The 57,671-nt window shown below is 65.8% G+C and carries 49 protein-coding genes and 1 pseudogene (2 of these 50 cut by a window edge); 34 read left to right on the forward strand and 16 right to left on the reverse strand.

All coding sequences use genetic code 11. The features are described 5' to 3' along the window. On the forward strand, nt 1-1,367 hold the 3' portion of the coding sequence (locus tag WJ542_RS06315; RefSeq protein WP_411188460.1) for a proline--tRNA ligase. The gene continues 370 nt to the left of window position 1, outside the view; the window shows 1,367 of its 1,737 coding nt (coding positions 371-1,737); its start codon lies beyond the left edge, outside the window; it ends in the stop codon at nt 1,365-1,367. Between the two features lie 14 nt (nt 1,368-1,381). Further along, nucleotides 1,382-1,981 carry a MarC family protein gene (locus tag WJ542_RS06320; protein WP_411188461.1) on the forward strand — a complete coding sequence of 200 codons (600 nt, stop codon included), beginning with the start codon at nt 1,382-1,384 and terminating at the stop codon, nt 1,979-1,981. A gap of 93 nt (nt 1,982-2,074) precedes the next feature. On the opposite strand, the gene WJ542_RS06325 is transcribed toward WJ542_RS06320, so the two are convergent. Next, complete coding sequence (locus tag WJ542_RS06325; RefSeq protein WP_411188462.1) at nt 2,075-2,626, reverse strand: hypoxanthine-guanine phosphoribosyltransferase; 552 nt, start codon at nt 2,624-2,626, stop codon at nt 2,075-2,077. A 160-nt stretch (nt 2,627-2,786) separates the two neighbouring features. Continuing rightward, on the reverse strand, nt 2,787-4,154 hold the full coding sequence (gene ffh, locus WJ542_RS06330) for a signal recognition particle protein (RefSeq protein WP_411188463.1): 1,368 nt from the start codon (nt 4,152-4,154) through the stop codon (nt 2,787-2,789). A gap of 85 nt (nt 4,155-4,239) precedes the next feature. On the opposite strand from ffh, the gene WJ542_RS06335 reads away from it, so the two are divergent. The 7 genes from WJ542_RS06335 to WJ542_RS06365 all read left to right on the forward strand — a co-directional run bounded on the left by WJ542_RS06335 (nt 4,240) and on the right by WJ542_RS06365 (nt 12,366). After that, nucleotides 4,240-5,175 (forward strand): cytochrome C assembly family protein, encoded by a 936-nt coding sequence (locus WJ542_RS06335; protein WP_411188464.1) that lies wholly within the window; start codon nt 4,240-4,242, stop codon nt 5,173-5,175. Nucleotides 5,176-5,228: 53 nt separating this feature from the next. Beyond that, entirely contained in the window at nt 5,229-5,546 is a 318-nt protein-coding gene (locus WJ542_RS06340; RefSeq protein WP_411188465.1) for a PP0621 family protein, read from the forward strand. Beyond that, the gene (gene ampD, locus WJ542_RS06345; protein ID WP_411188466.1) at nt 5,543-6,172 is read left to right on the forward strand and encodes a 1,6-anhydro-N-acetylmuramyl-L-alanine amidase AmpD; all 630 of its coding nucleotides are present in this window, start codon (nt 5,543-5,545) and stop codon (nt 6,170-6,172) included. The genes WJ542_RS06340 and ampD overlap by 4 nt, the downstream gene beginning before the upstream one ends. Before the next feature lie 549 nt (nt 6,173-6,721). Further along, nucleotides 6,722-9,736, forward strand: a complete 3,015-nt coding sequence (locus tag WJ542_RS06350) for a ribonucleoside-diphosphate reductase subunit alpha (RefSeq protein WP_411188467.1) — start codon at nt 6,722-6,724, stop codon at nt 9,734-9,736. 415 nt (nt 9,737-10,151) lie between these two features. Beyond that, a complete protein-coding gene (locus WJ542_RS06355) occupies nt 10,152-11,375 on the forward strand; it encodes a ribonucleotide-diphosphate reductase subunit beta (RefSeq protein WP_411188468.1) in 1,224 nt (407 codons plus the stop codon). A gap of 93 nt (nt 11,376-11,468) precedes the next feature. Continuing rightward, a complete protein-coding gene (locus WJ542_RS06360; RefSeq protein WP_411188469.1) occupies nt 11,469-11,795 on the forward strand; it encodes a hypothetical protein in 327 nt (108 codons plus the stop codon). A 28-nt stretch (nt 11,796-11,823) separates the two neighbouring features. Further along, entirely contained in the window at nt 11,824-12,366 is a 543-nt protein-coding gene (locus tag WJ542_RS06365) for a histone H1-like DNA-binding protein (RefSeq protein ID WP_411188470.1), read from the forward strand. 263 nt (nt 12,367-12,629) lie between these two features. Here the strand turns inward: WJ542_RS06365 and WJ542_RS06370 are convergent, their stop codons facing one another. The 10 genes from WJ542_RS06370 to WJ542_RS06415 form a co-directional block, all read right to left on the reverse strand. Next, a complete protein-coding gene (locus tag WJ542_RS06370; RefSeq protein ID WP_411188471.1) occupies nt 12,630-13,106 on the reverse strand; it encodes an outer membrane lipoprotein in 477 nt (158 codons plus the stop codon). A gap of 37 nt (nt 13,107-13,143) precedes the next feature. Then, the gene (locus WJ542_RS06375) at nt 13,144-14,085 is read right to left on the reverse strand and encodes a carbohydrate kinase family protein (protein WP_411188472.1); all 942 of its coding nucleotides are present in this window, start codon (nt 14,083-14,085) and stop codon (nt 13,144-13,146) included. Between the two features lie 95 nt (nt 14,086-14,180). Further along, nucleotides 14,181-14,681 (reverse strand): thiol peroxidase, encoded by a 501-nt coding sequence (gene tpx, locus WJ542_RS06380; protein ID WP_027794365.1) that lies wholly within the window; start codon nt 14,679-14,681, stop codon nt 14,181-14,183. 105 nt (nt 14,682-14,786) lie between these two features. Next, on the reverse strand, nt 14,787-15,932 hold the full coding sequence (locus WJ542_RS06385; RefSeq protein ID WP_411188473.1) for a zinc-ribbon and DUF3426 domain-containing protein: 1,146 nt from the start codon (nt 15,930-15,932) through the stop codon (nt 14,787-14,789). Between the two features lie 54 nt (nt 15,933-15,986). Continuing rightward, nucleotides 15,987-16,883, reverse strand: coding sequence for a 50S ribosomal protein L11 methyltransferase (gene prmA, locus WJ542_RS06390; protein ID WP_411188474.1), 897 nt, complete (start codon nt 16,881-16,883; stop codon nt 15,987-15,989). Between the two features lie 3 nt (nt 16,884-16,886). Next, nucleotides 16,887-18,254, reverse strand: a complete 1,368-nt coding sequence (gene accC / locus WJ542_RS06395) for an acetyl-CoA carboxylase biotin carboxylase subunit (protein ID WP_411188475.1) — start codon at nt 18,252-18,254, stop codon at nt 16,887-16,889. 21 nt (nt 18,255-18,275) lie between these two features. Beyond that, a complete protein-coding gene (gene accB / locus WJ542_RS06400; RefSeq protein WP_411188476.1) occupies nt 18,276-18,740 on the reverse strand; it encodes an acetyl-CoA carboxylase biotin carboxyl carrier protein in 465 nt (154 codons plus the stop codon). Nucleotides 18,741-18,853: 113 nt separating this feature from the next. Beyond that, nucleotides 18,854-19,306, reverse strand: a complete 453-nt coding sequence (gene aroQ / locus WJ542_RS06405) for a type II 3-dehydroquinate dehydratase (protein ID WP_411188477.1) — start codon at nt 19,304-19,306, stop codon at nt 18,854-18,856. 193 nt (nt 19,307-19,499) lie between these two features. Further along, entirely contained in the window at nt 19,500-20,051 is a 552-nt protein-coding gene (locus tag WJ542_RS06410) for a TlpA family protein disulfide reductase (protein WP_411190491.1), read from the reverse strand. A gap of 51 nt (nt 20,052-20,102) precedes the next feature. Then, on the reverse strand, nt 20,103-20,750 hold the full coding sequence (locus tag WJ542_RS06415) for a UDP-N-acetylmuramate--alanine ligase (RefSeq protein WP_411188478.1): 648 nt from the start codon (nt 20,748-20,750) through the stop codon (nt 20,103-20,105). Nucleotides 20,751-20,960: 210 nt separating this feature from the next. Here WJ542_RS06415 and mpl point away from each other — a divergent pair, with 210 nt between their 5' ends. From mpl to mtgA, 5 genes are all read left to right on the forward strand, one after another. Then, nucleotides 20,961-22,352 (forward strand): UDP-N-acetylmuramate:L-alanyl-gamma-D-glutamyl-meso-diaminopimelate ligase, encoded by a 1,392-nt coding sequence (mpl, locus tag WJ542_RS06420; RefSeq protein WP_411188479.1) that lies wholly within the window; start codon nt 20,961-20,963, stop codon nt 22,350-22,352. Next, nucleotides 22,349-22,933 carry a YqiA/YcfP family alpha/beta fold hydrolase gene (locus tag WJ542_RS06425; protein WP_411188480.1) on the forward strand — a complete coding sequence of 195 codons (585 nt, stop codon included), beginning with the start codon at nt 22,349-22,351 and terminating at the stop codon, nt 22,931-22,933. Before mpl ends, WJ542_RS06425 begins: the two co-directional genes overlap by 4 nt. A 131-nt stretch (nt 22,934-23,064) precedes the next feature. Next, the gene (locus tag WJ542_RS06430) at nt 23,065-25,173 is read left to right on the forward strand and encodes a ribonuclease catalytic domain-containing protein (protein WP_411188481.1); all 2,109 of its coding nucleotides are present in this window, start codon (nt 23,065-23,067) and stop codon (nt 25,171-25,173) included. Beyond that, on the forward strand, nt 25,170-26,030 hold the full coding sequence (aroE, locus tag WJ542_RS06435; protein ID WP_411188482.1) for a shikimate dehydrogenase: 861 nt from the start codon (nt 25,170-25,172) through the stop codon (nt 26,028-26,030). Before WJ542_RS06430 ends, aroE begins: the two co-directional genes overlap by 4 nt. A gap of 35 nt (nt 26,031-26,065) precedes the next feature. Next, on the forward strand, nt 26,066-26,779 hold the full coding sequence (gene mtgA / locus WJ542_RS06440) for a monofunctional biosynthetic peptidoglycan transglycosylase (protein WP_411188483.1): 714 nt from the start codon (nt 26,066-26,068) through the stop codon (nt 26,777-26,779). A gap of 81 nt (nt 26,780-26,860) precedes the next feature. Here mtgA and queF read toward each other — a convergent pair whose 3' ends face one another. Genes queF through ilvA form a run of 3 tightly spaced genes read right to left on the reverse strand, consistent with a single transcriptional unit; the run spans nt 26,861 to nt 30,249 of the window. Beyond that, complete coding sequence (gene queF, locus WJ542_RS06445) at nt 26,861-27,691, reverse strand: NADPH-dependent 7-cyano-7-deazaguanine reductase QueF (protein ID WP_411188484.1); 831 nt, start codon at nt 27,689-27,691, stop codon at nt 26,861-26,863. Further along, on the reverse strand, nt 27,688-28,638 hold the full coding sequence (locus WJ542_RS06450) for a 5'-nucleotidase (RefSeq protein ID WP_411188485.1): 951 nt from the start codon (nt 28,636-28,638) through the stop codon (nt 27,688-27,690). The genes queF and WJ542_RS06450 overlap by 4 nt, the downstream gene beginning before the upstream one ends. Nucleotides 28,639-28,668: 30 nt before the next feature. Then, nucleotides 28,669-30,249: a threonine ammonia-lyase, biosynthetic gene (gene ilvA, locus WJ542_RS06455; protein WP_411190492.1), complete on the reverse strand. Its 1,581-nt coding sequence runs from the start codon at nt 30,247-30,249 to the stop codon at nt 28,669-28,671. Between the two features lie 464 nt (nt 30,250-30,713). Here ilvA and WJ542_RS06460 point away from each other — a divergent pair, with 464 nt between their 5' ends. From WJ542_RS06460 to WJ542_RS06545, 18 genes and pseudogenes are all read left to right on the forward strand, one after another. Continuing rightward, on the forward strand, nt 30,714-34,757 hold the full coding sequence (locus tag WJ542_RS06460; RefSeq protein WP_411188486.1) for a DUF3683 domain-containing protein: 4,044 nt from the start codon (nt 30,714-30,716) through the stop codon (nt 34,755-34,757). 54 nt (nt 34,758-34,811) lie between these two features. After that, nucleotides 34,812-35,243, forward strand: a complete 432-nt coding sequence (locus WJ542_RS06465) for an HIT family protein (protein WP_411190493.1) — start codon at nt 34,812-34,814, stop codon at nt 35,241-35,243. 48 nt (nt 35,244-35,291) lie between these two features. Beyond that, a complete protein-coding gene (locus tag WJ542_RS06470) occupies nt 35,292-35,705 on the forward strand; it encodes a gamma-butyrobetaine hydroxylase family protein (RefSeq protein ID WP_411188487.1) in 414 nt (137 codons plus the stop codon). 91 nt (nt 35,706-35,796) lie between these two features. Further along, nucleotides 35,797-36,528 (forward strand): bifunctional demethylmenaquinone methyltransferase/2-methoxy-6-polyprenyl-1,4-benzoquinol methylase UbiE, encoded by a 732-nt coding sequence (ubiE, locus tag WJ542_RS06475; RefSeq protein ID WP_411188488.1) that lies wholly within the window; start codon nt 35,797-35,799, stop codon nt 36,526-36,528. 36 nt (nt 36,529-36,564) lie between these two features. Continuing rightward, nucleotides 36,565-37,593 (forward strand): Tim44 domain-containing protein, encoded by a 1,029-nt coding sequence (locus WJ542_RS06480; RefSeq protein ID WP_411188489.1) that lies wholly within the window; start codon nt 36,565-36,567, stop codon nt 37,591-37,593. A 105-nt stretch (nt 37,594-37,698) separates the two neighbouring features. Beyond that, on the forward strand, nt 37,699-38,340 hold the full coding sequence (locus WJ542_RS06485) for a ubiquinone biosynthesis accessory factor UbiJ (RefSeq protein ID WP_411188490.1): 642 nt from the start codon (nt 37,699-37,701) through the stop codon (nt 38,338-38,340). Between the two features lie 3 nt (nt 38,341-38,343). Beyond that, nucleotides 38,344-39,921: a ubiquinone biosynthesis regulatory protein kinase UbiB gene (ubiB, locus tag WJ542_RS06490; RefSeq protein WP_411188491.1), complete on the forward strand. Its 1,578-nt coding sequence runs from the start codon at nt 38,344-38,346 to the stop codon at nt 39,919-39,921. A gap of 57 nt (nt 39,922-39,978) precedes the next feature. Beyond that, nucleotides 39,979-40,626, forward strand: a complete 648-nt coding sequence (locus WJ542_RS06495; RefSeq protein WP_411188492.1) for a class I SAM-dependent methyltransferase — start codon at nt 39,979-39,981, stop codon at nt 40,624-40,626. A gap of 151 nt (nt 40,627-40,777) precedes the next feature. Then, nucleotides 40,778-41,140 (forward strand): FmdB family zinc ribbon protein, encoded by a 363-nt coding sequence (locus tag WJ542_RS06500; RefSeq protein WP_411188493.1) that lies wholly within the window; start codon nt 40,778-40,780, stop codon nt 41,138-41,140. 76 nt (nt 41,141-41,216) lie between these two features. Continuing rightward, nucleotides 41,217-41,846, forward strand: a complete 630-nt coding sequence (locus WJ542_RS06505; RefSeq protein ID WP_027794341.1) for a DUF502 domain-containing protein — start codon at nt 41,217-41,219, stop codon at nt 41,844-41,846. A gap of 78 nt (nt 41,847-41,924) precedes the next feature. Next, entirely contained in the window at nt 41,925-43,730 is a 1,806-nt protein-coding gene (aspS, locus tag WJ542_RS06510) for an aspartate--tRNA ligase (RefSeq protein ID WP_411188494.1), read from the forward strand. A gap of 101 nt (nt 43,731-43,831) precedes the next feature. Next, on the forward strand, nt 43,832-44,308 hold the full coding sequence (nudB, locus tag WJ542_RS06515) for a dihydroneopterin triphosphate diphosphatase (protein WP_411188495.1): 477 nt from the start codon (nt 43,832-43,834) through the stop codon (nt 44,306-44,308). Between the two features lie 62 nt (nt 44,309-44,370). Beyond that, nucleotides 44,371-45,687, forward strand: a pseudogene (locus tag WJ542_RS06520) (phospholipase D-like domain-containing protein); the annotation flags it as partial. Between the two features lie 218 nt (nt 45,688-45,905). After that, nucleotides 45,906-46,505, forward strand: coding sequence for a TetR/AcrR family transcriptional regulator (locus WJ542_RS06525; RefSeq protein ID WP_411188496.1), 600 nt, complete (start codon nt 45,906-45,908; stop codon nt 46,503-46,505). Between the two features lie 67 nt (nt 46,506-46,572). Continuing rightward, entirely contained in the window at nt 46,573-48,360 is a 1,788-nt protein-coding gene (locus tag WJ542_RS06530) for an acyl-CoA dehydrogenase C-terminal domain-containing protein (protein ID WP_411188497.1), read from the forward strand. A gap of 147 nt (nt 48,361-48,507) precedes the next feature. Beyond that, a complete protein-coding gene (locus tag WJ542_RS06535) occupies nt 48,508-50,949 on the forward strand; it encodes a 3-hydroxyacyl-CoA dehydrogenase/enoyl-CoA hydratase family protein (RefSeq protein WP_411188498.1) in 2,442 nt (813 codons plus the stop codon). A gap of 62 nt (nt 50,950-51,011) precedes the next feature. Then, nucleotides 51,012-52,211: an acetyl-CoA C-acyltransferase gene (locus WJ542_RS06540; RefSeq protein WP_411188499.1), complete on the forward strand. Its 1,200-nt coding sequence runs from the start codon at nt 51,012-51,014 to the stop codon at nt 52,209-52,211. A gap of 115 nt (nt 52,212-52,326) precedes the next feature. Beyond that, nucleotides 52,327-53,097, forward strand: coding sequence for an enoyl-CoA hydratase (locus WJ542_RS06545; RefSeq protein WP_411188500.1), 771 nt, complete (start codon nt 52,327-52,329; stop codon nt 53,095-53,097). A gap of 45 nt (nt 53,098-53,142) precedes the next feature. On the opposite strand, the gene fdhD is transcribed toward WJ542_RS06545, so the two are convergent. Then, complete coding sequence (gene fdhD, locus WJ542_RS06550; protein WP_411188501.1) at nt 53,143-53,967, reverse strand: formate dehydrogenase accessory sulfurtransferase FdhD; 825 nt, start codon at nt 53,965-53,967, stop codon at nt 53,143-53,145. A gap of 111 nt (nt 53,968-54,078) precedes the next feature. Between fdhD and WJ542_RS06555 the strand changes: the two genes are divergently transcribed. Continuing rightward, the gene (locus tag WJ542_RS06555; protein ID WP_411188502.1) at nt 54,079-54,561 is read left to right on the forward strand and encodes a nitrate reductase associated protein; all 483 of its coding nucleotides are present in this window, start codon (nt 54,079-54,081) and stop codon (nt 54,559-54,561) included. Nucleotides 54,562-54,750: 189 nt separating this feature from the next. After that, nucleotides 54,751-57,671 carry the 5' portion of a sensor domain-containing protein gene (locus WJ542_RS06560; RefSeq protein WP_411188503.1) on the forward strand. It continues 301 nt past the right edge of the window, so only the first 2,921 of its 3,222 coding nucleotides appear in the window; it begins with the start codon at nt 54,751-54,753; its stop codon lies off the right edge, out of view.

Genomic DNA, 57,671 nt, shown 5'->3' on the forward strand with positions numbered 1-57,671 from the left:
GCTACCGTCAACTGCCGGTGAACTTCTATCAGGTGCAGACGAAGTTCCGCGACGAAATCCGTCCCCGTTTCGGCGTGATGCGTGGCCGCGAGTTCATCATGAAGGACGCGTACTCGTTCGATAAGGACATCGAAGGCCTCAAGGGCTCGTACCAGAAGATGTACGACGCCTACGTGCGCATCTTCACGCGTCTCGGTCTGCAGTTCCGCGCGGTCGCGGCCGACAATGGCTCGATCGGCGGCAGCGGCTCGCACGAGTTTCACGTGATCGCCGAAACGGGCGAGGACGATATCGCCTACTGCCCGACCTCGGATTTCGCGGCGAACGTCGAAGCCGCCGATGCGCTGCCGCTCGTCGCCGCGCGCGGTCCGGCCACCGAGGCCCTCACGAAGACGTCGACGCCGGGTGCGGCGAAGTGCGAGGCCGTGGCGACGTTGCTCGGCATTCCGCTCGAGCGCACCATCAAGTCGATCATTCTGGCGACCGACAACGAAGGCGCCGAGCCCACGATCTGGCTGCTGATGCTGCGCGGCGACCACGACCTGAACGAGATCAAGGCGGCGAAGCTCGAAGGCCTCGCCAACTTTCGCTTCGCGACCGAGGCCGAGATCGTCGAATGGTTCGGCACGCCGCCGGGCTACCTCGGGCCGCTCAACACGAAGAAGCCCGTCAAGGTGATCGCGGACCGTACGGTCGCGAACATGAGCGACTTCGTGGTGGGCTCCAACGTTGCGGACTTCCACACGACGGGCGTGAACTGGGGCCGCGACCTGTCGGAGCCGGTCGTTGCCGACATCCGCAACGTGAAAAAGGGCGATCCCTCGCCGGACGGCAAGGGCGTGCTCGACATCTGCCGCGGCATCGAAGTGGGCCATGTGTTCCAGCTCGGCACCAAGTATTCCGATGCAATGGGCGCGACCTTCCTCGCCGAGAACGGCAAACCCGCGCCGATGCAGATGGGCTGCTACGGCATCGGCATCACGCGTATCCTGGGCGCGGCGATCGAGCAGAACTTCGACGAGAAGGGCATCATCTGGCCGGAATCGATCGCGCCGTTCGAGGTGGTGCTCTGCCCGATGGGCATGGACCGCAGCGAACTCGTGCGCGAGCACGCCGAACGCATCTACGACGAGCTCGTGAAGGCCGGCGTGGATGTGATCCTCGACGACCGCGGCGAGCGTCCGGGCGTGATGTTCGCCGACTGGGAGCTGATCGGCGTACCGCATCGTCTCGTGATCGGCGAGCGGGGCCTGAAGGAAGGCAAGATCGAGTATCAGGGCCGCCGCGACGCCGAGCCGACCCTGCTGCCGGCCGAAGAGGCCGCGCAGGCGGTGGCGCAGAAGGTCCGCGCGGCGCTCGCGCGCTAAGCGGCCAGGAAGCGATGGAATACAGCTTCCTTTCCGCGACTGTCCTGCTCCTCCTCATCACCGATCCGCTCGGCAACATTCCGCTCTTCATCGGGTGCCTGCACCATGTGGAGCGGTCGCGTCGGGCGATCGTGATCCTGCGGGAAGTGGCGATCGCGTTCGCGATCCTGCTCATCTTCATGGTGGCCGGCAACGGCTTTCTGCGGATGATGGGGCTCACGGACACGTCGCTGCGCATCGGCGGCGGCATCGTGCTGTTCCTGATCGCGCTGCGCATGATCTTCCCGCATCCGGGCGGCCCGTTCGGCGGCGGCGACAAGGGCGGCGAGCCGCTCATCGTGCCGCTCGCCATTCCGGCGCTGGCGGGGCCTTCCGCGCTTGCCACGGTCATGCTGCTCACCTCGCAGGCGCCCGGTAAGCTCTACGAATGGATCGGCGCGCTCACCGTGACGATGGTGGTCTGCGCGGGCGTGCTGGTGCTGTCCGAGCGCATCCAGCAATGGCTTGGCGAGCGCGTGGTGACGGCGTTCGAGCGGCTGATGGGGCTCGTGCTCGTGGCGATTTCGGTGGAGATGATCCTCGCGGGCATCAGCAATTTCGTGCATCACCTCTGAGTCCGGTGCTGCCGCGGCACAAACAGAAAAGCGGCCCGCGGGCCGCTTTCTTCATGGTGCGTCCGCTCCCGCGTGAGCACGGGGCGACGCGATTCAGGCGCCTTCGGTCAGCGCGCGGATAGTGGGCAGGTTGCGCCAGTAGCCCTTCGCATCCATGCCGCAGCCGAACACATAGCGATCCGGCACCGAGAACCCGCAGAAGTCGGGGTGGAGCGGCTTCGCCTTCGGAATGATCTTTTCGCACAGCACGGCCGAGAGGAAGCGCTTCGCGCCCATCGCGAGGATGCGGTCGCGGATCGCGGCCATGGTCTCGCCCTCGTCGAGGATGTCGTCGAGCACGATCACGACCCGGTCTTTCACCGATTCGCGCGGCGCGACGCGCCATTGCATCTCGGCGCTGCCCTTGATGGCGTTGCGATAGCGGGTGAGGTGGATGTAGTCGAACTCGAGCGGGAAATCGAGGTGCGGCAGCAGCATGCCGGTAAACACGGCGGCGCCGCCCATCACCGACAGCACGAGTGGGAAGTCCTCGCGGATTTCGCTACGGATGGCTTCGGCCATCCGGCCGATCGACGCATTGACCTCGCCCTCTGAAACGATTTCTTCGGAGTGGCGGAAAATGTGGAGGGCTTCTTCGCGATTCATGACTCTGGCGGGACCGTAGCTGTAGCTGTGAAGTGTGGAAAATAACGTCGGCGCGCGCTACAGCATAAACCCGCGCATTCCAGCTTGCGCGCCGCGTTACGGGTGAGCCCCGGGAGCCCGGTCGCGGCACGGGAGCTGCGCCGCGACCGGGTCCGGCAAATCAGCGCATGCCGGGCATCATGCCCTTCATGCCGCGCATCATCTTTTGCAGGTTGCCGCCCTTCAGTTTCTTCATCATCGTGCGCATCTGCTCGTACTGGTTGAGCATGCGGTTCACTTCCTGCACCTGCACGCCCGCGCCGGCCGCGATGCGGCGCTTGCGCGTAGCCTTGATGAGGTCGGGTTTGGCGCGCTCGGTGGGGGTCATCGAGTTGATGATGCCCTCCATGCGGCGCAACTGCTTTTCGGCGACGCCCATGTCGGCGCCGGCGGCGGCCTGCTGGAACTGCGCGGGCAGCTTGTCCATGAGCGTTGAGAGGCCGCCCATCTTCTTCATCTGCGAGAGCTGCGCGCGGAAGTCGTTGAGGTCGAAGTCGCCGCCTTTCTTGACCTTGTCGGCGAGCTTCTGGGCGGCCTGCACGTCCACGCCGCGCTGCGCTTCCTCGACGAGCGCGAGAATGTCGCCCATGCCGAGGATCCGGTTCGCCATGCGGTCCGGGTGGAAGACTTCGAGGCCGTCGAGCTTTTCGGCCACGCCGACGAACTTGATCGGCTTGCCCGTGATGTGGCGCACGGAGAGCGCGGCGCCGCCGCGCGAATCGCCGTCGAGCTTGGTGAGCACGACGCCGGTGAGCGGCAGGGCGTCGTTGAACGCCTTGGCGGTATTGACGGCGTCCTGGCCGAGCATCGCGTCGACGACGAAGAGCGTTTCGGCCGGCTTGAGCGCCGCGTGCAAGGCGGCGATTTCCTGCATCATCGCCTCGTCGATACCGAGGCGGCCGGCCGTGTCGACGAGCAGCACGTCGTGATAGTGGCGCTTCGCCCAGTCCACGGCCGCGTTGGCGATATCGACGGGCTTCTGGTCGGGCTGCGACGGGAAGAAGTCGGCACCGACCTGCTCGGTCACCGTCTTCAACTGCGCGATAGCGGCCGGACGATAGACGTCGCAGGAAACGGTGAGCACCTTCTTCTTGTACTTCTCGCGCAGCAGTTTGGCGAGCTTGCCGACCGTGGTGGTCTTGCCCGCGCCCTGCAGACCGGCCATCAGGATCACGGCGGGCGGGGTGACGGCGAGATCGAGCTCGGCGGCCTTGCCTTCGTAGTCGCCGCCGATCACCGCGGTCAGTTCGCGCTGCACCACGCCGACGAGCGCCTGGCCCGGCGAGAGGCTGGCGATCACTTCCTCGCCCAGCGCCTTTTCCTTGACCTTGGCGATGAACTCGCGCACGACGGGCAGCGCGACGTCCGCCTCGAGCAGGGCAAGTCGCACCTCGCGCAGCATTTCCTGCGTGTTGGCCTCGGTCAGCCGGGCTTCGCCGCGCAGCGTCTTGACGACGCGCGCCATCCGTTGAGTGAGATTGTCGAGCATGGGGAGCGGTGAGCAGTGCGGCCCGGACCTTACGCGCGCGGGGTCAATCCGGCGCGCGCCAAGGGGCCTATAGTAAACTTCGAACATGGATATTGTACTGTATGCCCTCACCGTGCTCCTGTACGGCGGACTGTGCGCCGCCGACTGGCGCGCGCTGCGTCACGCCGGCATGGAGCCGCTGCTCGGCGGCGTGCCCGCGGTGCCGGTGGCGATGTCGGGTGCCGCGGCCACCGGCACCGCCCGCACGCGCAGCTTCGGGCCGCTCTCGCGCACGCTGCTCTTCGTCGCGCTCGCCGCGCACGGCGTGCTGCTGCACATGACGATCTTCCCCGCCCACGAGATGATCTTCGGCTTCGCGTTTGCGTTGTCGGCGATGTTCTGGCTCGGCGCGGGCATCTACTGGATCGAGAGCTTTTTCTTCCAGCTCGACGGGCTGCGTCTGTTGCTGCTGCCGCTCGCGGCCCTGGCGTCGCTCTTGCCGCTCGCGTTCGGCGGCGTGCGCGTGCTGCCGTATGCCGCCGCGCCAATGTTCAAGCTGCATTTCGTCATCGCCAACGTTGCCTACGGGCTCTTCGCGATCGCCGCGCTGCACGCCGTGCTGATGCTTGCCGTCGAGCGCCGCCTGCATGCGCTGCGCGGCGGCGGCTTCCAGCGCAATGCCGGCACGCGCGGTGGCGGCTGGCTCTCGAACTGGATCGAGACGCTGCCGCCGCTCCTCACCATGGAGACGCTGCTGTTCCGCCTGATCGGCGCGGGCTTCGTGCTGCTTACGCTCACGCTCGTCTCCGGCATCGTATTTAGCGAGCAGTTGATCGACCGGCCGCTCTCGCTCGATCACAAGACCGTGTTCGCGATCCTTTCGTGGCTCATGTTCGGCGCGCTGCTCACCGCGCGGAAGGTCTCGGGCTGGCGCGGCCGTGCCGCGCTTCGCTGGGTGATCGCGTCGTTCGTTGCGCTGCTGCTGGCCTATGTCGGCAGCCGGTTCGTCTTCGAGGTGCTGCTGCACCGCCCGGTTGTCTGAGTGCGTGTCGATTCCCGCGTTGAACCTCTGCGTTGGACCTCCGTGTTGAACCTATGAGACAGATTTTTTTCCTTATCCTGCTCTTCGTCGTCGGCCAGTGGCTCGTCAAGGCGCTGCGCCGTGCGCAGCCGCAGTCGCGCCCCGGCCAGCAGAACGGGCAGGGCGCGTGGCGTGCGCCGAACGGCGCGGGCGCCGCGAACGAGAGCGGCCGCGGCGGCACGCTGCCTGAGTTGATGGTCCGCTGCGCCGAGTGTGGCGTGCATGCGCCGCAGAGCGATTCGGTGACGATGGGCTCGCAGTCGTTCTGCAGCCACGAGCACGCGCGCGCCTATGCCGCGCGTCACGCGGGCCAGGACCGCGCGGCGCGATGAGCGCGGCGTCGCCGTCGTTCGAGGTGGACGCGCGGGGGTGGGTTCCAGCCGCGCGCCATCTGCAGTCTCCGAACTTCGAAGCGCGGCCCGCGGGCGCCGTGCCGACCCTCGTCGTGGTGCACAACATCAGCCTGCCGCCGGACACGTTCGGCGGCCCCGAGATCGCCGATCTCTTCCTCAACCGTCTCGATTGCGACGCGCATCCGTACTTCGATCGGCATCTGCGCGGCGTGCGTGTCTCGGCGCACTTCGTGATCCATCGCGACGGCGCGCTCGAGCAGTTCGTCTCCTGCGACGAGCGCGCGTGGCATGCGGGCGTCTCCGACTTCTTCGGCCGCGAGCGGTGCAACGATTTTTCGATTGGCATCGAGCTCGAAGGCAGCGACACCGCCGCGTTCGAACCTGCGCAATATGCGACGCTCGCGGCGCTGGTGAAGGCGCTTGCCGCGCACTATCCGGTCGAGGCGCTCGCGGGCCACTCCGACATTGCACCGGGCCGCAAGACCGATCCCGGTCCGTATTTCGACTGGGCGCGGCTGCAGCGCGAGACGCAACTCGGCGATACGTACTTCCCCTATCGTCGTCCGGCGCAAAACGAGCCAAACAAGCAAAACGCGGCGTCGTGACGCGCAGCGAGCGTGTCCGGAACACGGCGTTTTGCCCACCATTTGAGCACGCCCCGCGCCTGCGGCGCGCGTGTTCCCGGGCCCGAAGCAGACCATTCGAACGTGTGTCCGGCGGCAACGCCCGCGCTGTCGGGGCTTACGCCTTGTCAAGATGGAACCAGTAAAAAAAGGCGTTTGACCACCCGGCAAGTTCCACTATACTTTGTACCTGAAACAGAGCTTTACACCATATGTTGTGTCGTACTGCGGCGCCCCGCTCGAAAAGCACGGCGCCGCGCGTGTTCCCGGCATAGGGAAAAGAACTTTGTGCGGTGCATCCGGCCAAGAGAACCGGCGCACCGGCTGTAATCGAGAAAGAAGGTACAGCCAATGATCGCGGCATCCACGATGAAGACCGGCGTCCCGTTTGTCCCATCAGCCTTGCCGCATCCGGCAGCCTCGCCAGGCTGGCTTTTTTTCTCCGCAATATCGTCCGCGCACACGGGGGCGCGGCGTCCGTTTTAATCCGCGAATACGCTTCGCACACTTCCAGGACCAGGAGCTTTGCACATGCAAACGACCGATAACGTCTCGACCCGGTATGAAGGCGCGCCTGCCGCGCACGCACTGGGCGGCCAGCCGCAAGCGGGCCAGACGAACGCGACGCAGTTCGCCGACTACAAGGTGATCCGCCGCAACGGCAGCGTGGTGTCGTTCGAGCCTTCGAAGATCGCGATCGCGCTGACGAAGGCGTTTCTGGCGGTCAACGGCGGGCAGGGCGCGGCGTCGGCACGCGTGCGCGAACTCGTCGAGCAGCTCACGCAGAGCGTCGTGCGCGCGCTCGTGCGCAGCCGGCCGAACGGCGGCACGTTCCATATCGAAGACATCCAGGATCACGTCGAGCTCGCGCTGATGCGCGGCGGCGAGCACAACGTGGCGCGCGCCTACGTGCTCTACCGCGAGAAGCGCAACCAGGAGCGCGGCGTCGCCCAGGAAGCCGCGGCGCCGGCCGCGCCGGGCCTGAACGTCACCGATAACGGCGTGACCCGTCCGCTCGACCTGAACGCGCTGCGCGCGCTGATCGTTTCGGCGTGCGACGGTCTTGGCGATGCCGTGATCCCCGATCCGATCGTGGCGGAAACGGTGAAGAACCTCTACGACGGCGTGCCGATGTCGCAGGTCTACGACTCGGCCATTCTTGCCGCGCGCACGATGATCGAAAAGGATCCGGCGTACAGCCAGGTCACGTCGCGTCTCCTGCTGCACACGATCCGTCGCGAAATTCTCGAAGAGGAAGTGACGCAGGCCGAAATGGCCCAGCGTTACGCCGAGTATTTCCCGCAGTTCATCAAGCGCGGCATCGAAGCCGGCCTGCTCGACGACAAGCTCCAGCAGTTCGACCTGAAGCGCCTCGGCAACGCGCTCGACGCGAACCGCGACCTGCAGTTCGGCTATCTCGGCCTGCAGACGCTCTACGACCGCTACTTCCTGCACGTGCACGGCACGCGTATCGAAATGCCGCAGGCATTCTTCATGCGCGTCGCGATGGGCCTCTCGCTCAACGAGATCGACCGTGAAGCGCGTGCGATCGAGTTCTACAACGTGCTCTCGACGTTCGACTTCATGTCGTCCACGCCCACGCTGTTCAACTCGGGCACGCATCGCTCGCAGCTCTCGTCGTGCTACCTGACGACGGTTGCCGACGACCTCGACGGCATCTACGAAGCGCTCAAGGACAACGCGCTGCTCTCGAAGTTTGCGGGCGGCCTCGGCAACGACTGGACGCGCGTGCGCGCGCTCGGCTCGCACATCAAGGGCACCAACGGCAAGTCGCAGGGCGTTGTGCCGTTCCTGAAGGTGGTGAACGACACGGCCGTGGCCGTGAACCAGGGCGGCAAGCGCAAGGGCGCGGTCTGCGCGTACCTCGAATCGTGGCACCTCGACATCGAAGAGTTCCTCGAACTGCGCAAGAACACCGGCGACGACCGCCGCCGCACCCACGACATGAACACGGCGAACTGGATTCCCGACCTGTTCATGAAACGCGTGATGGAAGGCGGGGACTGGACGCTCTTCTCGCCGTCCACCTGCCCGGACCTGCACGACAAGTTCGGCGCCGAGTTCGAGCAGGCTTACACGGCTTACGAAGACAAGGTCGCGCGCGGCGAGATCAAGCTCTTCAAGAAGATGCCGGCCGCCCAGCTGTGGCGCAAGATGCTCGGCATGCTGTTCGAGACGGGCCACCCCTGGATCACGTTCAAGGATCCGTGCAACGTGCGCTCGCCGCAGCAGCACGTGGGCGTCGTCCACTCGTCGAACCTGTGCACGGAAATCACGCTGAACACGAGCGACACCGAAATCGCCGTCTGCAACCTGGGCTCGGTGAACCTCGTCGCGCACATGGTCAAGCAGGCCGACGGCAGCTACGCGCTCGACCACGACAAGCTCAAGCGCACCGTCAGCGTGGCGATGCGCATGCTCGACAATGTCATCGACATCAACTACTACGCGGTGTCGAAGGCGCGTAACTCGAACCTGAAGCACCGTCCGGTGGGCATGGGCATCATGGCGTTCCAGGACTGCCTGCACCTCCTGCGCACGCCGTTTGCTTCCCAGGAAGCGGTGGAGTTCGCCGATCGCTCGATGGAAGCCGTCTGCTACTACGCGTACTGGGCGTCGACGGAGCTCGCGCAAGAGCGCGGCCGCTACTCGACCTACCGCGGCTCGCTGTGGGACCGCGGCATCCTCCCGCAGGACACGCTCAAGCTGCTGGCCGAACAGCGCGGCGGCTACGTCGAAGTCGATTCGAGCGAGTCGATGGACTGGACCTCGCTGCGCGAACGCATTGCCACGCACGGCATGCGCAACTCGAACTGCATCGCGATCGCGCCGACCGCGACCATCTCGAACATCATCGGCGTCTCGCCTTGCATCGAGCCGACGTTCCAGAACCTCTACGTGAAGTCGAACCTCTCGGGCGAATTCACGGTGGTGAACGACTACCTCGTGCGCGACCTGAAGGAACGCGGCCTGTGGGACGAAGTGATGGTCGCCGACCTGAAGTACTTCGACGGCATGCTCTCGCGCATCGACCGCATCCCGGCCGATCTGCGCGCGGTGTACGCGACGGCGTTCGAAGTCGACCCGACGTGGCTCGTCGAAGCGGCTTCGCGCCGCCAGAAGTGGATCGACCAGGCGCAGTCGCTGAATATCTTCATGGCGGGCGCATCGGGCAAGAAGCTCGACGAGATCTACAAGCTCGCCTGGATCCGCGGCCTGAAGACCACGTACTACCTGCGCACGATGGCGGCCACGCACGTCGAGAAGTCGACGGTCGCGCATGGCGCGCTGAATGCCGTGCCGACTAACGGCGATGGCGGCAGCGGTGCCGGTGGTGCCGGTGGTGCGTTCAGTGGCGGCGCGGGCTTCGGTGCGTCTGGCGGCAACGCGGGTTCGACGGTGCTGCAATCGGCACCGGCCACGGCGGCTGAAGCGGTGGCTGCCTCCGCACCGGAAGCCGAGGGGCCCGTGTGCATGATGCGTCCGGGCGACCCGGGCTTCGAAGAGTGCGAAGCCTGCCAGTGACGTGCGGCCGTAGTCGTCACTAGTAAACAGTAGTGCAGGGCGGCGCGTGCGATGCGCGTCGCCTGTTTCGAATCCCGTCTGTCGCATCGCGCGCGACGGATTCTCACCGACACGCAGGGCAGCCATGCCGCGATTCATACAAGAGGCTGGCGAGCAAGGCATCAGGAATCCCTGGCGTCTTCGCCGATGTACTCGGGACACGCAGCACGCAACGCAAATGCGGCTCACTCGAATCAAGTAACGACCTTCGAATGCGTCGTCATCGCATCGCTCATACGACGTGATCGACTCGCTGCAATCACAAAGTGTTGTATGCACGTCGCAACGCGATTCGAAAAAAGGAATTTTCGTGTGCGAACCCTTTTATCGCTCACGAAAAGATGGTACAAACCGATCTAAATTGATGGTGACATTTATGCTCAACTGGGATGACGAGAACACGGCCGTAACTCCGTCGAGCGGTGCGCAGCAAAACACGATGCGCAACCCCGCGGGATTCGCCGTCTCGAACGCCGACGTGCAGTTCGGTCAGCGTTTTGCTCCTCAGGTTTCCACGGCGGAGAACATCTTCTCCAGCGACTTCGCGGTTGCCCCGCCGCCGGCTGCGCCGGTGTCGTCCGAAGCGCGCGTGAATGTCGCCGACAAACGCATCATCAACGGCCAGACCGACGTCAATCAGCTGGTCCCGTTCAAGTACAAGTGGGCCTGGGAGAAATACCTGTCCGGTTGCGCGAACCACTGGATGCCGCAGGAAATCAACATGTCCCGCGACATCGCCCTGTGGAAGGATCCGAACGGCCTGACCGAGGACGAGCGCCGCATCGTCAAGCGCAACCTCGGCTTCTTCGTGACCGCCGACTCCCTCGCCGCGAACAACATCGTGCTGGGCACCTACCGCCACATCACGGCCCCCGAATGCCGCCAGTTCCTGCTGCGCCAGGCGTTCGAGGAGGCGATCCACACGCACGCCTACCAGTACATCGTCGAATCGCTGGGTCTGGACGAAAGCGAGATCTTCAACGCGTACCACGAGGTCAAGTCGATCCGCGACAAGGACGAGTTCCTGATCCCGTTCATCCAGACGCTGACCGATCCCGCCTTCAAGACAGGCACGACCGAAGCCGACCAGACGCTGCTCAGGTCGCTGATCGTGTTCGCCTGCATCATGGAAGGCCTGTTCTTCTATGTCGGCTTCACGCAGATTCTCGCGCTGGGCCGCCAGAACAAGATGACCGGCGCAGCGGAGCAATACCAGTACATCCTGCGCGACGAGTCCATGCACTGTAACTTCGGCATCGACCTCATCAACCAGATCAAGCTCGAGAACCCGCACCTGTGGACTCCCACATTCCGTGCGGAGATCGCTGATCTGTTCCGCAAGGCCGTGGACCTCGAATACCGTTACGCCGAAGACACCATGCCGCGCGGCGTGTTGGGTCTGAACGCGGCGATGTTCAAGAGCTATTTGCGCTTCATCTGCAACCGTCGTTGCCAGCAGATCGGACTCGATCCGCTGTTCCCGAACGAAGAGAACCCGTTCCCGTGGATGAGCGAGATGATCGACTTGAAGAAGGAGCGTAACTTCTTCGAGACGCGCGTAATCGAATATCAGACGGGCGGTGCGTTGTCCTGGGAGTGAGCCGGGCGCACTGCGGATCAAGTCTTTTGGGGTTGCCGGCCGCGCCACGCGATGCGCGAGTGCCGGCTGGATGATTAGGAGCAGGAACGCCTGATGCAAAGCCTGGCCGGAGCCTTGGCGGCTCATCGATATGACCGGCACTTTGCGAACCCTTCAGAGGGATGGGCAAACTTCCCCCCGGAAAAAGGCGCGGGCCCCACGCATCGTGGCCCCCGCGCCCTCAACGAACGTTGGCCGGTGTCGGTATCCGACGCCGGGTTGACCTGGCGCGCTGTGCCCGAAGGCACGGCGCGCCTTACCGCATTCATTAGCGTAAGCGCGCGGGATCAGCGTACGCCGATGAATAGCCCGCTTCGTAGCGTGCGCCCTGAGAAGCGTTTGCGGGAAGCGGGTTTTGACGAAGGGTGTTGTTTGAACTGACTCTCATCTGAACTTGAAGGAGAAGAAAATGGCACTTGCCAAGAAGAAACCGGCGGCGAAGAAGGCCGCAGTGAAGAAGGCTGCACCGGCCAAGAAGGCTGCTGCGAAGAAGGTTGCAGTCAAGAAGGTCGCAGCGAAGAAAGTCGCCGTGAAGAAGGTTGCTGCGAAGAAGGCAGCACCGGCGAAGAAGGCCGCAGCGAAGAAGGTTGCAGCCAAGAAGGTCGCGGTGAAGAAGGTTGCTGCGAAGAAGGCAGCACCGGCGAAGAAGGCCGCGGCGAAGAAGGTTGCAGCCCGCAAGGTCGCGGTGAAGAAGGTTGCCGCGAAGAAGGCCGCACCGGCGAAGAAGGCTGCCGCGAAGAAGGCCGCGCCTGCGAAGAAGGCTGCCGCGAAGAAGGCGCCTGCGAAGAAGGCTGCCGCGAAGAAGGCTGCCAAGAAAGCGCCTGCGAAGAAGGCTGCCGCTGCCGCGCCTGCTGCCCCCGCTGCTGCACAACCGGCCGCGCCGGCAGCAACGGTGAAGACGGCGCTGAACCCGGCTGCAGCATGGCCGTTCCCGACCGGCAGCCGTCCGTAATACGCAGTACCAGGCGAGGCGCGCGGCGTGCGTGCCTCGCAGTTCGGCCAGCCTCGAGGCAATTTCGAGGTCCGAACGTGATCCCGTCGGCGGGCTTGCCCGTGGCGGGATTTTTTTCGTCTTGCCCTTGGGGCCTGCCTCCGTCCTGTTTGCTCGCTGGTCAGGCGCGGCGCATGAAAAAAGGCGCATGCACAGGGGAGCGCATGCGCCTGAGGTTCCGCTTATGGCGCGAGGCGCCGCCGCGGTACAGGGGAAAACCGGCTTTAGTGGGTGACCCGGGTCACGCCACCGCTTGAGAGCAGGCGCACGCGGTCGCCTGCGTTGAAGACCTCGCCCGTGGCGCTTTGTGTGATCGCACGCAGGTCGCCGTTGTCGAGCTGCACCGTGATCTCGAGGCCATCGCGCATCGCGACGCCGTTCTCGATCGCGTTGCCGGCCACGGCGCCCGCAATGCCGCCGATGATGCCCGTCACGATCGAACCCGTTCCGCCGCCGATCTGGCTACCCGCCACGGCGCCCAGCGCGCCGCCGCCGATGGCGCCAAGTCCGCTAGGCTGCCCGTTGTTGGAACTGATCTTCACTGCGCGTACGCTCTCGACTGTGCCCATGCGGACCGTTTGCTCGCGCTGCGCCTGCGACGCCGTGTAGACGTCGGCGGAACTGCTGTTATATGCGCAGCCCGACATCGCGAGCGAACCCGCGATCGCGGCTGCCGCAATCAGACAACTTGTTATTTTCATTCCCGTAGCTCCCAAAGGCCCCCCGTCGGGCCTCGGCTCATTTCGGCAGCTCGTACCCGAACGCTGCCTTGAACCGTTCATTGATTTGCACCCGCGTGGGCGCGTAGTTCTGCGGACCCTGGTGTTCGATCTTGAGCGCGCCCATCAGGCTTGCGAGCCGCCCGGTGGTTGCCCAGTCGAGGCCGTTCTCGATGCCATAGAGCAGGCCGCCGCGGAACGCGTCGCCGCAACCGGTCGGATCCAGCACACGTTCGGCCTGCACCGCAGGAATTTCTTCGATGCTGCCGCTGTGATAGATCTGCGATCCGTGCTCGCCGCGCGTGACGATCAGCGCGTCGACCTTGCTGGCGATCTCGTCGAACGACCAGCCGGTGCGATGGCTGACAAGATTGGCTTCGTAGTCGTTGACCGCGACATAGGTCGCAAGTTCAATCGCACGGCGCAGCGAAGCGCCGTCGAAGAGCGGCAGGCCCTGGCCCGGATCGAAAACGAAGGGCGTGCCGGCGCTGGCGAACTGTTCGACGTGCTGGACCATGCCGTCGAAGCCGTCCGGTGCGACGATGCCGAGCTTGATGCCGGGCGCTTCGTCGGCGCGGTTCAGGTGCGACTGCATCATCGCGCCCGGGTGGAATGCCGTGATCTGGTTGTTTTCGAAGTCCGTCGTGATCATCGCCTGCGCCGACCAGGTGTCGGGCAGCACGCGCACGTGCGCCTTCGAGAGGCCTAGCGTGTCGAGGCGCTCGATATAGGGCTGGGCGTCGGCGCCGCCGAGCGTTGCCATGATGCGCGCGTCGCCGCCGAGCAGATGCAGTGCGTAGGCGATGTTGCCGGCGCAGCCGCCGAACTCGCGGCGCATCGTCGGCACGAGGAAGCTCACGTTCAGGATATGCACCTGCTCCGGCAGGATGTGCTCCCGAAAGCGACCCTCGAAGGTCATGATGTTGTCGTAGGCGAGCGAGCCGCAGATCAGCGTAGCCAAGGCTGGGTTCCTGTAATGCGTAAAGTAAGAAGCGGGAAAAAGCGGGAGAGAAGCAGGAAAGACAGGCGCGCGCCGCAGCGCGCGCGAACGCCGGATTACTTCAGGGCTGCGAGGGCAGCGTCGTAGTTCGGTTCGTTCTTGATTTCGCCCACGCGCTCGGCGTAGACGACATTGTCGTTCGCGTCGAGCACGACCACCGCGCGCGCGGTGAGGCCGGCGAGCGGGCCGCTCGTCACGTCCACGCCGTAGGCCTGGGCGAAGTCATGGCCGCGGAACGTCGAGGCCGTGACGACGTTTTCGATGCCTTCGGTCGAGCAGAAGCGCGAAGCGGCGAACGGCAGGTCGCCCGAGACGACCACGACGACCGTGTTGTCGAGCTTGCCGGCGCTTTCATTGAACTTGCGCGTCGAGGTGGCGCAGACCGGCGTGTCGAGGCTCGGGACGATGTTCAGCACCTTGCGCTTGCCGGCGAAGTCGGCGAGCGAGACGGGCTTCAGATCCTTGCCGACGAGCGAGAACGCCGGCGCCTTCTGGCCGACCGACGGAAACGTGCCTGCGACGTCGATCGGGTTACCACCCAGCGTAACTTGACTCATGATGTGCTCTCCGGGAATTCATAGTGTGGTGAGAGGCGCGTCCGGTCATCCGGACACAGGGAACGCGCGGGCCGCCCGCAGACGGCGCCGCAAACGAAACGGGCATCAAGGATAGAAGATCTCGATGCGGAAGTTCGACGCAACCACGCTGCCGGTATCGAGCCGCACGATCATCGTCTGCGTGGTGCGCGCGGGCAGGCCGGCGTCGACGCGCGTGCCGGGCGGGACATAGTCCTGCGGCCACAGCACGCGGCGCACGACCACGTTGTTCTGGCGGTCGAGCAGTGTGAGCTCGATGGCCGGGTACGCGAGCGCCACGCTGAAATGATTGCGTAGCGGCACCTTCAGTTCGAGATGGTGAGGATCGTCGACCTGGCGCAGATCGGACGGCTCTACCTGCAGGCCGTCGATGTCGCGCGGCGGCTGCACGCGGCAGCCGAGCTGCTCGCAGGCCTCTACGTAGAGCGGCTGCGAGCCGGGCCAGTAGACCATCACGGTTTCGCGCAGCCACCACGCGAGCTGGGCACCCAGCAAAGCCAGCAGCACGATCGCGAGCAAGCCCCCCAGGATGCGCCAGCCGGTGCGGCGCGGCGCTCGCGCGGGCGCTTCCCGCGTCACGGCGAAGGGCTCGGCGCCGTCGTTCGGCGAGAGCGCGCCAAACGCGGGCGCGGCTGCCGCTGCGGCAGGACTGCGCGAGAACACCGGTTCGGGATCGTTCACCGCAGCGGCCGAAGCTTCGTTCGCCGAAAGGGTGGGCTCGGTGAGGTCGGGTTCGACGCGGCGCCATTGAGCGGCTGGCTCGTCACGCGTGGAAGGTGCCGCGAGCGTGGGCTCGTCGTAGTGCCCGGCATCCGACTCGACGCCGGGCGTGACCGCGGGCGCTGCCCCGGCGCGCGGCAGGTGGTCGGCGTTGTATTGCAGGCCAGGGTCGATGCGACTGTCGGCACGCGGTGCCCACGGATCCCATGCGCTGGCCGAGAAATCGGGTGCGACCGGTGCTGCCGAGGCGTGTGAGGGAAAGTCGGGCGGAGCGGCAGAGGGCGCGGGTGCGAACAGGCCCGCTGCGATATCGGCGCCGACAGGCACGGCGCTTGCGAAATCGCCGCCCTCGGCCAGTTCGAACAGGCTGCCCGACGCGTCGAACGTTTCCCTGCAATGACCGCAGCGCACGAGGCCGCGGCGCGCGGCAAGCTGCGCGGGCTGAACACGGAAGACGGTTTCGCAGAAAGGGCAGCGCGTTGCCAGGAGCATGTGGGCCGGGACCGGGAGGTTGGCGATACCCGCCATTCTACTGGCAATCCGCGGCTAGCCGCGCCGCGTACCCGCGAGGCAGACCCAGCCTTCGTGCTCGCGCCATACCGCGATGTCGATCCAGCGTTCGTACACCCGGGCGACTTCCTCGGCCTGGCGCGCGAGGATGCCCGAGAGCGCCAGGCGCCCGCCCGGCTTCACGCGCGAAGAGAGCATCGAGGCCATCAGCTTGAGCGGATTCGAGAGGATGTTCGCGACGACGATGTCGAACTCGCCCGGAGGGCAGTCGTCCGGCAGGCCATAGGTGACATCGGCATGATTGCGCGCGCTGTTATGGCGTGCCGATTCGACGGCCTGCGGGTCGATGTCGATGCCGATCACGGGGGCGGCGCCGCACTTCTTCGCGAGGATCGCGAGGATGCCCGAGCCGCAGCCATAGTCGAGCAGAGAAAGACCCGGCTTCACGTGCTCTTCGAGCCATTCCATGCACAGGCGCGTGGTGGGGTGGCTGCCGGTGCCGAAGGCGAGACCGGGGTCGAGTTCGAGCACGAGCGCGTCGGGATCGGGCGCGTCGTGCCACGACGGCACGACCCAGATGCGTTTGCCGATCGGGATCGGCTCGAACTGGGATTGTGTGAGGCGCACCCAATCCTGTTCCTCGACTTCGCGCAGCGAGAACTTCGGCGTCTCGGCGAGGCCGAGTTCGTTCGAAGCGGCCGCGAGCAGCACGGCCGGATCCTGGTCGTCGCCGATCAGCGCAATCACGCGCGAATGCTGCCACGCGGTGCGCTCGGGCGTGAGCCCGGGCTCGCCGAAGAGCGGCTGCTCGTCGGGCGTGTCGGCGTCGGCGTCTTCCACCGACACCGACAGCGCGCCGAGCTCGATCAGCGCGTCGGAGAGTTCTTCCGCGCGGTCTCGTTCAAGCTCGACGATCAGTTCCCGATAGCTCATGAATTACGCTTCGTCCTTCTTTACAGCCTGACGTTCGGCCAGACGGCTTTCGAGGTAGTGAATGCTCGTGCCGCCTTCGACGAACTTCGCGTCGAGCATCAGCTCGCGGTGCAGCGGAATGTTGGTCGAAATGCCTTCCACCACCATTTCCGAGAGCGCGATGCGCATGCGCTGAATCGCCTGCTCGCGCGTCGCGCCGTAGGTGATCAGCTTGCCGATCATCGAATCGTAGTTCGGCGGCACGAAATAGCCGTTGTAGGCGTGCGAGTCGACGCGCACGCCAGGACCGCCCGGCATGTGCCACGACGTGAGGCGCCCCGGCGACGGCGTGAACTTGAACGGATCTTCGGCGTTGATACGGCACTCGATCGCGTGGCCCTTCAACTGGATATCGCGCTGGCGGAACGAGAGCTTCTCGCCGGCCGCAATGCGGATCTGTTCCTGCACGATGTCAATGCCGGTGATCAGCTCCGTGACCGGATGCTCGACCTGCACGCGCGTGTTCATCTCGATGAAGTAGAACTCGCCGTTCTCATACAGGAATTCGAACGTGCCCGCGCCGAGGTAGCCCATCTTCTTGCAGGCGTCGGCGCAGCGGTCGCCGATGCGGTCGAGCAGGCGGCGCGCGATGCCCGGCGCCGGCGCTTCTTCGATCACCTTCTGGTGGCGGCGCTGCATCGAGCAGTCGCGCTCGCCGAGCCACACGGCGTTCTTGAACGAGTCCGCGAGCACCTGAATCTCGATGTGGCGCGGGTTCTCGAGGTACTTCTCCATGTAGACCTGCGGGTTGCCGAAGGCGCGGCCCGCTTCTTCCCTGGTCATGTTGACCGCGTTCACGAGCGCCGCTTCCGTGTGCACCACGCGCATGCCGCGACCGCCGCCGCCGCCTGAAGCCTTGATGATGACGGGGTAGCCGATCGTGCGCGCGATCTTCACGATTTCTTTCGGATCGTCGGGCAGTGCGCCTTCCGAGCCCGGCACGCACGGCACGCCGGTCTTGATCATCGTCTGCTTCGCCGTGACCTTGTCGCCCATCATGCGGATCGTTTCCGGGCGCGGGCCGATGAACGTAAAGCCCGATTGCTCGACGCGCTCGGCGAAGTCCGCGTTTTCGGAGAGGAAGCCGTAGCCGGGGTGGATCGCCTCGGCGTCGGTGACCTCGGCCGCGCTGATGAGCGCCGGCATGTTGAGGTAGCTCAGGTTCGACGGAGCCGGGCCGATGCAGACCGCCTCGTCGGCGAGCTTCACGTACTTGGCTTCCTTGTCGGCTTCCGAATAGACGACGACCGTCTTGACGCCGAGCTCGCGGCAGGCGCGCTGGATACGGAGCGCGATTTCGCCGCGATTGGCAATGAGGATTTTTTCAAACATGGTGGGTATGCGCCCCCGGCCTTAGGCGATCACGTACAGCGGCTGACCGTATTCGACGGCCTGGCCGTTGTCGACGAGGATCTCCTTGACCACGCCGGCCACGTCCGACTCGATTTCGTTGAGCAGCTTCATCGCTTCGATGATGCACAGCGTCTGGCCTTCCTTGACCGTGTCGCCGACCTGGACGAACGGATCGGCGCCCGGCGACGGTGCGCGGTAGAACGTGCCGACCATCGGCGAGGTCACGACGTGGCCTTGCGGAACGGCCGGTGCGGCAGCGGCGGGGGCGGCCGCTTCGGGGGCGTGGCCGGACGCCGCGAGCGGAGCCATGGCCGGGGCGGCGTACTGGGCCGGCGCCGGCTGCACGTAAACCGGTGGCGCATTCTTGACGATACGCACCTTGCCTTCGCCCTCAGTGACTTCGAGTTCCGAGATACCCGATTCGGAGACGAGGTCGATCAGAGTCTTCAGCTTACGTAGATCCATGGTGCAGCCCCTTTGAATACGTGAGGTGCCGGGGCGCGAGCCCCGGCACGGGATTGGTGTTGTCTGTCTTGCTGTCCGAATGCGTCGGCTGGCTCACCCGCGCGATCCGCGAATCAGCCGCGCTTGCCGGCGGCGAGCCGGTCGAGCGCGTATTCGAGGGCGTACAGATAGCCCTTCCAGCCGAGGCCGCAGATGACGCCCTCGGCCTGGTCGGAGAAATACGAGTGATGCCGAAAGGTCTCGCGGCGATGCACGTTGGACAGGTGAATCTCGACGAACGGAATGCCGACGCCAGCCAGTGCGTCCCGGATCGCCACGCTGGTATGCGTGTATGCCGCCGGGTTGATCAGGATGAAGTCGGTTTGCTCGGCACGGGCGGCCTGGATGCGGTCGACGAGGGCGCCTTCGTGATTGCTCTGGAAGGTCGCCAGATCGACGCCTGCGTCCGCGGCGCGGTCGGCCAGCGCCTGATCGATCTGCGGGAGCGTCACGCGCCCATACACCTCGGGTTCCCGGGTGCCGAGAAGATTGAGGTTGGGGCCGTGCAGAACCAGCAGTCGCGTCATGGTCGCTTCATTTCCGTGGAGTTGCGCGAACTTTATCGCCGATTAGAGAAATTTGTCTAGTTTTCCGAGCGGGTGATATGACCCTGACTCTGCCCGAAACCCGGCGGAATCGTGGATCTTCCGTCAAAAGCTGTAAATTCTGCGACAAAAATAGCAATACGGGTGTTAAGTTCCGGTCAAATATTCCACGGCGTCAAAGTGCGTCAAGGGTTCGGCGAAGCTCGTCCGGCTTGATTTGGCCTAATTTTGTCGCGCGTACGTTGCCGTTCGCATCGATTACGACCGTGTAAGGCAGGCCGCCGGCCGTGTTGCCGAACGCGCGGGCAACGTCGGCGCCGCCGAAGCCGGCGACATAGACGGGGTAGTCCACGTGCACTTTCTGGAGGAAGGTCTTGATGTTCGCGCTCGAATCGACGCCAAGGCCGACGAACTGGATGCCCTTCTTCGCGTACTCGCGCTGCAGCGCCGAGAGTTCCGGCATCTCCTCGACGCACGGACCGCACCACGAAGCCCAGAAGTTCACCACGATCGGCCGGCCCTTGTAGAGCGCGAGCGACTGGGGCTTGCCGTCGGGCGTCGTGACGGCCGCCGTCCAGAGCTGGCCGACGGCGTCCTGCTTGCCCGAGACCGACGCCGCATCGGCCGTGCCGGTATCGCCGCCGTTGGCCCAATGTCCCGCCAGAATGCCGCCGCCGGCGGCCACCGCCGCTACTGCGAGGCCGGCCAGAATCCGCTTCGTGTTCATCGCTGCGCTTTTCAGTTGATCGTGCTGGTTGAATGAAGGGTGAAACATGGCTCAGGAAGCCGCACCGCCGCTTTCGTCGCTTTGGTCGATCAAGGCCCGCAGTGCCTGCGCATTCGCGCGTGCGAGGCGCCCGCGCGCGTCGGCACGCACGGCGCCGCGCAAGTCGTCGGTATCGTAGAGCGCGACGTGGATGCCTACCGGCTCCCCGTCACGCGAAGCCTTGTAGATGAAGCTCAATGTTTCCACGTAACCGCGCGCGGCGAAGTGGCGGGTCTCCGATACGTCGTACTGCACATTCGCATTCAGGAACCAGATGGCGACGTCTTTGGGGTTGTCGCAAAAGATCTGCAAATGGATGTCGGAGTGCTCGCCCGCCGTGCCGTTGAGCACCGCACCCGTCACGAACGGGTTGAAGGCTTCGAGCCGCTTCATCCAGTCGAGCGCGATCTCGCGCAGGTGCCGCAGCACCGCCGGCTGGCTTTCTCCCTGAAACAGGGCCTGATACTCGCGGATCTCTTCTTCGATCTGGTCGTTATCGGGCAGCCAGGTGCCTTCGATGCGCGTTTCCCCCACGACCTGCCGTGCTGCCTTGCGCTTGGCCGTTGCGTAGTCGAGGCCATCCTCGGCGATCATCCGTGCTGCCGCGATGGCGATTTCCTCGCGCACGCGTTGCGGATCGAAATGTGATCTGCGAACCATCCTCGAATCATACTAGAGAATGTCCCCGGGCCTTCGCGGTGCAAGGCGCCGGGCCCGGGCCCTTGCGCCGAAAACGCGCGGGGCGCCTCGGGTACAATATCGCTCTTTGCTTCGGCGGCGCACGCCGCCGTCTTCGCGCCTCCCGATTCCGGCAACCCCCCGGCAACCCCGATAACCCGTTTTCCGGCGCCCATGCGGCGCGCAAGGCTTATGCACATCCATATCCTCGGCATCTGCGGTACGTTCATGGGCGGTCTCGCCGTGCTCGCGCGCAGCGCGGGCCACACCGTGACCGGCTGCGACGCGGGGGTGTACCCGCCGATGAGCACCCAGCTCGAAGCGCAGGGCATCCGCCTGATCGAGGGCTACGACGCGAGCCAGGTCGAACTGAATCCCGATCTCTATGTGATCGGCAACGTCGTCTCGCGCGGCAATCCGCTGATGGAGGAGATCCTCGATCGCGGCCTGCCGTATACGTCCGGGCCGCAGTGGCTGGGCGAGCATGTGCTGCGCGACAAGTGGGTGCTCGCGGTGGCGGGCACGCACGGCAAGACCACCACGAGCTCGATGCTCACGTGGCTGCTGGAGGACGCCGGCCTGAATCCCGGTTTTCTGATCGGCGGGGTGCCGCTCAATTTCGGCGTGTCGGCGCGGCTCACCGATTCGAGCTTCTTCGTGATCGAAGCCGACGAGTACGACACGGCCTTCTTCGACAAACGCTCGAAGTTCGTCCACTACCGGCCGCGCACGGCCGTGCTGAACAACCTCGAATACGATCACGCCGATATCTTTCCCGATCTCGCCGCCATCGAGACGCAGTTCCATCACCTCGTGCGCACGATCCCCGGTGTCGGCCGCATCGTGACGAACGGGCGCTCGGACGCGCTCGAACGCGTGCTCACGCGCGGCGTATGGAGCGAAGTCGAGCGCTTTGGCGTGGCGGGCGGCTGGCAGGCGCTGCCGGCCGAGGACGGCGTGCCCGTCGACGAGCGTTTCGCGGTTTATCACAGCAGCGAGCGCGTGGGCGTGGTGGACTGGCAGATTCAGGGCGAGCACAACCGTCAGAACGCGCTCGCGGCGATTGCGGCCGCGCGCAGTGTCGGCGTGCCGCCTGCGCAGGCCGCCCAGTCGCTTTCGGGTTTTCGCAACGTGAAGCGCCGCATGGAAGTGCGCGGCAGCGTGGACGGCGTGACCGTCTACGACGATTTCGCGCATCATCCCACCGCGGTCGAGACGACGATCGCCGGCCTGCGTACGCGTGTAGGACGCGACAACACCCGCATCCTCGCCGTACTGGAGCCGCGCTCGAACACGATGAAGCTCGGCGTGATGAAGGCCCAGTTGCCCGCGAGTCTCGCCGACGCCGATCTCGTGTTCGGCTATGGTGCGCAGGCCGGCAAGGACGCGCTCGGCTGGGATCTCGCGGGCGCGCTGGCGCCGCTTGGCGAGAAGGCGCATGCGTTCCACGACCTCGACGCCTTGGTGAACGCGGTGGTGGCCGCCGCCCGCCCCGGCGACCAGGTGCTCGTCATGAGCAACGGCGGCTTCGGTGGCGTGCATCAGAAGTTGCTGGACGCGCTCTCGGCACGGAGTGCCGCGTGATCGTCTATCTGCACGGCTTTCGCTCGTCGCCGCAGTCGTTCAAGGCGCGGCTGCTCGCGGCGCGCCTCGACGTTCTGGGGCGTGCCGGCGAATGGCTCTGCCCGACGCTTCCGGTCTCGCCGCTTGCGGCGATCGCACTGGCCGAGCACGAAATCGGCGAGCGAGCCGGGCGTTTGCAGCCGGACGAGCGCGTCACGCTGATCGGCAGTTCGCTCGGCGGCTATTTCGCGACGCATCTCGCCGAAAAGCACGGCTGGCGCGCCGTGCTGCTCAATCCGGCCGTGGTGCCGGACCGCGATCTCTCGAAGTATCTGGGCGAGCAGCCGCTCTGGCATGGCGGCGGCAACATCGTCGTCGAACCGCGCCATCTGGACGAGTTGCGCACGCTGGCGGTCGCGCACGTGACGCGTCCCGAGCGCTACTGGCTGATAGCCGCCACCGGCGACGAGGTGCTCGACTATCGCGAAATGCTCGCGCACTACGCGGGCGTGCCCACGCGGCTGATCGAGGGCAGCGACCACGGCATCAGCGAATTCGCCGACTATGTCGACGACGTGATCGCATGGTGCGATACGCCCTGACGCAGGGGTTCATCTTCGGGCTGACCCGTTAGCAGGCATCGCGCCGCGCGCGCGAACGTCTATATGTATACAGCAGTACCGTCACGCCACACGGTTTTGGCGGTCGAAGCAAGTCTGAACGAGAGTATTGAGTGAACGTTTTCTTTGAGGAATCGGGCAGTTTCAAGGCCGGCAGCGTGCTGGCGCGCCAGGGTGATGCGTTTCAGGTCGAGTTGCCCGGCGGCCGCCGCGCGAAGGTGCGCGCGAAGGACGTGCTGATCGAGTTCGAGAAGCCCACCGCCGCAGATCTGATGGAACAGGCGGATGCGGCCGCGCAGGAGATCGACCTCGGTTTCCTGTGGGAATGCGCGCCTGCCGACGAATTTGCGTTTACGGCGCTCGCCGCCGAGTATTTCGGCGAGGCCTCGGGCCCCGTCGAACGGGCTTCGCTCGTGCTCTGCCTGCATGGCTCGCCCGTTTATTTCCGCCGCAAAGGGCGCGGCCAGTACCAGCGCGCTCCCGAAGAGCAGTTGAAGATGGCGCTCGCGTCGCTTGAACGCAAGCGCCAGCAGGCGCTCGTGCAGGCCGGCTACGAGGAAGAGCTGAAGGCGGGCAAGCTGCCGGAGGCGTTCCAGGGCAAGGCGCTGGGCCTCCTCACGAAGCCCGACAAGAATACGATCGAGTACAAGGCGCTCGAAGCCGCGGCGGCGGCGCGCGGCATTTCGATGCCGCGCCTGATGCTCGAATGCGGCGGCATTGCGTCGCCGCGCGCGCTGCACGAGGCTCGCTTTCTCGCCGAGTTCTTTCCGCACGGCACCGGTTTCCCGCCCGTGCAGGTGGGCTCGCTGCCCGACGATCTGCCCGAGGCGCACGTCGAGGCGTTCTCGATCGACGACGTCACGACCACCGAAATCGACGACGCGTTCTCGATCGAGCCTCTCGCCGACGGCCGCGTGCGCATTGGTATCCACATCGCCGCGCCGGCGCTCGGCATCCAGCGCGGCGACATGGCGGACACGATCGCGCGCACGCGTCTTTCGACGGTCTACATGCCCGGCGACAAGATCACGATGATGCCCGACGACTTCGTCGATGCGTTCACGCTCAAGGAAGGCGGACTGCGTCCGGCGCTCTCGCTCTACAGCATCGTGAACCGCGAGACGCAGGAGATCGTCGCGAGCGAAACGCGCGCCGAGCGCGTGTTCGTGAAGAACAACCTGCGCCACAACACGCTCGACGAACTCGTCACGGAAGAAACGCTTGCGGCCGGTACGGGCGAGTATCCGCACAAGGACGACATCGCCGTGCTGTGGCCGTTCGCGCAGGCGCTCTTCGAAAAGCGCCAGCAGGCGCGGGCCGGCTATGGCCTGCGCCGCGAGGTGCAGCGCAACACCGACTTCAACTTCTACGTGGACGGCGAGCATGTCACGATCACGCCGCGCCGCCGCGGCTCGCCGCTCGACATGATCGTGGCGGAGCTGGCGATTCTGGCGAACTCGACGTGGGGCGCGTTCCTGCACGACCACGGCGTGCCGGGCATCTATCGCTCGCAGCGCGCGTTCGGCGCGCCGAGCGGCCCGAAGCGCACGCGCATGCAGACCTCGGCCGCGCCGCACGAAGGGCTGGGCGTTTCGCAGTATGCGTGGAGCACTTCGCCGCTGCGTCGCTATGTCGACCTCGTGAACCAGTGGCAACTGCTCGCTTGCGTGGAGCATGGCGTGACGGCGAAGCTCGCCGCGCCGTTCAAGCCCAAGGACGCCGACCTGTTCGCCGTCGTGCAGGGCTTCGACGAGACCTACACCGCCTACGCCGATCATCAGCGCCGCATGGAGTACTTCTGGTGCCTGCGCTGGCTCCAGCAGGAAAACCGCCGCGAGTTCGCCGCAACCGTTATCAAGGACGACCTCGTGCGCTTCGAGGAAGTGCCGCTCATCATGCACGTGCCCGCGCTCGGCGTGCATGCGCGCGGCACGCGCGTGCTGCTCGAAGTGATGTCGATCGACGAGCTGACCATCGAGGCTTCGGTGCGCATGCTGCGCGTGCTCGATGCGCCGGTCGTGACGAGCGGCGCCGAAGCGGAGGAGAGCGAGGACGAAGAGGTGATCGAGTCCGCTGACCCGTCGGCGGAAAGCGAAGCCGAGGCGCTGGCCGAATCGGATGCGCCTGCCGCGGAGGGCGAGTCCGAAGCGAGCGGCGATCCGGACGGCGAAACGCCCCAGCAAGCGCCGGGCGTGCAGCATGCGGCGGAGACCGGCGAATGAGCACGGTTTCCGCTCAGGTCGATCGTTACGCGGTGGTCGGCAACCCGATCGCACATAGCAAGTCGCCGTTCATCCATGCGCAGTTCGCGCAGCAGACCGGCGAGCGTGTCGAATATGGGCGGCTGCTCGCGCCGCTCGATGGCTTCGTTGCCGAGGTGAGCGCGTTCAACGCGGCCGGTGGCCGGGGCCTCAACGTGACGGTGCCGTTCAAGCTCGAAGCGTACGCGCTCGCGCAGCGGCTCTCTCCGCGCGCGGCGGCGGCGGGTGCGGTGAACACGCTGCGCTTCGACGCCGACGGCATCTTCGGCGATAACACCGACGGCTTCGGCCTCGTGCGCGATATCGAGTCGAATCTCGGCGTCGCGCTGAAGGGCGCGCGCGTGCTGCTGCTCGGCGCGGGCGGGGCGGCGCGCGGCGTCGTGCTGCCGATGCTCGAACGCGGCCCGCGCGAGATCACCATCGTGAACCGCACGGCCGCGAAGGCGCATGAGCTGGTCGAGCAATTCGCGCCGGCTGCTGCCGAGGCGGGATGCGTCATCCAGGGCGGCGGCCCGCAGACGGTCGAACCGACGCCCTATGACGTGATCGTCAACGCGACGGCGGGCAGCCTCGACGCCTCGCTGCCCGAATGCGACGAGCGCGCGTTCGGCACGGGCACGCTCGCCTACGACATGATGTACGGCGCGCAGCCCACGGTGTTCATGCGTCACGCCCAGACGCTCGGCGCACGCGCGGCGGACGGGCTTGGCATGCTGGTCGAGCAGGCCGCGGAATCGTTCTACGTGTGGCGCGGCGTGCGCCCCGACAGCGCGCCGGTGCTGGCCGCGCTGCGCGCGCAGCTCGCGGCGCAGGCCTGACACCCATGGTGGCGCGCCGCGCGCGAGGACGCACGATGCCTGGCCGCGAAGCCGCAACGCGACCGGGCGCTTTGCGCTGGCTGGCCTACGCGGGCGCGGTCTTCGCGATCGCCTGGGTTGCGCTGCAGGCTTATTACTTCGTGCAGATCGCGCTCTGGAATATCGTCGATCCGCAATCGACGGCGTTCATGCGCACCGACGAAGGACGGCTCGGCGCCGAGTACCCGATCCAGCATCAGTGGGTGCCGTACGACCAGATCTCGCGCAATCTCAAACGCGCCATCATCGCGTCCGAGGACGCGAACTTCGTCAATAACAACGGCTACGAAACCGACGCCATCCTGCAGGCGTGGGAAAGGAACAAGCAGCGCGGCCACATCGTGCGCGGCGGGTCCACGATCTCGCAGCAACTCGCCCGCAACCTGTTTCTTTCTCGCGAGAAGAGCTATATCCGCAAGGGGCAGGAGCTCATCATCACGTGGATGCTGGAGACGCTGCTCGACAAGGAGCGCATCTTCGAGATCTATCTGAATTCGGTGGAGTGGGGCAATGGCGTCTACGGCGCCGAGGCCGCGGCGCATTACTACTACCGCACGTCGGCGTCGAAGCTCACGGCCTGGCAGGCGGCGCGGCTGGCGGTGATGCTGCCGCGTCCGAAGTACTTCGACGAGCATCGCAATTCGCCGTATCTCGCGCAGCGCGCGTCCGTGATCGCGCGGCGCATGGGCGCTGCCGAACTGCCGCACTGACCGGCGTAAAAAAAGCGCCGGGCCGGGTGGGCGATTCCCCAACGACTGCCGCGGCGCTTCCTTCCTGGATGGCTCTCGTCTTTACTGCCGCGCGAGCCGCGCGTTATCGGGCATGGGCACGTTGTAGTTGGTGCGGAACGGATTGATGTCGAGCCCGCCGCGGCGCGTGTAGCGCGCATAGATCGCGAGGCGGTCCGGCTTGCACGCGTTCAGGATGTCCACGAACATGCGCTCCGCGCATTGCTCATGGAAGCCCGTGTGATTGCGGTACGAGATGATGTAGCGCAACAGGCCCGCCTGGTCGATCTGCGGCCCCACGTAGTGGATCTGCACGCTGCCCCAGTCGGGCTGGCCCGTCACCGGGCAATTCGACTTCAGCAGGTTCGAGACCAGTGTTTCCTCGACCGGCGCTTCGTCGAACGCGGCGGTGAGGAGCGACGCGTCGGGATGATAGACCTCCGCATCCAGATCGAGGCGGTCGAGCGAGAGTCCGTCGAACTCCTCGAACGGGATCTTGCCGAACGCGCTCGGCTGTTCGAGCCGCACCGATACCGACGCGCCGCAGGCAGCCGTGACATCGCGCTTGAGCGTGTCGCGCACCGCCTCGACCGAATCGACCCGGGTCTGCGCGAACGAGCCCAGATAGAGCTTGAACGACTTCGATTCGACGATGTTCGGCGAATCGGCGGGGATGAAGAACGTCGCGATGGCGATCTGCGGCTTGCCGCGCGCGTTGAGCCACGAAAGCTCGTAGGCGTTCCAGATATCGGTGCCGAAGAAGGGCAGTTGCGCGCCGATGCCGATGCCGATCGCTTCGCGCGCACCGGCGCGCGGGATCGGGAACAGCAGCGAGGCGTCGTACTGTTCGGTGTAGGTGGCGGGTTTGCCGAGCGGAGAGTGTTCGGGAGTCATGATGTGCTGCTGGTTACGGTTGCTTCCGGCACGGTGGCCGGTGGTACGACATTCGCCACGCCGCTCGCGACATGTCCGGTCGCCGTGACCGAGCGGGCCGATTCGCAGTGGCGGATCTGGTCGTCGAAGAAAAAGTCGGGTTCGAACTCGCGCAGGAACGGGCCTTTGTCGAGTCCGCCGAGGAACATCGCTTCGTCGATTTCGATGTTCCAGGCCATGAGCGTACGGATCGCGCGCTCGTGCGCCGGCGCCGAACGCGCGGTGACGAGCGCCGTGCGGATGCGCATCTGCGCATTGGCGTCCGCGAGTTTCTGCAGGCGGTTCAACGCTTCGAGCAGTGGCTTGAGCGGGCCTTGTGCGAGCGGCAGGTCGCGGTTGTCGCGCTCGTGGCTCACGAAAGCCGTAAGACCCTCGTGCTGGAAGATCTGCTCGGCTTCGTCGGAAAACAGCACGGCATCGCCGTCGAACGCGATGCGAATCTCGTTCGCGTTGCGTCCCGCCATTGTCGCCGATTCAGGAAAAACGCGCGCGGCCGGGAAGCCGGCAGCGAGCGCGCCGCGCACGTCGTCCTGATTGGCGGAAAGAAAGAGCGACGCGTTCAGCGGCTTCAGGTAGGCCCACGGCGCACGGCCGCGCGTGAACACGCCGCGCTGGATCTCGTCGAGCCCATGCTCGCGGCACGAGCTGAAGGTGCGCAGGCCGCTGATCGGATCGCTGCGCGAGAGGATCACCACCTCGACGTGATGCGAGCCGTTGTTCAGCGCAAGCAGCTTGCGGATCAGCGCATAGGCGACGCCGGGCTGCGCGGGCACGGTGAGCCGCTCGCGCTGGAGGGCTTCGTAGGCGGCGAGATTGCCGTCCTCGAAGACGCGGTTTTCCTCTTCGAAATCGAAGAGCGCGCGCGAGGAGACCGCGACCACGAGTTTGTCGGAGAGCGAAACGCTCACTTGTGCTGACCTTTGATGTTTGGTTTGCGTTTAAGCCAGGAACAACCGGTACGCCGGATTCTGCGTCTCTTCCCAGTGCGGGTAGCCGAGCGTGGCGAGGAAGCGCCGGAACTCCGCGTCGTCCGCCGCCGGCACCTGGATGCCCACCAGGATCGAACTGTAGTCCGCCCCCTGGTTGCGGTAGTGGAACAGGCTGATGTTCCACTCCGGCGCCATCGACGACAGAAAGCGCATCAGCGCCCCCGGGCGCTCCGGAAACTCGAAGCGGAAGAGGCGCTCGTCGTGCGCCAGCGGCGAGCGTCCGCCCACCATGTAGCGGATGTGCTGCTTCGAGAGCTCGTCGCCCGTCAGGTCCACCGTCGGGAAGCCATGCGAGACGAACGCCTGCGCGATCTGCTCCGACTCGCCCCGGTTGCGGATCTGCACCCCCACGAAGATGTGCGCGCGCTCCGCGTCGTCGATGCGGTAGTTGAACTCCGTCACGCTGCGCGTGCCCACCAGCTCGCAGAAGCGTTTGAAGCTGCCGCGCTCCTCCGGAATCGTCACCGCGAACACCGCCTCGCGCGCCTCGCCCACCTCCGCGCGCTCGGCCACGAAACGCATGCGGTCGAAGTTCATGTTCGCGCCCGAGGTCACCGCCACCAGCGTCTGCCCCCGGATGCCCTCGCGTTCCACGTACTGCTTGGTTGCCGCCACGGCCAGCGCCCCCGCCGGCTCCAGCACGCTGCGCGTGTCCTGGAACACGTCCTTGATCGCCGCGCACAGCGCGTCGGTATCCACCGTGATTACCTCGTCCAGATACGCGCGACACAGCCGGAACGTCTCCTCGCCCACCAGCTTGACCGCCGTGCCGTCCGAGAACAGCCCCACTTCCGTCAGCTCCACGCGCCGGCCCGCCGCCATCGACTGCGCCATCGCGCACGAGTCGTCGGTCTGCACGCCGATCACGCGGATCTCCGGGCGCACCGCCTTCACGTACGCCGCCACCCCCGCCGCGAGCCCGCCGCCGCCAATCGGCACGAAGATCGCATGAATCGGGGCCTGATGCTGGCTCAGGATCTCCATCGCCACCGTGCCCTGGCCGGCGATTACGTCCGGGTCGTCGAACGGGTGCACGAAGGTCAGGCCGCGTTCCTCCTGCAGGCGCACGGCGTGGGCGTAGGCGTCGCTGTACGACTCGCCCGCCTGCACGACTTCCACGGTCGGCCCACCGTGCGCGCGCACGGCATCGACCTTCACCTGGGGCGTGGTGACCGGCACGCAGATCACGGCCTTCACGCCGAGCTTCGCCGCCGAGAGCGCCACGCCCTGGGCGTGGTTGCCGGCCGAGGCGGTGATCACGCCGCGCTCGAGCTGCGCGGGCGTGAGCTGCGCCATCTTGTTGTAGGCGCCGCGCAGCTTGAAGGAGAACACGGGCTGGTTGTCCTCGCGCTTGAGCCAGACCGTGTTGGACAGGCGCACCGAGAGGTTCGGCGCGCGTTCGAGTTCGGTCTCGCGGGCCACGTCGTAGACGCGCGCGGTGAGGATTTTCTTCAGGTAATCGTCGTGGGAGGCCATGCGGGCGGGCGCCTGAGCGCGAGAGTCAACGAAATATGACGGGAAAACGTCAATGATAGCGCCAACGATGAGGGCGCTGGCGGACGCTCCGTCCTCATTCCCCGACCTTCCGGACGGCGAATTATTCCGTGCCGCGGTCGCGGTTCATCATTGGCCTTATCCGTCTCCGGGCTTACCGGACAGCGTCAGCGCACGGGCGGATCATGCGTTAAAATCCGGTTTTGATAACCAGGATCGGAAGATGCACTGGCAACCTCGGACAGCCCATTTGATGCCCGCGCGGCGCGAGACCCGCCCCGCGGCGCAGCGGCACATCCGTCACGCACGATCGTGTCGCGGAGTCTGAGCGCCGGGGAACCGTCGGCGTGAGTGCTGCCGCCGCAAAGTTTCCCCACCCTAAAGTCCGCAACCAGCCACAGGCGGACACGATTTCAGAATAGCGCCCCATGCGCCCCGTCAGCATCGGCCGGGCGGCTTGCCAGCCGCCGTGCGATGCTGACCCAAAGAGTCGTCCAACCATGAACGCACCTCAAGTTTTCGATCCTCACGGCGCCGCCACCGCCGTGGCCGCCGACATCGAACCGCGCCTGCGCGAGATTCCGTACAACTACACGTCCTTTTCGGATCGCGAAATCGTCATCCGCCTGCTCGGCGAGGAAGCTTGGGCCGCGCTTGCCGAACTGCGGGCGGAGCGCCGCACGGGCCGCTCGGCGCGCATGCTGTACGAAGTGCTTGGCGATATCTGGGTCGTGCGCCGCAATCCTTACCTGCAAGACGACCTGCTCGACAATCCCAAGCGTCGCGCGCTCCTGATCGAGGCGCTGAATCACCGTCTCGCCGAAATCGAGAAGCGCCGCCGCGCCGACCTGAGCCAGCACGGCGACGAAGCCGGCATGGACCGTTCCGCGCGCGTCGAGACGCTGGTGGCCGCCGCGCGCCGCGCGATCGATTCGTTCGCGAGCGAGTTCGAGAAGATGGCCGAGCTGCGCCGCCGCGCGACGAAGACGCTTGGCCGCTGCACGCAGAAGGACAACATCCGCTTCGACGGCCTCGCGCGCGTCTCGCACGTCACCGACGCCACGGACTGGCGCGTCGAATATCCGTTCGTGGTCCTGACGCCCGACACGGAAGAGGAAATCGCCGGTCTCGTGAAAGCCTGCTTCGAGCTGGGCCTCACGGTGATTCCGCGCGGGGGCGGCACGGGCTACACGGGCGGCGCCGTACCGCTTACCCCGTTCTCGGCCGTTATCAACACCGAAAAGCTCGAACAGCTCGGTCCGGTCGAGATGACCGAACTGCCGGGCGTCGACCGCAAGGTGCCCACGATCTACTCGGGCGCCGGCGTCGTCACGCGCCGCGTGACCGAGGCGGCCGAAGCCGCGGGCTTCGTGTTCGCGGTCGACCCCACTTCGCTCGACGCTTCGTGCATCGGCGGCAACGTCGCGATGAACGCGGGCGGCAAAAAGGCGGTGCTGTGGGGCACGGCGCTCGACAATCTCGCCTGGTGGCGCATGGTCGATCCCGAGGGCAACTGGCTCGAAGTCACGCGCCTCGACCACAACATGGGCAAGATTCACGACGTGGCCGTGGCGCGCTTCGAACTGAAATGGTTCGACGGCGAGCACGCGCCGGGCGAGAAGCTGCTGCGCACGGAATGGCTCGACATCGAGGGCAAGCGCTTTCGCAAGGAAGGCCTCGGCAAGGACGTCACGGACAAGTTCCTGGCCGGCCTGCCCGGCGTGCAGAAGGAAGGCTGCGACGGCCTCATCACGTCGGCGCGCTGGGTGCTGCACAAGATGCCCGCGCATACGCGCACCGTGTGCCTCGAGTTCTTCGGCCAGGCGCGCGAGGCGATTCCGAGCATCGTCGAGATCAAGGACTATCTCTTCGAAACTTCGAAGCAGGGCGGCGCGATCCTCGCCGGTCTGGAGCACCTCGACGAACGCTATCTGCGCGCCGTGGGCTATGCGACCAAGAGCAAGCGCAACGCGTTCCCGAAGATGGTGCTGATCGGCGACATCGTCGGCGACGACGCCGATGCCGTCGCGACCGCCACGTCGGAAGTCATTCGCATGGCCAACGGCAAGAGCGGCGAAGGCTTCGTGGCCGTGAGCGCCGAGGCCCGCAAGCGCTTCTGGCTCGACCGCAGCCGCACTGCCGCCATCGCGAAGCACACCAACGCGTTCAAGATCAACGAAGACGTCGTGATCCCGCTCAACCGCATGGGCGAGTACACGGACGGCATCGAGCGCATCAACATCGAGCTGTCGATCAAGAACAAGCTGCAGTTGCTCGACGCGCTCGAAGCATTCTTCAAGGCCGGCAATCTGCCGCTTGGCCGCAGCGACGACGCGAGCGAGATTCCGTCCGCGGAACTGCTCGAAGACCGCGTGCAGCAGGCGCTCGATCTGCTCAAGCGCGTGCGCGAGCGCTGGACCTTCGTCGGCGAAATGCTCGACATGTCGTTGCGCGAGGCGCAGCACTATCTCGTGCAGCTCGGCTACGAGGCGCTGGCGGAGAAGTTCGCCGACCGCGTCGACGCACAGCCCGAGGCCACCGTGTTCCACGTCACGCAGGACCGCACGGTGCGCATTTCGTGGAAGCAGGAGATCCGCGCGGAACTGCGCCAGATCTTCAACGGCGGCGCGTTCAAGCCGATCCTCGACGAAGCCCAGGCGATTCACAAGAAGGTGCTGCGCGGCCGCGTGTTCGTGGCGCTCCACATGCATGCGGGCGACGGCAACGTTCACACGAACATCCCGGTCAACTCGGACAACTACGAGATGCTGCAGGACGCCCACGCGGCGGTCGCGCGCATCATGAAGCTGGCTCGCTCGCTGGATGGCGTGATTTCCGGCGAACACGGCATCGGCATCACGAAGCTCGAATTCCTCACGGACGACGAGATCGCCGAGTTCCGCGCCTACAAGCAGCGTATCGATCCGCAGGGCCGCTTCAACGCGGGCAAGCTGCTCGACGGCGCCGACCTGCGCAACGCCTATACGCCGTCGTTCGGCCTGATGGGCTACGAGTCGCTGATCATGCAGCAGTCCGATATCGGCGCGATCGCCGAGTCGGTGAAGGACTGCCTGCGCTGCGGCAAGTGCAAGCCCGTGTGCGCGACGCACGTGCCGCGCGCGAACCTGCTGTACAGCCCGCGCAACAAGATCCTCGCGACCTCGCTGCTGGTCGAGGCTTTTCTGTACGAAGAGCAGACGCGCCGCGGCGTGTCGATCAAGCACTGGGACGAGTTCAACGACGTGGCCGACCACTGCACGGTCTGCCACAAGTGCGTGACGCCGTGCCCGGTCAAGATCGACTTCGGCGACGTGACGATGAACATGCGCAACCTGCTGCGCAAGATGGGCAAGAAGAAGTTCAACGCGGGCAACGCGGCGGGCATGTTCTTCCTCAACGCCACGAACCCGCAGACCATCAACCTCGCGCGCAACGCGATGATGGGCGTGGGCTACAAGGCGCAGCGCCTCGGCAACGACATCCTCAAGAAGGTCATCAGGAAGCAGACGGTGCGTCCGCCTGCCACCACGGGCCGGCCGCCCGTCGTGGAGCAGGTGATCCACTTCGTCAACAAGAAGATGCCGGGCAACCTGCCGAAGAAGACGGCGCGCGCGCTGCTCGACATCGAAGACAACAAGATCGTGCCGATCATCCGCAATCCGAAGGCGACGAATGTCGATTCGGAGGCGGTGTTCTACTTCCCGGGCTGCGGCTCCGAGCGTTTGTTCTCGCAGGTGGGTCTCGCCACCCAGGCGATGCTCTGGGAAGCGGGCGTGCAGACCGTGCTGCCGCCGGGCTATCTGTGCTGCGGTTATCCGCAGCGCGGCTCGGGGCAGTTCGATAAGGCCGAGAAGATCGTCACGGACAACCGGGTGCTGTTCCACCGCGTCGCCAACACGCTCAACTACCTCGACATCAAGACCGTGGTGGTGTCGTGCGGGACCTGCTACGACCAGCTCGCCGGTTATGAATTCGACAAGATCTTCCCGGGCTGCCGCATCATCGACATTCACGAGTTCCTGCTCGAGAAGGGCATCAAGCTCGACGGTGTCACGGGCACGCGCTACATGTACCACGACCCGTGCCACACGCCGATCAAGACCGTTGACCCGGTCAAGCTCGTCAACGAACTGATGGGCTCTGAACATGACGGTTACAGAATCGAAAAGAACGAGCGCTGCTGCGGCGAGTCGGGCACGCTGGCCGTGACGCGTCCCGATATCTCCACCCAGGTGCGCTTCCGCAAGGAAGAGGAGATCCGCAAGGGTGCGGCGAAATTGCGCGGCATTCCGCTCGTGGGCAACGCCAACGGCGTGCAGCCGGTGACGCCGCAGGAAGCGGGCGGGCAGGGCACGGCACAGGACGTCAAGATCCTGACGAGCTGCCCGTCGTGCCTCCAGGGGCTTTCGCGCTACAACGAGGACGCTGGCATCGAAGCCGATTACATCGTGGTCGAAATCGCCCGGCACGTTCTGGGCGAAAACTGGATGGCAGACTATGTCCAGAAGGCGAACAATGGCGGAATCGAGCGCGTGCTGGTTTAATGTCGGCGCGTAATAATTCCGTATGATTTCGTGACGGCGGCTTCGGGGGCGATGATGGGATGCGTATTCTGCAGTGAGGATGGCGGCGACGTGCTGTGGCAGGACGAGCGGATGCGCGTCGTGTTGGCGACGTCGGAGACCGATTACCCGGGCTTCTGCCGGGTGATCTGGAACGGTCACGTTGCCGAGTTCTCCGATCTCGCCGCGCCTGACCGGGAACATCTGATGCGCGCCGTCTACGCCGTCGAACGCGCGCTGCGTCGCGTCATGCAGCCGTCGAAGGTGAACCTGGCGAGCCTCGGCAACCAGGTTCCGCATGTGCACTGGCACGTCATTCCGCGCTATACGAACGACGCGCATTTCCCGCTGCCCGTCTGGGCGCCGCGCCAGCGGACGGTTTCCGAGGCGATGCTGGGCCAGCGCCGCGCGCAGGCCACGCTGCTGCGCGACGCGGTGCGCCATGAGATGGACCAGGCGCTGGCCTGACGCATCTCGCGCGCGCCGCGCAGAACGGGCACGAGCCCGAGGACGATCATGAGTGGACTGAAATCCGATACGCCGGTGCCGACCGGCGTCGTGGTGCACGCCGTCTCGCGTGTGCTGGAGCTGCAGTACGCGAACGGCGAGAGCTATCGCATCCCGTTCGAGCTGATGCGCGTGTATTCGCCTTCGGCGGAGGTGCGCGGCCACGGGCCGGGGCAGGAGACGCTGCAAACCGGCAAGCGCGAGGTGACGATCACGGCGCTCGAAGGTGTCGGCCACTATGCGTTGCAGCCGACCTTCTCGGACGGCCACAACTCGGGCATCTATTCCTGGGACCAGCTCTACGAGCTGGCGACGCGCCAGGACGAACTCTGGGCAGAGTACTTCGCGAAATTGAAGGCGGCAGGCGCCGAGCGCGACGCGCCGATGGCGCCTCCGCCAGCGGCGCACGGCCACTGCCACTGACGCTTCCTGTTACGATCCTGCCCCGCTGTCGGCGCGTTCCGGCGCCGACGACTATCCTCAAGACCAGACCCCCCGCGAAAGGACGAGCGCGATGAGCAAAACCCACTTCGGCTATCAGACAGTCGACGAACAGGAAAAGGCGAAGAAGGTGGCCGGCGTGTTCCACTCGGTCGCCTCGAACTACGACCTGATGAACGATCTGATGTCGGGCGGGATGCACCGTGCCTGGAAGGCCTTCACGATCGCCCAGGCCAACGTGCGGCCGGGCGCGAAGGTGCTCGACATCGCGGGCGGCACCGGGGACCTTTCGATGGCGTTCGCGAAGAAGGCCGGTCCGAAGGGCGAGGTCTGGCATACCGACATCAACGAGTCGATGCTGCGCGTGGGCCGCGACCGGCTGATCGACCATGGGGTACTCACGCCCGCGCTGCTCTGCGACGCCGAGAAAATTCCGTTTCCGGACAACTATTTCGACGTGGTGACCGTGGCCTTCGGCTTGCGCAACATGACCCACAAAGACGCCGCGCTCGCCGAGATGCGCCGTGTGCTCAAGCCGGGCGGACGCCTGCTCGTGCTGGAATTCTCCAAGGTCTGGGAGCCGCTCAAAAAAGCCTACGACGTCTATTCGTTCAAGGTGCTGCCGTGGCTCGGCGCGCGCTTTGCGCAGGACGCCGACAGCTATCGCTACCTCGCGGAATCGATCCGCATGCACCCCGACCAGGAAACTTTGAAGACGATGATGGAACAAGTCGGCCTCGATGCCGTCAAATATTACAATTTGTCAGTTGGCGTGGTAGCCTTGCACGTCGGGACAAAGTATTAGCGTTCCCAAATCTCTGTCTCTAAAGGAAATTCTGTCATGTCTGAGCCCCGCGTCAATGCTTTCTCAAAGCTTTCATTGCAGTGGGCCAGACGGATCGGAGTGCTGGCTGTCACCGGCGTGATGATTGCCGGCAGCTTCGCCTCGTTCGACGCCGAAGCCCGCCGCATGGGCGGCAGCCGCAGCATCGGCAAACAATCGTCCGTCGCTTCGCAGCGCAGCACCACGCCGCCGCCTGCGCAGCCCAACTCGCCCACGTCCTCGCAGCAGCCTGGTCAGGCGCAACGCGCCCAGCCCGCCGCGCCCGCACCGGTGCCCGCCGCAGCCGCCGCGCCCGCGCGCAATCGCTGGCTCGGCCCCATCGCAGGCCTTGCGGCCGGCCTCGGCATCGCGGCGCTGCTTTCGCACTTCGGCCTTGGTGAGGCATTTGCGGGCGCGATGGCCAATGCCATCGTGATCGCGCTGATCGCGTTCGTCGCCATCTGGCTGATCCGCAAGCTCATGAGCCGCCGCCGTGCCGTTCCGGCGGCATATCAGACGGGCGGTGCCGGCTTGCCGCCGTCGGGCGGCCTGACCCAGATGCATGGCTATCCCCAGGAGCCGCGCTATAGCGCGCCGCCCACGGGCCAGTCCCTCGCGCCGGAAGCCAATCCGCTCACCACGCCGCAGATTGCCGCGGCGCCGTCGGTCCCGGCAGGCTTCGATACCGAGGCGTTTTTACGCAGCGCGAAGGTGCACTTCGTTCGCCTGCAGGCCGCCTGGGACGCGGGCAACATGGACGACATCCGCGAATTCACGACCCCCGAAATGTTTGCCGAGGTCCGTGTCGATCTCGCGGACCGGGGTTCGCAGCCCAACCAGACCGATGTCGTGCAGCTCAACGCCGATCTGCTCGACGTGGCGGAGCAGGGCAACGAGTCCGTCGCGAGCGTGCGCTTTTACGGCCTGATCCGCGAGACACAGGGCGCGGCAGCCGAGCCGTTCGTGGAGATCTGGAATCTTTCGAAGTCGCGTTTGACCGGCGAAGGCTGGCTGCTCGCAGGGATCCAGCAGATCGAGACCCACTGAGGGTGCACTGAGGCCGCACTGGGGCGCGATTGCAGTTCGCGAACGTTACAATAGGAGCCCGCGCGGGCTGTGTTGCCCGCGCGGGTTTTCTTGTTCCCCACGCCGATGACTCTCGCCGCCAAGCCCTTCGCTGCCTCCGTCAATCACCTGCTCGCCCGCGAAACGTGGGCCCGCGAACGCCTCGCTCCCTATGCGGGAAAGACGGCGCGACTCTCGTGTCCGCCGGTCGTCCTCACGCTGCTCGTCCAGCCCGACGGCTATCTTGCCGCCGTGGACGAACTCGAGGTGCAGCACGCGGACGTCGCGCTCTCGTTGCCGGCGGGCGCGCTGTCGTCGTTCGTGCAGGGCGGTCAGTCCGCGGTGATGAAGCACGTCAAGATCGAGGGCGACGCGGAGTTCGCGCAGGTCATCGGCAAGCTTGCCGAGCATCTGCGCTGGGAGCCCGAGGAAGATCTCGCGAAGCTGATCGGCGACGCGAGTGCCGCGCGCGTTGCTTCCTTCGCGCGCGCCGCGGGCGAGCAGGCGTTGCGCACCGGCCGCAACGTACTTGGCTCGGTCACGGAATACCTGCTCGACGAAAACCCGCAACTCGTGCGGCGCGCCGAGCTGGACGGCCTGTCCGCCGAACTCTCCCGCGCGCGCGACGCCCTCGCGCGCGTGGAAAAGCGCATCGAGCGCATCGAACAAAAAACGGCTGCCGGCGGCGCTACGTCGTCAAGTGGCCCGCGCCCGACAACAGGCCTCTAGAACATGCGTTTCCTGCGTTTTCTGAAGATTTTCTTCACGGTTATCCGCTTCGGCCTCGACGAAATGATGTTGAGCCGGATCAATGACCGCCGTGTGCGGTTGCTGCTTCGCATCACCACGATCGGTCGCAAGTTCGATCAGCCGCCTGGCGTGCGGTTGCGTCTCGCACTGGAGAGTCTCGGTCCCATCTTCGTGAAGTTCGGCCAGGTGCTGTCCACGCGCCGCGACCTGCTGCCGACCGACATCGCCAGCGAACTCGCTCGCCTGCAGGATCAGGTGCCGCCGTTCGACTCCCTTGTCGCGATCGGCATTATCGAGAAGTCGCTCGGCGCGCCGGTCGACGCGATCTTCGACGACTTCGAGCGCGTGCCGGTGGCGAGCGCCTCGATTGCCCAGGTGCACTTCGCGAGGCTGAAGTCCGGGCAGCACGCGGGCAAGGCGGTCGCCGTGAAGGTGCTGCGGCCGAACATGCGGCCCGTGATCGATTCCGATCTCGCGCTGCTGCGCGACATTGCCGTGTGGGCCGAGCGCCTGTGGGCCGACGGCAAGCGCCTGAAGCCGCGCGAGGTGGTGGCCGAGTTCGACAAGTACCTGCACGACGAACTCGACCTCATGCGCGAGGCCGCCAACGGCAGTCAGTTGCGCCGCAACTTCGCGGGTCTCGATCTGCTGCTCGTGCCGGAAATGTTCTGGGAGTTCAGCACGAGCAACGTGCTCGTCATGGAACGCATGGTCGGGGTGCCGATCAGCCAGGTGGACAAGCTGCGCGCGGCCGGCGTGGACATTCCCAAGCTGGCGCGCGAGGGCGTCGAGATCTTCTTCACGCAAGTGTTTCGCGATGGCTTCTTTCATGCCGACATGCACCCCGGCAACATTCAGGTGAGCCTCGATCCGGCGCACTTCGGGCGCTATATCGCGCTCGACTTCGGTATCGTCGGCGCGCTCTCGGACTTCGACAAGAACTACCTCGCGCAGAACTTTCTCGCCTTCTTCAAGCGCGACTATCATCGCGTCGCCACGCTGCACATCGAGTCGGGCTGGGTGCCGCCCCACACGCGCGTCGAGGAGCTGGAGAGCGCGATCCGCGCCGTCTGCGAGCCGTATTTCGACCGCGCGCTCAAGGACATTTCGCTCGGCCAGGTCCTGCTGCGCCTCTTCCAGACTTCGCGACGCTTCAACGTCGAAATCCAGCCACAGCTCGTGCTGCTGCAAAAGACCATGCTCAACGTCGAGGGCCTTGGGCGCTCGCTCGATCCGGAGCTCGATCTCTGGAAAACGGCCAAGCCGTATCTCGAACGCTGGATGACCGAGCAGATCGGCCTGCGCGGCTGGTACGAACGCTTGAAAATAGAGGCGCCGCAGTGGAGCAAAACGCTGCCGCAACTGCCGCGTCTCGTGCATCAGGTGCTGCTGCATCGGCAGGATTCGGGGCATGCAGTCGGCGACGAGACGATCCGCGCGTTGCTCCTCGAACAGCGGCGCACGAACCGGCTCCTGCAGGGGCTGCTGGTGTTCGGTATCGCGGTGGGGATCGGCGTGGTGGCGGCGCGCGCGTGGATCGTGTTTGCCGTGGGTGGCTGAAGCGGCTAACGTGATTGAGGCAGCGCACTTTGTGCTGCGCGGACAAGGACACACGGCATGAACGAATCGACCCCTCCTCCGGCGCCCACCGCTCCGGAGTTTGCCACGCGCGATCCGGCGCAACCGTCGTTCTGGGACGAGCGTTTCGAGCGCGGCTTCACGCCCTGGGACCAGGCGGGCGTCCAGCCGCAGTTCGAGGCGTTCGCGAATGCCCATCCTGATGCCGCCGCGCTGATACCCGGCTGCGGCAACGCCTGGGAGGCCGGCTGGCTTGCCGGGCGCGGGCGCAAGGTGAGAGCCATCGACTTCGCGAGCGCGGCGGTTGCGAGTGCGCGCGCGGCGCTCGGCAAGCACGCGGCCGTGGTGGAGGAGGCCGACTTCTACACGTACGAACCGCCGTTTGTGCCGCAGTGGGTGTTCGAGCGCGCGTTCCTGTGCGCGCTGCCCCCCGCTCAGCGCGAGAACTATGCGCTGCGCATGGCGGCGCTGCTCCAGCCGGGCGCGTTGCTTGCCGGCTACTTTTTCATCGGCGAGGCGCAGAAGGGGCCGCCGTTCCCGATCGTGCGCACGGAACTCGATGCGCTCCTGTCACCGTACTTCACGCTGCTCGACGATCAGCCGGCCACGGCTTCGCTGCCGGTGTTCGAGGGGCGCGAGCGCTGGATGACATGGCGGCGCAACGATCTGCCTGCGCGGGCTTCCTGACCGTCCCTTGATGTCGCCGGCCGTCGCCCCAAACTAACGGGACATTGGCCACAACCGCCGCTCGCCCGGCCATTGCCGGGGCGGGGGAGCATTTGCGGCTATAATTCAAGGCTTTGCAGGCAATTACCAGAATTTCATCAGGATAGAGATCATGCCGATCTACGCTTATCGCTGCGAGTCGTGCGGCTTTCAGAAAGACGTGCTGCAGAAGATCAGCGATGCGCCCCTGTCGCAGTGCCCAAGCTGCGGCGCGGACGCGTTCCGCAAGCAGGTTACCGCGGCCGGCTTCCAGTTGAAGGGCTCGGGCTGGTACGTCACCGATTTCCGCGGCGGCAATAACGGCGGCGGCAGTGGCGCGAGCGGCGCGGCGTCCGGCGAGAAGGTGGCGACCGAGGATGCCGCCTCGTCGCCGGAAAGCAGCAAGCCGGCGGGAGAGAGCACGGCGGCGCCGGCAGCTTCGAGCGCCCCGGCGGCGAGTACGGGCTCGACGGCGAGCACGACAGGAGCCACCTGAGAAACCGCGGTCCGGTTTTCGCGAACCGGGCCGCACGAGAGCCGCGCGCTACGCCGCGGCCCCAATGGCGGTGCACATGACGACGAAGAAAGCGACGCTCAAGACGATATTCCTGACCGGCTTGCTGGTGCTGGTGCCGCTCGGCATTACGTTGTGGGTGTTGAGCCTGATTATCGGCACGATGGATCAGACTTTGCTGCTCCTGCCCGAAGCGTGGCAGCCGCGCCAGCACCTGCCGGGGCTCGGCGCCGTGCTCACGCTCGCGTTCATCTTCGTGGTCGGGCTCTTCACCCAGAATTTCATCGGGCAGAAGCTGGTGTCGTGGTGGAACGCACTGGTGCGGCGCATCCCGCTCGTGGGACCGCTGTACAGCAGCGTCCAGCAGGTTTCCGATACACTGCTTTCGAGCAACGGCAACGCATTCCGCAAGGCGCTCCTGATCGAATACCCGCGCAAGGGGTCGTGGACGATTGCCTTCCTCACCGGCATTCCGGGCGGCGACGTGGCGAACCACCTGCAGGAAGACCACGTGAGCGTCTATGTGCCGACCACGCCGAATCCTACGTCGGGCTTCTTCCTGATGGTGCCGAAACGCGAGGCGATCGAGCTCGACATGACCGTCGACGCCGCGCTCAAGTATATTGTCTCGATGGGCGTCGTCGCCCCGGCTGCGCCTGCGCGCCGTCCCATCGATCCTCCGATGTAATACCGGGCGCCGCGCCGGCTGCCCGTATGCCGTGTGCGCCCCGCCCGTTCAATTCATGCATAACGAAAGACGAACATCATGTCGATGAGATCTGAATACTGCGGTCTGGTGACCGAACAGCTGCTGGGCCAAACTGTTTCGCTGTGCGGATGGGTGCATCGCCGCCGCGATCACGGCGGCGTCATCTTCATCGACCTGCGCGATCGCGAGGGCCTCGTTCAGGTGGTCTGCGACCCGGATCGCGCCGAGATGTTCAAGGTTGCCGAAGGCGTGCGCAACGAGTTCTGCGTGCAGATCAAAGGGGTGGTGCGCAACCGTCCGGAAGGCACGGTCAACGCGAACCTCACGAGCGGCAAGATCGAGGTGCTGTGCCACGAGTTGACCGTGCTCAACGCATCGGTCACGCCGCCGTTCCAGCTCGACGACGACAACCTCTCGGAAACCACGCGCCTCACGCACCGCGTGCTCGATCTGCGCCGTCCGCAGATGCAGCACAACCTGCGCCTGCGCTACCGCGTGACGATGGCCGTGCGCAAGTATCTCGACGCGCTCGGCTTTATCGACATCGAAACGCCGATGCTCACGAAGAGCACGCCGGAAGGCGCGCGCGACTACCTCGTGCCGTCGCGCGTGAACGCGGGCCAGTTCTTCGCGCTGCCGCAGTCGCCGCAGCTCTTCAAGCAGCTCCTGATGGTGGCGAACTTCGATCGCTACTACCAGATCGTCAAGTGCTTCCGCGACGAAGACCTGCGCGCCGACCGTCAGCCCGAATTCACGCAGATCGACTGCGAAACGTCGTTCCTCGGCGAGCAGGAAATCCGCGATCTGTTCGAGGACATGGCGCGTCACGTGTTCAAGGAAACGATCGGCGTCGAGCTCGACGCGAAGTTCCCGGTGATGCAGTACTCGGAAGCCATGAGCCGCTTCGGTTCGGACAAGCCGGACCTGCGCGTGAAGCTCGAATTCACCGAGCTGACCGACGCCATGAAGGACGTCGATTTCAAGGTGTTCAGCGCACCGGCCAACACGAAGGACGGCCGCGTCGCGGCGCTGCGCGTGCCGAAGGGCGGCGAGCTCTCGCGCGGCGACATCGACGGCTACACGGAATTCGTGCGCATCTACGGCGCCAAGGGTCTCGCGTGGATCAAGGTCAACGAGGCCGCGAAGGGCCGTGACGGTCTGCAAAGCCCGATCGTCAAGAACCTGCACGACGCGGCGATCGCGGCGATCCTCGAGCGCACCGGCGCGCAGGACGGCGACATCGTCTTCTTCGCGGCCGACCGCGCGAAGGTTGTGAACGACAGCCTGGGCGCGCTGCGCCTGAAGATCGGCCATTCGGAGTTCGGCAAGGCCAACGGTCTGGTCGAGAAGGGCTGGAAGCCGCTGTGGGTGATCGACTTCCCGATGTTCGAGTACGACGAGGAAGAAAACCGCTACGTGGCCGCGCACCACCCGTTCACGAGCCCGAAGGACGAGCACCTGGAATACCTCGAAACGGATCCGGGCCGCTGTCTTGCGAAGGCGTACGACATGGTGCTGAACGGCTGGGAAATCGGCGGCGGCTCGGTGCGTATCTATCAGGAAGACGTGCAGAGCAAGGTGTTCCGCGCGCTCAAGATCAATGCGGAAGAAGCGCGCGCGAAGTTCGGCTTCCTGCTGGATGCGCTCCAGTACGGCGCGCCGCCGCACGGTGGTATCGCATTCGGTCTGGACCGCATCGTCACGATGATGGCCGGCGCCGACTCGATCCGCGACGTGATCGCGTTCCCGAAGACGCAACGCGCCCAGTGTCTGCTCACGCAGGCGCCGAGCCCCGTCGACGAGCGGCAGTTGCGCGAGCTGCATATCCGTCTGCGTCAGCCCGAGCAGAAGGCCGCGCAGTAAGCGCGCCGCGCGACTCGACGCAATGCAGAAAAGGCGCATCGTGCGCCTTTTTTGCTTTTTGCGTTACATTTCCTCCAGCGGTCCACCCACGCTCCGTCACCATGCAGAAGCCGCCGAAGATTCCGGAATCCGTACTCGTCGTCATTCACACACCGCAGCTTGACGTGCTCATCATCGAGCGTGCCGACCGCCCGGGGTTCTGGCAGTCGGTGACGGGTTCGAAGGACCGTCCCGACGAACCTTTTGCCGAGACGGCCGTGCGTGAAGTGGCCGAGGAAACCGGCATCGTCGTGGGCTCGGCGGGCGTGAGCGCAGAGGCGCTGTTCGACTGGCGCCACGAGATCGAATACGAGATCTATTCCGTCTGGCGCCATCGCTACGCGCCCGGCATCACGCGCAACACCGAGCACTGGTTCAGCCTCCAGGTGCCGCCCGGCACGCCCATTACGCTCTCGCCGCGCGAGCATCTCGCGTATCTGTGGCTGCCGTACCAGGAAGCGGCCGCGCGGTGCTTCTCGTCGTCCAACCGCGAAGCGATCCTGCAATTGCCCGACCGTCTTCGCGGAGCGCGCGCGTGAGCGATATCGACCCACGCCGTGCCGTCCGTTTGCGCGACCTGCTGCTGGGGCAGCGCTACCGCTCGCGCTATCGTTTCACGAGCGGTAACGAGGTGCGGCTGCTGGCTTCGGGCGCGGCGCTTTTCGGCGCCATGATCGAGGGCATCGACGCCGCCACGAACGACGTCGCGCTCGAAACCTACATCTTCTGCGACGACAGCATCGGCCGCGCCCTGTCCGACGCGCTCGTACGCGCCGCCGCGCGCGGCGTGCGCGTGCGCGTGATCACCGACGGCATCGGCAGTCCGCATATCGCGCTCTTCGACGCGTGGCCCGCGGCCGGCGTCGAGCATCGCGTCTACAACGCGCGCATCTTCGGCCAGTTCGGCTTCTCGCGCACGCACCGCAAGCTTGCCGTGATCGACGACCGGTACGCTTATTGCGGCGGCATCAACGTCGTCGACGATCTTTGGCAGGACGGTCACGAACTGCCGTTCCCGCGCTGGGACTTCGGCGTCGGGTTGAGCGGTCCCGTGGTCGTGGACGTGCGCGAGGCCATTGAACTGCAGTGGCGCCGCATCCGGCTCGGCCACCGGCCGCCGTTGCCGCAGCCTTCGGCGGTGCCGCGCTTTCCCGGCGTGCCCGCGAGCGCGGGCTTCATGGCGCCGCATCCCACCGGCCATGGTGCTGGCCGCCCCACCGAGGCGCTCGACGAGATGTTGCGCGAGCTTGCGCCCGTCGTGCCCCCGGGCCGTGCCGCGGGCGTCATCGAGCGCCTGCGTGCGCGTTTGCGCGCGAGCGTGCCCGACCCGCGCAACGCCCGCGTGCCGTGCGTGGCGTTCGTCGCGCGCGACAACGTCGTCAACCGGCGGGCGATCGAGAAGGCCTATCTCGATGCCATTGGCGAAGCCCGCGAGGAGGTGCTGCTCGCCAATCCGTATTTCATGCCGGGACGGCGGCTGCGCCGCGCACTCGTCGAGGCGGCGGGGCGCGGTGTTTCGGTGCGGCTATTGATAGGACGAAAAGAGTTCAAGGTCCTCGACTACGGCGTGCCCTTCCTGTATCACGCGCTGCTCACGGCGGGCGTGCAGATTGCCGAGTACGAAAAGACCATGCTGCACGGCAAGGTGGCCGTCGTCGATTCGCGTTGGGGTACCGTGGGCTCCTCGAATCTCGACGCGCTGAGCCTCGTGCTCAACAACGAGGCGAACGTGCTGATGGTGCTGCATCCGCAGATCCAGCAACTGCGCGACGCGATCCTCGAGGCGTTCGGCGACGCCACGCAGATCGACCGCGCGCGTTACGAGGCGCGCCCGGTGTTCGAGCGGGCCATGAACTGGCTGGCCTATGCGGGCTACCGCGCGGTGATGAAGCTGCTCACGGTGGGCGGCTACGACTAGGCGCACCTGCCATATGAATTAACCAGGGAGCAATCGGGGAAAAGTCCGGAGGAAAGTTCGCTTGTGCGCACCTTCCGATGCCCCAGAATTAGAGAACCGGTTAGAAATCGGTTTCTAATAAATTCCTTGTCTCACGGACGGCTGTCGCCAACAATAGTACGGCCGTTCGATTTTTACTTCAGGCCCGAACGGGTCACATCGTTACGGTAAAAAAAGCTATGCGAAAAGGCGAACAGACACGAGCCGCGATTCTGGATGCAGCACTCGACCTGGCGGGCCGGGACGGACTGGAAGGCCTGACCATCGGCCTGCTGGCGGAGCGCATGCAGATGAGCAAGAGCGGGGTCTTCGCGCATTTCGGGTCGCGCGAGGATCTGCAGGCCGAGGTGGTGCGCGAGTATCACCGCCGATTCGAGGAAGAAGTCTTCTTTCCGAGCTTGCGCGAACCGCGTGGGTTGCCTCGTCTGCGTGCGATGCTGTCGCGGTGGTTCGAAAAGCGCATTCACGAAGTCACGACCGGCTGCATCTACATCAGCGGCGCGGTCGAGTACGACGATCGTGCCGACAGCCAGGTGCGCGAGCGTCTGGTCGAAAGCGTCACGATGTGGCGCGCCGCGCTGTTGCGGGCGATTTCGCAGGCGATCGAAGAAGGGCATCTGCGCCGCGATACCGATCCGCAGTTGATGTTGTTCGAACTCTATAGCGTAACGCTCGGTCTGCATCATGATGGCCGCTTCCTGCATCTGCCGGACGCCGTCGATTATGCGTGGGCCGCGCTCGAAAAACTGATTGTTTCGTATCAGAGCCAAAGCCAGTAGCGGCTGACGGCGGCGGTTGCGTCGCGGCGGCAACAAACTGGCAACGCTCAATCTTGGGAGAGTAGAGATGGGACAGTACACCGCGCCGCTGCGCGACATGCAGTTCGTGCTGCACGAGTTGCTGAACGTGGAAGGCGAAGTGAAGCAGATGCCGAAGCACGCCGACCTCGACGCCGACACGATCAACCAGGTGCTCGAGGAGGCCGGCAAGTTCTGCTCCGAGGTGCTGTTTCCGCTGAACCAGGTCGGCGACCGCGAAGGCTGCACGTATGCCGGCGACGGCGTCGTCACCACGCCGGCGGGTTTCAAGGAAGCGTACAAGCAGTATGTCGAAGCAGGCTGGCCGGCGCTCGGCTGCGATCCCGAGTACGGCGGGCAGGGCCTGCCCGCGTTCGTGAACAACGCGCTCTACGAAATGCTCAACTCGGCGAACCAGGCGTGGACCATGTATCCCGGTCTCTCGCACGGCGCCTATGAGTGTCTGCACGCGCACGGCACGCCCGAGCTGCAGCAGACCTATCTGCCGAAGCTCGTGGAAGGCACCTGGACCGGCACGATGTGCCTGACCGAGCCGCACTGCGGCACCGACCTGGGCATCCTGCGTACCAAAGCCGAGCCGAACGCCGACGGCTCGTATGCGATCACCGGCACGAAGATCTTCATTTCGAGCGGTGAGCACGACATGTCGGAGAACATCGTCCACCTCGTGCTTGCGCGTCTGCCGGACGCGCCCCCGGGCACCAAGGGCATCTCGCTCTTCGTCGTGCCGAAGCTCATTCCGACCGTCGCGGGCGAACCTGGCGAGCGCAATGGCATCAAATGCGGCTCGATCGAGCACAAGATGGGCATCCACGGCAATGCGACCTGCGTGATGAACCTCGACGGCGCGAAGGGCTGGCTCGTCGGCGAACCGAACAAGGGCTTGAACGCCATGTTCGTGATGATGAACGCGGCGCGCCTCGGCGTTGGCATGCAGGGTCTCGGCCTTACCGAAGTCGCGTACCAGAACTCGCTCGCCTACGCGAAGGACCGTCTGCAGATGCGCTCGCTGACCGGCCCGAAGGCGCCGGACAAGCCCGCCGATCCGATCATCGTGCACCCGGACGTGCGCCGCATGCTGCTCACGCAGAAGGCCTGGGCCGAAGGCGCCCGTGCGTTCACGTACTGGTCGGCGCTGCAGATCGACAAGGAGCTTTCGCACGCCGACGAAGCCGAGCGCAAGGAAGCGGCGGATCTCGTGGCGCTGCTCACGCCGATCATCAAGGCGTTCCTGACCGACAACGCGTTCGATAGCACGAACCTCGGCATGCAGGTGTTCGGCGGCCACGGCTTCATCTCCGAGTGGGGCATGGAGCAATACGTGCGCGACGCGCGCATCAACCAGATCTACGAAGGCACGAACACGATCCAGTCGCTCGACCTGCTGGGCCGCAAGGTGCTGGGCGACATGGGCGCCAAGCTCAAGAAGTTCGGCAAGCTCGTGACCGAATTCGTCGAAGCCGAAGGCATCAAGCCGGAGATGCAGGAGTTCGTGAACCCGCTCGCCGATATCGGCGACAAGGTGCAGAAGCTCACGATGGAAATCGGCATGAAGGCCATGCAGAACCCCGACGAAGTGGGCGCGGCCGCGGTGCCGTACCTGCGCACTGCGGGCCACCTCGTGTTCGCGTACTTCTGGGCGCGCATGGCGCGCATTGCGCTCGACAAGGAAGCTTCGGGCGATCCGTTCTACAAGTCGAAGCTGGCTACCGCGCGCTTCTACTTCGCGAAGCTGCTGCCGGAAACGGCGACCTCGATCCGCCAGGCTCGCGCGGGCTCGAAGACGCTGATGGAAGTGGACGAAGCGCTGTTCTAAAAGCCTACGGGGCGCCTGCGCGGTACGCGCGGCGCTCCGCTTCTCCGATGTCCGAACGCGGCGCCGCACCGACGTGCTGCTGGCGCCGCCCTCACCCCCATTTACGCAATATCGCGCTCAACATTGCATATCCGCTGGAGGAACAACGTGAGCAATCTCAATATTCGCAAGGTGGCCGTGCTCGGCGCCGGCGTGATGGGCGCGCAGATCGCCGCGCACCTGATCAACGCCCGCGTGCCCGTGCTCCTCTTTGATCTGCCTGCGAAAGAAGGCCCGAAGAACGCCATCGCGCTCAAGGCGATCGAGAACCTGAAGAAGCTCTCGCCCGCGCCGTTCGGCGTGAAGGACGACGCGCAGTACATCACGCCCGCGAACTACGAAGACGACATCGCGAAGCTCGCCGAGTGCGACGTCGTGATCGAGGCAATCGCCGAGCGCATGGACTGGAAGCACGACCTGTACAAGAAGGTTGCGCCGCACCTCGGTCCAAACGCGATCTTCGCGAGCAACACTTCGGGCCTGTCGATCACGGCGCTCTCCGACGGTTTCGACGAGGCGCTCAAGGCACGCTTTTGCGGCGTGCACTTCTTCAATCCTCCGCGCTACATGCATCTGGTCGAGCTGATTCCGACCGCGCACACGAAGCCGGAAATCCTCGACCAGCTCGAAACCTTCCTCACGAGCGTGGTAGGCAAGGGCGTCGTGCGCGCGAAGGACACGCCGAACTTCATTGCGAACCGCGTCGGCATCTTCTCGATCCTCGCGGTGATTGCCGAGGCGAAGAAGTTCGGTCTGCGCTTCGACGAAGTGGATGACCTGACGGGCAGCCGCCTTGGCCGCGCGAAGTCGGCGACATTCCGCACGGCGGATGTCGTGGGCCTCGACACGATGGCCCACGTCATCAAGACGATGCAGGACAACCTGAAGGACGATCCGTTCTTCCCGGTCTACGAGACGCCGGCCGTGCTGGCCGCGCTCGTCGCCAAGGGCGCGCTCGGTCAAAAGACCGGCGGCGGCTTCTATCGCAAGGAAGGCAAGGCGATCAAGGTGCTCGACGCCGAGAAGGGCGAGTACGTCGACGCGGGCGGCAAGGCCGACGAAATCGTCGGCCGCATCCTCAAGCGTCCGCCCGCCGAACGCCTGAAGCTGCTGCGCGAGACCCAGCATCCGCAAGCCCAGTTCCTCTGGTCGATCTTCCGCGACGTGTTCCATTACATCGGCGTGCATCTGCAGTCGATCGCTGACAACGCGCGCGACGTCGACCTCGCGATCCGCTGGGGCTTCGGCTGGAACGAAGGTCCGTTCGAAGGCTGGCAAGCCGCCGGCTGGAAGCAGGTGGCCGAGTGGGTCAAGGAAGACATCGACGCCGGCAAGACGCTCTCGAACGCGCCGCTGCCCGCATGGGTGTTCGAAGGTGCGGTGGCGGCAAACGGTGGCGTGCATGGCGCCGAAGGCTCGTGGTCGCCGGCTGCGCAACGCTTCGTGCCGCGCTCGAACCTGCCGGTGTACGAGCGCCAGGTGTTCCGCGCGGCGCTGTTCGGCGAATCGAACGCGCGCGATCCGAAGACCTGGGGCAAGACGCTGTTCGAGAATGAGCATCTGCGCGCGTGGGTGGACGACCGCGCGGGCGAGGACGACGTCGTCATCGTCTCGTACAAGAGCAAGATGAACACGATGGGCCCGGGCGTGCTCGACAGCCTCGTGAAGGCCATCGAGATCGCCGAGGAAGGCTACAAGGGCGTCGTGATCTGGCAACCGACGTCGCTGAAGCTCGGCGCGCCGGGCGGCCCGTTCTCGGCCGGTGCGAACCTCGAAGAAGCCATGCCCGCCTTCATGATGGGCGGCGCCAAGGGCATCGAGCCGTTCGTGAAGAAGTTCCAGGACAGCATGATGCGCGTTAAGTACGCGAACGTGCCGGTCGTGGCGGCCGTGTCGGGCATCGCGCTCGGCGGCGGTTGCGAGCTGATGCTGCATAGCGCGAAGCGCGTCGTGCACATCGAGAGCTATGTCGGTCTTGTCGAAGTGGGCGTGGGCCTCGTGCCCGCAGGCGGCGGCCTGAAGGAAGCCGCGTTGCGCGCCGCCGATGCGGCCGCTGCCGTGGGCGCCGCACCGAGCGATCTGCTGCGCTTCCTGCAGAAGTCGTTCGAGAACGCCGCGATGGCCAAGGTGTCGACGTCGGGCCTCGACGCACGCGAGATGGGCTACGTGAAGCCGACCGACAAGATCGTCTTCAACGTGTTCGAACTGCTCGACACCGCGAAGAAGGAAGCGCGTGCCCTGAGCGCGTCGGGCTACCGCGCGCCGCTGCGCCCGAAGCAGATTCCCGTGGCGGGCCGCTCGGCCATCGCGACGATCAAGGCATCGCTCGTCGGCATGCGCGACGGCCGCTTCATCAGCGACCACGACTTCCTGATCGCGAGCCGCATCGCCGAAGCGGTCTGCGGCGGCGACGTGGAGGCGGGCAGCCTCGTCGACGAAGAATGGCTGCTCGCGCTCGAGCGCCGCGCTTTCGTCGACCTGCTCGGCACGCAGAAGACGCAGGAACGCATCATGGGCATGTTGCAGACCGGCAAGCCGGTGCGTAACTAAGCGGCACCGCTTCAGGCACAAACCAGGCACAAACGGTACGCACAACAGGACTGGAGTATCAGATGAGCAAACAGTTGCAGGACGCCTACATCGTCGCCGCGAGCCGCACGCCCATCGGCAAGGCGCCGCGCGGCGCGTTCAAGAACACCCGCCCGGACGAGCTGCTCGTCCACGCCATCAAGTCGGCGGTGGCGCAGGTGCCGGGTCTCGACACCCGTGTGATCGAAGACGCCATCATCGGCTGCGCGATTCCCGAAGCGGAGCAGGGCCTGAACGTGGCACGCATCGGCGCGTTGCTCGCGGGCCTGCCGAACACGGTGGGCGGCGTGACCGTCAACCGCTTCTGCGCCTCGGGCCTCACCGCGCTTGCGATGGCGGCGGACCGCATCCGCGTCGGCGAATCCGACGCGATGATCGCGGGCGGCTGCGAGTCGATGAGCATGGTGCCGATGATGGGCAACAAGCCCTCGATGTCGCCGCATATCTTCGACTCGAACGAGAACATCGGCATTGCCTACGGCATGGGTCTCACGGCCGAGAAGGTCGCGGAACGCTGGAAGGTGAGCCGCGAGGCGCAGGACGCGTTCGCCGTGGAATCGCACCGCCGCGCGCTCGCCGCGCAGCAGGCCGGCGAGTTCAACGACGAGATCGCGCCGTACACGATCGTCGAACGCTTCCCGGACCTCGCCTCGGGCGAAGTGAAGGTGAAGGAGCGCCTGATGGCGCTCGACGAAGGTCCGCGTGCGGACACCTCGCTCGAAGGCCTCGGCAAGCTGCGCCCCGTATTCGCGAACAAGGGTTCGGTGACGGCGGGCAACAGCTCGCAGACCTCGGACGGCGCAGGTGCGCTGATCGTTGTTTCCGAGAAGATGCTCAAGCAGTTCAACCTCACGCCGCTCGCGCGCTTCGTGAGCTTCGCGGTGCGCGGCGTGCCGCCGGAGATCATGGGCATCGGCCCAAAGGAAGCGATTCCGGCCGCGCTGAAGGCCGCGGGCCTGAAGCAGGACGACCTCGACTGGATCGAGCTGAACGAGGCATTTGCCGCGCAGTCGCTGGCGGTGATTCAGGATCTCGGCCTCGATCCTTCGAAGATCAACCCGCTGGGCGGTGCGATCGCGTTGGGCCACCCGCTTGGCGCGACGGGTGCGATCCGCGCTTCGACGGTCGTGCACGGTTTGCGCCGCCGCAACCTGAAATACGGCATGGTGACGATGTGCGTCGGCACCGGCATGGGTGCCGCGGGCATCATCGAGCGGCTGTAAGCAGTCCGGGCGCCCCGATGACAGGCGCATCAACGACACGGTTCGCAGGCCTCGCGGTCTGCGGGCCGTTTTTCGTATCGACGAAAGGTTAGTCGGACAGATTGGAGACAAGACAATGAGCAACGAAATCCTGATCGCCCGCGACAACGGCGTGCTGACGATCACCATCAACCGGCCCGAGCGCAAGAACGCGCTCACGCCGCCGATGTACCAGGCCATGTTCGACGCGCTCAAGGACGCGCACGCCGACACCGCCGTGCGCGCGGTGCTGCTCCGCGGACATGCAGAGGTCTTCACCGCCGGCAACGACATCGAAGACTTCCTGAAGACGCCGCCCACCGGCGGCGAATCGCCCGTCATGCGCTTCCTCGACGCCATTTCGAGCGCGACGAAGCCGCTCGTCGCGGCCGTGGCCGGTCCCGCGATCGGCGTGGGCACGACGCTCCTGCTGCATTGCGACATGGTCTATGCCGCCGATAACGCGCGCTTCGCCGTGCCGTTCGCGCAGCTCGGGCTGTGCCCTGAAGCGGCTTCGTCGCTGCTCCTGCCGCGCATTGCCGGCTACCAGGCCGCGGCGGAGAAGCTGCTGCTCGGCGAGGCCTTCGACGCCGCGGAGGCCCACCGCATGGGCATCGTGAACCGCGTGCTGCCGGCCGCCGAGCTCGACGCGTTCGTGGCGGGGCAGATGGCGAAGCTCGCGGCGCTGCCGGCCGCGTCGCTGCGTGTGACGAAGGCGCTCATGAAACAGACGAGCGAGCACGAGATCAAGACGCGTATGAGCGAGGAGGGCGTGCACTTCGGCAAGATGCTGCTCGCGCCCGAGGCGCGCGAGGCGTTCACGGCGTTCCTGCAGAAGCGCAAGCCCGATTTCCGCCAGTTCGACTGACATGCGAGGCCTCGCCGGGCCTGTTTCGGCGGGGCCGTTGCCTTCTCAGGCCGTTTCGTAGTCCACGTAACCCGACTCGCGGCAGAAGCTCACGAGCCGCAGTCCGGCGCGCTTCGCAATGGCAATCGCGAGCGAGGACGGCGCGGAGATCGTCGCGACCATCGGAATCCCCACGCGCGCCGCCTTGCGCACGAGCTCGTAGCTCGCGCGACTCGACAGGAACACGAAGCCCTGCTGCGTATCGGCGCGCTCGAGCACAAGCTGGCCGATCAGCTTGTCTAGCGCGTTGTGGCGGCCGACGTCCTCGAACGCATGGAGGATAGCCCCCTCGGCATCGCACCACGCGGCCGCGTGCAGGCCGCCGGTGAGCTTCGTGAGCGCCTGATGCTGCGGCAGCTCGCGCGCGGCGCGCGCAATCGCTTCGGGAGCGAGGCGGCTCATGAAACCCGTATCCGGAACTTGTTCGGGCTCGAGGTCGAGCAGGTCGATGCTCTCGATCCCGCACACGCCACAGCCGGTGCGCCCGGCGAGCGCGCGGCGCTTCTCCTTGAGGCCGGCGAACGCCTGCTGGACGACTGTGAGATGGACTTCGGCGTGGGGCAGGTCCGAGTCCTCGCGCAGGTAGACCTCGATGTCCTGAATGTCGGCGTTGCGGCCGACGATCCCTTCCGAAATCGCAAAACCCACCGCAAACGCTTCCAGATCGCACGGCGTGCACATCATCACCGCGTGCGAGATGCCGTTGAACACGAGCGCGACGGGCCATTCCTGGCCGACGCGGTCCACGGTCGTTTCGACCGTGCCGCCGCGGTGCCGGTGTACGCGCAGTTCGACGGCGCCGGGCTGGCCTTCGGTTTCCAGTGGGTTCAAGAGTGATGCTCCATGCAGCCTTGTGCGGCGCGGCTCGCGCGCCGCGCGGAAGGTTCTAAAATACCTCAGGCGGGCGTCTCCCGCTCGCGCCCGCCAAGCGAGGATACTGCCATGTCTTTGAACGAAGCTCCGCTCCTCTTCGGGTTCGAGGTCGAATCGTCGGAAAACCTCACCTTCATTCCCATGTGCGTGCGCTTCAATCTGGATCGTTTCGGGCTGCGCATCTCGCTCTCCCAATGGCAACTGCTGCCGTGGGAAGACCGGCGCCTTCTCGCGCGCTTTCCGGTGGACGAGGACGTCGAAATCGAGCCGAACTTCGACCACGCGCTCTTCGAGATGCTGCGCACGCATGCCAATGTCGAGCCCGAATGGTTCGAGCCCGACGCGGCGCCGGCCTGGCGCGACGCGAGTGCGATACCGGACGGCATAGGGCACCAGGCAGCGCTGGCGGGTCTCGCGGTGCCGGACCTCGACGCCTGGTCGCGGCTTGCGCCGTTCCAGCGGTACGTGCTCGCCAAGCTCGCGCGCAAGCCCGAGAGCAACCACGACTTCGTGCCGGCCATGCATGAGTTCGGACTGGCGGCGCCGCTTTAGGCGCTTCCCGCCTTGGGTTCTTCCCCTTGGGTTCTCCTCTAATCGTCGGTTTTTTCCCCTTTTTTCCTCAAGCCTTGCCGATGTGTGCCGTTATCCGGTTTGGCGCAGCAGACGCCAGCCATTCGCACGCAGGTCGTTTTCCTTCGTTCCGCGCGTATCGAGCGGGGGACGAACGACGTTCGGCACACAATGAACCTTCTCTTTCCAAGACGCCAGCTCATTAATCTGGCGGTCGTTGCGGCAGCCGTCGGGGCCAATGCGTTCGTCGCCTGGACGCAGATCGGCGCGCAACGCGAGATCGACGCCCGGGCTGCCCAGGCGGCGCGCGTGAGGCACGATCTCGATCGTTTTCGCGGGGCGCTGGGCGGCGGTCTTGCCGCGTTCGGCCGCTACGAATCGACGGGCGAGACCGAGCCGGCGGACACGCGTGCGCGGCGCGCCGCGACGCTCGAGCAGGCAGCGCGTTCCGTGAGCGCCGAGCTGGCCGGCACCCCCGCACTGGGCGGCCGGTTCGACACCGTGGCGCTCGATGCGCTGGAGCTGGCGCGCGATGTCGACGGCACCTTTGCGCGCGTCGAGCAGCGGGTCGCCGACGCGCGAGCGCAGGCCAACGTCACTGGAGCGGTGGCGCCGCCTGCCGGCGCCGCCACGCCCGCGTCCACGGCTACCTCACCGCTCGCAGCGCTGGCCCCCGACGCCGCCACCTGGGCCACCACCGAATACATCCGCCTCGACGCGAGCGTAGACCGGCTCGACGCCCGGCTCTCGGCGCTGCAGGGCGCGCAGGACCTGGCGCTGTCGGCCGCGCTCAGCGAATCGTCGCGCTCGTCGAGCCGCGCCTCGATCCTCCTGATCGTGACGATGCTCGCCGGGGCGACGCTGCTGCTCTACACCTTCGGCGCGCGCGAAAGCGCGGCCCGCGAAAAGCTGCACGGCACGCGTGTCATCAGCGAGGGGTTCCAGGGGCTGTTCGACGCCCATCCGGTGCCGATGTACGTATTCGACCGCGAGACCCTGGGCTTTCTCGCCGTCAACGCGGCGGCGGTCCAGCAGTATGGCTACCGCGAGGAAGAGTTCCTCACGATGACGATCCGCGACATCCGTGCGCACGAGGACGTCGCGCGTCTCGATCAATACCTCGCGCGCACGGACACGCTCACGCCGAACGTGCGCACGATGGCCGGCGTCTGGCATCACCGCCGCCGCAACGGCTCGACGATCAGCGCCAACATTGCGCACCATGCGCTGACGTTTCTCGGCCGCGCCGCCGTCTTCGTGCACGCCGACGACGTGACCGAGCAGATCCTCGCCGAGGCAGAGGCGCAGCGCTCGAACCAGATGCTCGAAACGGTGATCGACAACATTCCGCAGCGCATTTTCTGGAAGGACGCCGAATCGCGGTATCTGGGCTGCAACATGACGTTCGCGCGCGACGCGGGGCTCGCGTATCCCGAGCAGATCATCGGCAAGACCGACGAGGATCTGCCGTGGCGATCCTACGCCGCGCTCATGCGGGCACAGGACCGCGAGGTGCTCGAATCGGGGCTGCCGAACATCAATTTCGAAGAGGACATGACGGTCGGCGGCGTGCACAAGACCGCGCTCACGAGCAGGCTGCCGATGCTGGACGGCGACGGCCGCGTAATCGGCGTGCTGGGCTCGTTCACGGACACGACCGAGCGCAAGCGCGCCGACCTCGCGCTGCGCCTGCAAAGCCGTGCGCTCGACGCCTGCGTGAACGCGATTCTCATCACGGCGCCGGGGCCGGGCGGCAGCAACCTGATCGAATATGTGAACCCGGCGTTCGGGCGGATCACGGGCTACGACCCGGCCGAGGTGATCGGGCTCGATAGCCGTCTGCTGCAGCGCGACGACCGCGACCAGGACGGGCTTGTCGCGATCCGCGAGGCGCTGGCCGCGAACCGCGAGGTGAGCGCCGTGCTGCGCAATTACCGCAGGGACGGCGGGCTCTTCTGGAACCAGTTGCTGATCGCGCCGGTGCCCGACCTGGAAGGCCGGACGACGCATCACATCGGCATCATCAACGACGTCACCGCGCTGATCCGCTACCAGGAGCAGCTCGAATATCAGGCGAACTACGACAGCCTCACGCTGCTGCCGAACCGCAATCTGCTGCGCGACCGCCTGCAGCAGGCGCTCGTCACCGCGCACCGGCACGAGCGCGGCGTGGCCGTGGTGTTCATCGACCTCGACGGCTTCAAGAATGTAAACGACAGCCTCGGCCACAGTGTGGGCGACCGGCTGCTGCGCGTCGTGGCCGAGCGGCTCGCGCGCTGCACGCGCACGAGCGACACGGTTGCGCGCCACGGCGGCGACGAGTTCGTGATCGTGCTGACCGACACCCTCGACGAAAAATCGCTGATCAACTGGATGGAGCGGGCGCGGGCCATGATCTCGGAACCCGTGTGGCTCGACGGCACTGAGCTCTACGTGGGTTGCAGCATGGGTGCGAGCCTTTTTCCGCAGGACGGCGGCGACGCCGAGACGCTGCTCAAGAAGGCCGATGTCGCGATGTACCGCGCCAAGGACATGGGGCGCAACACCTTCCAGTTCTTCGAACCGGAGATGAACGCGAGCGTGGGCGCGCGCATGAACCTCGAACGGCGCCTGCGCCGCGCGCTGCGCGACGGCGAGTTCCGGCTGCACTACCAGCCGCAGGTGGAGGTGGGAACGGGGCGTATCGTGGGCATGGAGGCGCTCGTGCGCTGGCACGACCCGGAAACCGGGGTCGTGCCGCCCTCGCAGTTCATTCCTGTCGCCGAGGAAAGCGGGCTGATCGGCTCGCTTTCCGACTGGGTGCTGCGCGAGGCCTGCCGCCAGAACCACGCCTGGCAGCGCGCGGGGCTGCCGGCGGTGCGCGTCTCGGTGAACCTGTCGGCGCGCGTGTTCAATCAGCGCAATATCGCGCAGCTCGTGACCGAGGTACTCGCGCAAACCGGTCTCGAAGCCTGCTGGCTCGATCTCGAACTCACCGAGAGCACGCTCATGCGCAACGCCGAAGAGGCGGTGTCGATGCTCAACGAGCTGCACGCGCTAGGCATCGGGCTTTCGGTGGACGACTTCGGCACCGGCTATTCGAGCCTGAGCTA

Source organism: Paraburkholderia yinzeri, from assembly GCF_046581065.1.
In the GTDB taxonomy this organism is placed as follows: domain Bacteria; phylum Pseudomonadota; class Gammaproteobacteria; order Burkholderiales; family Burkholderiaceae; genus Paraburkholderia.

What these genes read in the sequence shown, in the direction of transcription:
- WJ542_RS06410 (WP_411190491.1), bottom strand. Translation starts at nt 20,051, where the DNA reads ATGAACACGAAGCGGATTCTGGCCGGCCTCGCAGTAGCGGCGGTGGCC.
- WJ542_RS06415 (WP_411188478.1), bottom strand. Translation starts at nt 20,750, where the DNA reads ATGGTTCGCAGATCACATTTCGATCCGCAACGCGTGCGCGAGGAAATC.
- WJ542_RS06500 (WP_411188493.1), top strand. Translation starts at nt 40,778, where the DNA reads ATGCCGATCTACGCTTATCGCTGCGAGTCGTGCGGCTTTCAGAAAGAC.
- mpl (WP_411188479.1), top strand. Translation starts at nt 20,961, where the DNA reads ATGCACATCCATATCCTCGGCATCTGCGGTACGTTCATGGGCGGTCTC.
- WJ542_RS06485 (WP_411188490.1), top strand. Translation starts at nt 37,699, where the DNA reads ATGACTCTCGCCGCCAAGCCCTTCGCTGCCTCCGTCAATCACCTGCTC.
- WJ542_RS06385 (WP_411188473.1), bottom strand. Translation starts at nt 15,932, where the DNA reads ATGCTCCTGGCAACGCGCTGCCCTTTCTGCGAAACCGTCTTCCGTGTT.
- WJ542_RS06530 (WP_411188497.1), top strand. Translation starts at nt 46,573, where the DNA reads ATGGGACAGTACACCGCGCCGCTGCGCGACATGCAGTTCGTGCTGCAC.
- WJ542_RS06350 (WP_411188467.1), top strand. Translation starts at nt 6,722, where the DNA reads ATGCAAACGACCGATAACGTCTCGACCCGGTATGAAGGCGCGCCTGCC.
- WJ542_RS06360 (WP_411188469.1), top strand. Translation starts at nt 11,469, where the DNA reads ATGCAAAGCCTGGCCGGAGCCTTGGCGGCTCATCGATATGACCGGCAC.
- accB (WP_411188476.1), bottom strand. Translation starts at nt 18,740, where the DNA reads ATGGATCTACGTAAGCTGAAGACTCTGATCGACCTCGTCTCCGAATCG.
- WJ542_RS06335 (WP_411188464.1), top strand. Translation starts at nt 4,240, where the DNA reads ATGGATATTGTACTGTATGCCCTCACCGTGCTCCTGTACGGCGGACTG.
- WJ542_RS06540 (WP_411188499.1), top strand. Translation starts at nt 51,012, where the DNA reads ATGAGCAAACAGTTGCAGGACGCCTACATCGTCGCCGCGAGCCGCACG.
- tpx (WP_027794365.1), bottom strand. Translation starts at nt 14,681, where the DNA reads ATGAGTCAAGTTACGCTGGGTGGTAACCCGATCGACGTCGCAGGCACG.
- aroQ (WP_411188477.1), bottom strand. Translation starts at nt 19,306, where the DNA reads ATGACGCGACTGCTGGTTCTGCACGGCCCCAACCTCAATCTTCTCGGC.
- WJ542_RS06320 (WP_411188461.1), top strand. Translation starts at nt 1,382, where the DNA reads ATGGAATACAGCTTCCTTTCCGCGACTGTCCTGCTCCTCCTCATCACC.
- WJ542_RS06505 (WP_027794341.1), top strand. Translation starts at nt 41,217, where the DNA reads ATGACGACGAAGAAAGCGACGCTCAAGACGATATTCCTGACCGGCTTG.
- WJ542_RS06355 (WP_411188468.1), top strand. Translation starts at nt 10,152, where the DNA reads ATGCTCAACTGGGATGACGAGAACACGGCCGTAACTCCGTCGAGCGGT.
- queF (WP_411188484.1), bottom strand. Translation starts at nt 27,691, where the DNA reads ATGACTCCCGAACACTCTCCGCTCGGCAAACCCGCCACCTACACCGAA.
- ubiE (WP_411188488.1), top strand. Translation starts at nt 35,797, where the DNA reads ATGAGCAAAACCCACTTCGGCTATCAGACAGTCGACGAACAGGAAAAG.
- WJ542_RS06495 (WP_411188492.1), top strand. Translation starts at nt 39,979, where the DNA reads ATGAACGAATCGACCCCTCCTCCGGCGCCCACCGCTCCGGAGTTTGCC.
- nudB (WP_411188495.1), top strand. Translation starts at nt 43,832, where the DNA reads ATGCAGAAGCCGCCGAAGATTCCGGAATCCGTACTCGTCGTCATTCAC.
- WJ542_RS06525 (WP_411188496.1), top strand. Translation starts at nt 45,906, where the DNA reads ATGCGAAAAGGCGAACAGACACGAGCCGCGATTCTGGATGCAGCACTC.
- WJ542_RS06465 (WP_411190493.1), top strand. Translation starts at nt 34,812, where the DNA reads ATGGGATGCGTATTCTGCAGTGAGGATGGCGGCGACGTGCTGTGGCAG.
- ffh (WP_411188463.1), bottom strand. Translation starts at nt 4,154, where the DNA reads ATGCTCGACAATCTCACTCAACGGATGGCGCGCGTCGTCAAGACGCTG.
- ampD (WP_411188466.1), top strand. Translation starts at nt 5,543, where the DNA reads ATGAGCGCGGCGTCGCCGTCGTTCGAGGTGGACGCGCGGGGGTGGGTT.
- WJ542_RS06325 (WP_411188462.1), bottom strand. Translation starts at nt 2,626, where the DNA reads ATGAATCGCGAAGAAGCCCTCCACATTTTCCGCCACTCCGAAGAAATC.
- accC (WP_411188475.1), bottom strand. Translation starts at nt 18,254, where the DNA reads ATGTTTGAAAAAATCCTCATTGCCAATCGCGGCGAAATCGCGCTCCGT.
- prmA (WP_411188474.1), bottom strand. Translation starts at nt 16,883, where the DNA reads ATGAGCTATCGGGAACTGATCGTCGAGCTTGAACGAGACCGCGCGGAA.
- mtgA (WP_411188483.1), top strand. Translation starts at nt 26,066, where the DNA reads ATGCCTGGCCGCGAAGCCGCAACGCGACCGGGCGCTTTGCGCTGGCTG.
- aroE (WP_411188482.1), top strand. Translation starts at nt 25,170, where the DNA reads ATGAGCACGGTTTCCGCTCAGGTCGATCGTTACGCGGTGGTCGGCAAC.
- WJ542_RS06555 (WP_411188502.1), top strand. Translation starts at nt 54,079, where the DNA reads ATGTCTTTGAACGAAGCTCCGCTCCTCTTCGGGTTCGAGGTCGAATCG.
- WJ542_RS06480 (WP_411188489.1), top strand. Translation starts at nt 36,565, where the DNA reads ATGTCTGAGCCCCGCGTCAATGCTTTCTCAAAGCTTTCATTGCAGTGG.
- WJ542_RS06340 (WP_411188465.1), top strand. Translation starts at nt 5,229, where the DNA reads ATGAGACAGATTTTTTTCCTTATCCTGCTCTTCGTCGTCGGCCAGTGG.
- aspS (WP_411188494.1), top strand. Translation starts at nt 41,925, where the DNA reads ATGTCGATGAGATCTGAATACTGCGGTCTGGTGACCGAACAGCTGCTG.
- WJ542_RS06365 (WP_411188470.1), top strand. Translation starts at nt 11,824, where the DNA reads ATGGCACTTGCCAAGAAGAAACCGGCGGCGAAGAAGGCCGCAGTGAAG.
- WJ542_RS06545 (WP_411188500.1), top strand. Translation starts at nt 52,327, where the DNA reads ATGAGCAACGAAATCCTGATCGCCCGCGACAACGGCGTGCTGACGATC.
- ubiB (WP_411188491.1), top strand. Translation starts at nt 38,344, where the DNA reads ATGCGTTTCCTGCGTTTTCTGAAGATTTTCTTCACGGTTATCCGCTTC.
- WJ542_RS06460 (WP_411188486.1), top strand. Translation starts at nt 30,714, where the DNA reads ATGAACGCACCTCAAGTTTTCGATCCTCACGGCGCCGCCACCGCCGTG.
- WJ542_RS06470 (WP_411188487.1), top strand. Translation starts at nt 35,292, where the DNA reads ATGAGTGGACTGAAATCCGATACGCCGGTGCCGACCGGCGTCGTGGTG.
- WJ542_RS06370 (WP_411188471.1), bottom strand. Translation starts at nt 13,106, where the DNA reads ATGAAAATAACAAGTTGTCTGATTGCGGCAGCCGCGATCGCGGGTTCG.